The organism is Novosphingobium organovorum (assembly GCF_022832435.1).
GTDB lineage: Bacteria > Pseudomonadota > Alphaproteobacteria > Sphingomonadales > Sphingomonadaceae > Novosphingobium > Novosphingobium organovorum.
On the sequence record NZ_JALHLF010000015.1, the window covers coordinates 1 to 57,671 of the forward strand.

The 57,671-nt window shown below is 66.5% G+C and carries 52 protein-coding genes (1 of these 52 running past the window's edge); 31 read left to right on the forward strand and 21 right to left on the reverse strand.

Features of this window, described 5'->3' with window-relative positions; genetic code table 11:
• From MTR62_RS06340 to MTR62_RS06365, 6 genes are all read left to right on the forward strand, one after another.
• The coding region (locus tag MTR62_RS06340; RefSeq protein WP_244018124.1) for an SDR family oxidoreductase at positions 1-513 on the forward strand (513 nt) is incomplete at its 5' end.
• 70 nt (positions 514-583) lie between these two features.
• Positions 584-1,213 (forward strand): TetR family transcriptional regulator, encoded by a 630-nt coding sequence (locus MTR62_RS06345; protein ID WP_244018126.1) that lies wholly within the window; start codon positions 584-586, stop codon positions 1,211-1,213.
• Complete coding sequence (mtnP, locus tag MTR62_RS06350) at positions 1,203-2,093, forward strand: S-methyl-5'-thioadenosine phosphorylase (protein WP_244018128.1); 891 nt, start codon at positions 1,203-1,205, stop codon at positions 2,091-2,093. Before MTR62_RS06345 ends, mtnP begins: the two co-directional genes overlap by 11 nt.
• Before the next feature lie 9 nt (positions 2,094-2,102).
• Positions 2,103-2,378: a hypothetical protein gene (locus tag MTR62_RS06355; RefSeq protein ID WP_244018130.1), complete on the forward strand. Its 276-nt coding sequence runs from the start codon at positions 2,103-2,105 to the stop codon at positions 2,376-2,378.
• A 295-nt stretch (positions 2,379-2,673) separates the two neighbouring features.
• On the forward strand, positions 2,674-3,087 hold the full coding sequence (locus MTR62_RS06360; RefSeq protein ID WP_244018132.1) for a DUF2946 family protein: 414 nt from the start codon (positions 2,674-2,676) through the stop codon (positions 3,085-3,087).
• A gap of 135 nt (positions 3,088-3,222) precedes the next feature.
• Positions 3,223-5,343: a TonB-dependent receptor gene (locus tag MTR62_RS06365; protein WP_244018134.1), complete on the forward strand. Its 2,121-nt coding sequence runs from the start codon at positions 3,223-3,225 to the stop codon at positions 5,341-5,343.
• Positions 5,344-5,426: 83 nt separating this feature from the next.
• On the opposite strand, the gene MTR62_RS06370 is transcribed toward MTR62_RS06365, so the two are convergent.
• From MTR62_RS06370 to MTR62_RS06400, 7 genes are all read right to left on the reverse strand, one after another.
• The gene (locus MTR62_RS06370; RefSeq protein ID WP_244018136.1) at positions 5,427-6,437 is read right to left on the reverse strand and encodes a type II secretion system F family protein; all 1,011 of its coding nucleotides are present in this window, start codon (positions 6,435-6,437) and stop codon (positions 5,427-5,429) included.
• Between the two features lie 17 nt (positions 6,438-6,454).
• Positions 6,455-7,426 carry a type II secretion system F family protein gene (locus tag MTR62_RS06375; protein WP_244018138.1) on the reverse strand — a complete coding sequence of 324 codons (972 nt, stop codon included), beginning with the start codon at positions 7,424-7,426 and terminating at the stop codon, positions 6,455-6,457.
• Positions 7,427-7,495: 69 nt separating this feature from the next.
• A complete protein-coding gene (locus tag MTR62_RS06380; RefSeq protein ID WP_244018140.1) occupies positions 7,496-8,779 on the reverse strand; it encodes an AAA family ATPase in 1,284 nt (427 codons plus the stop codon).
• 3 nt (positions 8,780-8,782) lie between these two features.
• Positions 8,783-9,442 (reverse strand): CpaD family pilus assembly protein, encoded by a 660-nt coding sequence (locus tag MTR62_RS06385; protein WP_244018142.1) that lies wholly within the window; start codon positions 9,440-9,442, stop codon positions 8,783-8,785.
• 14 nt (positions 9,443-9,456) lie between these two features.
• On the reverse strand, positions 9,457-10,968 hold the full coding sequence (locus MTR62_RS06390) for a type II and III secretion system protein family protein (RefSeq protein WP_244018144.1): 1,512 nt from the start codon (positions 10,966-10,968) through the stop codon (positions 9,457-9,459).
• An 89-nt stretch (positions 10,969-11,057) separates the two neighbouring features.
• The gene (cpaB, locus tag MTR62_RS06395; protein WP_244018146.1) at positions 11,058-12,083 is read right to left on the reverse strand and encodes a Flp pilus assembly protein CpaB; all 1,026 of its coding nucleotides are present in this window, start codon (positions 12,081-12,083) and stop codon (positions 11,058-11,060) included.
• Between the two features lie 78 nt (positions 12,084-12,161).
• Entirely contained in the window at positions 12,162-12,863 is a 702-nt protein-coding gene (locus MTR62_RS06400) for an A24 family peptidase (protein WP_244018148.1), read from the reverse strand.
• Between the two features lie 83 nt (positions 12,864-12,946).
• Here MTR62_RS06400 and MTR62_RS06405 point away from each other — a divergent pair, with 83 nt between their 5' ends.
• From MTR62_RS06405 to MTR62_RS06415, 3 genes are all read left to right on the forward strand, one after another.
• Complete coding sequence (locus MTR62_RS06405) at positions 12,947-13,927, forward strand: alpha/beta fold hydrolase (RefSeq protein WP_244018159.1); 981 nt, start codon at positions 12,947-12,949, stop codon at positions 13,925-13,927.
• Positions 13,928-13,933: 6 nt separating this feature from the next.
• A complete protein-coding gene (locus tag MTR62_RS06410; protein WP_244018161.1) occupies positions 13,934-15,040 on the forward strand; it encodes an NAD(P)/FAD-dependent oxidoreductase in 1,107 nt (368 codons plus the stop codon).
• Between the two features lie 121 nt (positions 15,041-15,161).
• Positions 15,162-15,347 carry a YegP family protein gene (locus MTR62_RS06415; protein WP_244018163.1) on the forward strand — a complete coding sequence of 62 codons (186 nt, stop codon included), beginning with the start codon at positions 15,162-15,164 and terminating at the stop codon, positions 15,345-15,347.
• 57 nt (positions 15,348-15,404) lie between these two features.
• Here MTR62_RS06415 and MTR62_RS06420 read toward each other — a convergent pair whose 3' ends face one another.
• The 4 genes from MTR62_RS06420 to ispH all read right to left on the reverse strand — a co-directional run bounded on the left by MTR62_RS06420 (position 15,405) and on the right by ispH (position 19,264).
• Positions 15,405-16,544 carry an FUSC family protein gene (locus MTR62_RS06420; RefSeq protein ID WP_244018165.1) on the reverse strand — a complete coding sequence of 380 codons (1,140 nt, stop codon included), beginning with the start codon at positions 16,542-16,544 and terminating at the stop codon, positions 15,405-15,407.
• A 326-nt stretch (positions 16,545-16,870) separates the two neighbouring features.
• Positions 16,871-17,305 carry a ribonuclease HI gene (gene rnhA / locus MTR62_RS06425; protein ID WP_244018166.1) on the reverse strand — a complete coding sequence of 145 codons (435 nt, stop codon included), beginning with the start codon at positions 17,303-17,305 and terminating at the stop codon, positions 16,871-16,873.
• Positions 17,302-18,288 (reverse strand): homoserine kinase, encoded by a 987-nt coding sequence (thrB, locus tag MTR62_RS06430; protein WP_244018168.1) that lies wholly within the window; start codon positions 18,286-18,288, stop codon positions 17,302-17,304. The genes rnhA and thrB overlap by 4 nt, the downstream gene beginning before the upstream one ends.
• A gap of 13 nt (positions 18,289-18,301) precedes the next feature.
• On the reverse strand, positions 18,302-19,264 hold the full coding sequence (gene ispH / locus MTR62_RS06435) for a 4-hydroxy-3-methylbut-2-enyl diphosphate reductase (protein ID WP_244018170.1): 963 nt from the start codon (positions 19,262-19,264) through the stop codon (positions 18,302-18,304).
• Between the two features lie 68 nt (positions 19,265-19,332).
• On the opposite strand from ispH, the gene MTR62_RS06440 reads away from it, so the two are divergent.
• A complete protein-coding gene (locus MTR62_RS06440; RefSeq protein ID WP_244018172.1) occupies positions 19,333-19,989 on the forward strand; it encodes a hypothetical protein in 657 nt (218 codons plus the stop codon).
• A 155-nt stretch (positions 19,990-20,144) separates the two neighbouring features.
• Here the strand turns inward: MTR62_RS06440 and MTR62_RS06445 are convergent, their stop codons facing one another.
• The 6 genes from MTR62_RS06445 to MTR62_RS06470 form a co-directional block, all read right to left on the reverse strand.
• Positions 20,145-20,978 (reverse strand): lysophospholipid acyltransferase family protein, encoded by an 834-nt coding sequence (locus MTR62_RS06445; protein WP_244018173.1) that lies wholly within the window; start codon positions 20,976-20,978, stop codon positions 20,145-20,147.
• 73 nt (positions 20,979-21,051) lie between these two features.
• A complete protein-coding gene (locus MTR62_RS06450; RefSeq protein WP_244018175.1) occupies positions 21,052-21,477 on the reverse strand; it encodes a Fur family transcriptional regulator in 426 nt (141 codons plus the stop codon).
• Between the two features lie 192 nt (positions 21,478-21,669).
• Positions 21,670-22,116, reverse strand: coding sequence for a MucR family transcriptional regulator (locus tag MTR62_RS06455; RefSeq protein WP_244018177.1), 447 nt, complete (start codon positions 22,114-22,116; stop codon positions 21,670-21,672).
• A 165-nt stretch (positions 22,117-22,281) separates the two neighbouring features.
• The gene (locus MTR62_RS06460) at positions 22,282-22,743 is read right to left on the reverse strand and encodes a GNAT family N-acetyltransferase (protein ID WP_244018179.1); all 462 of its coding nucleotides are present in this window, start codon (positions 22,741-22,743) and stop codon (positions 22,282-22,284) included.
• Positions 22,744-22,840: 97 nt separating this feature from the next.
• Positions 22,841-23,518, reverse strand: coding sequence for a tRNA (adenosine(37)-N6)-threonylcarbamoyltransferase complex dimerization subunit type 1 TsaB (gene tsaB / locus MTR62_RS06465; protein ID WP_244018181.1), 678 nt, complete (start codon positions 23,516-23,518; stop codon positions 22,841-22,843).
• Between the two features lie 54 nt (positions 23,519-23,572).
• Positions 23,573-24,154, reverse strand: coding sequence for a NifU family protein (locus MTR62_RS06470; protein WP_244018183.1), 582 nt, complete (start codon positions 24,152-24,154; stop codon positions 23,573-23,575).
• 268 nt (positions 24,155-24,422) lie between these two features.
• Here MTR62_RS06470 and MTR62_RS06475 point away from each other — a divergent pair, with 268 nt between their 5' ends.
• The 5 genes from MTR62_RS06475 to MTR62_RS06495 all read left to right on the forward strand — a co-directional run bounded on the left by MTR62_RS06475 (position 24,423) and on the right by MTR62_RS06495 (position 34,083).
• Complete coding sequence (locus MTR62_RS06475; protein WP_244018185.1) at positions 24,423-27,452, forward strand: M16 family metallopeptidase; 3,030 nt, start codon at positions 24,423-24,425, stop codon at positions 27,450-27,452.
• 232 nt (positions 27,453-27,684) lie between these two features.
• Positions 27,685-29,058 (forward strand): class II 3-deoxy-7-phosphoheptulonate synthase, encoded by a 1,374-nt coding sequence (locus MTR62_RS06480; protein WP_244018187.1) that lies wholly within the window; start codon positions 27,685-27,687, stop codon positions 29,056-29,058.
• Between the two features lie 231 nt (positions 29,059-29,289).
• A complete protein-coding gene (locus MTR62_RS06485) occupies positions 29,290-31,446 on the forward strand; it encodes a YjeJ family protein (RefSeq protein ID WP_244018189.1) in 2,157 nt (718 codons plus the stop codon).
• Positions 31,447-31,615: 169 nt separating this feature from the next.
• On the forward strand, positions 31,616-33,526 hold the full coding sequence (locus MTR62_RS06490) for a CocE/NonD family hydrolase (RefSeq protein WP_407672625.1): 1,911 nt from the start codon (positions 31,616-31,618) through the stop codon (positions 33,524-33,526).
• 131 nt (positions 33,527-33,657) lie between these two features.
• Complete coding sequence (locus MTR62_RS06495) at positions 33,658-34,083, forward strand: GNAT family N-acetyltransferase (protein ID WP_244018191.1); 426 nt, start codon at positions 33,658-33,660, stop codon at positions 34,081-34,083.
• A gap of 15 nt (positions 34,084-34,098) precedes the next feature.
• Here the strand turns inward: MTR62_RS06495 and MTR62_RS06500 are convergent, their stop codons facing one another.
• Together MTR62_RS06500 and MTR62_RS06505 are read right to left on the reverse strand one after the other, a co-directional pair.
• Entirely contained in the window at positions 34,099-35,037 is a 939-nt protein-coding gene (locus MTR62_RS06500; RefSeq protein WP_244018193.1) for a DUF2268 domain-containing putative Zn-dependent protease, read from the reverse strand.
• 79 nt (positions 35,038-35,116) lie between these two features.
• The gene (locus tag MTR62_RS06505; RefSeq protein ID WP_244018195.1) at positions 35,117-35,743 is read right to left on the reverse strand and encodes a glutathione S-transferase family protein; all 627 of its coding nucleotides are present in this window, start codon (positions 35,741-35,743) and stop codon (positions 35,117-35,119) included.
• A 175-nt stretch (positions 35,744-35,918) separates the two neighbouring features.
• On the opposite strand from MTR62_RS06505, the gene rutB reads away from it, so the two are divergent.
• The 16 genes from rutB (at position 35,919) to cobA (ending at position 56,409) form a co-directional block, all read left to right on the forward strand.
• Entirely contained in the window at positions 35,919-36,650 is a 732-nt protein-coding gene (rutB, locus tag MTR62_RS06510) for a pyrimidine utilization protein B (protein WP_244018197.1), read from the forward strand.
• A gap of 45 nt (positions 36,651-36,695) precedes the next feature.
• Entirely contained in the window at positions 36,696-37,079 is a 384-nt protein-coding gene (locus MTR62_RS06515; protein ID WP_244018199.1) for a Rid family hydrolase, read from the forward strand.
• Complete coding sequence (gene rutD, locus MTR62_RS06520) at positions 37,072-37,854, forward strand: pyrimidine utilization protein D (protein WP_244018201.1); 783 nt, start codon at positions 37,072-37,074, stop codon at positions 37,852-37,854. Before MTR62_RS06515 ends, rutD begins: the two co-directional genes overlap by 8 nt.
• A gap of 6 nt (positions 37,855-37,860) precedes the next feature.
• A complete protein-coding gene (rutA, locus tag MTR62_RS06525; protein WP_244018203.1) occupies positions 37,861-38,928 on the forward strand; it encodes a pyrimidine utilization protein A in 1,068 nt (355 codons plus the stop codon).
• A gap of 97 nt (positions 38,929-39,025) precedes the next feature.
• The gene (locus MTR62_RS06530) at positions 39,026-39,604 is read left to right on the forward strand and encodes an ANTAR domain-containing response regulator (protein WP_244018205.1); all 579 of its coding nucleotides are present in this window, start codon (positions 39,026-39,028) and stop codon (positions 39,602-39,604) included.
• 31 nt (positions 39,605-39,635) lie between these two features.
• Entirely contained in the window at positions 39,636-40,847 is a 1,212-nt protein-coding gene (locus tag MTR62_RS06535; protein ID WP_244018207.1) for an ABC transporter substrate-binding protein, read from the forward strand.
• A 222-nt stretch (positions 40,848-41,069) separates the two neighbouring features.
• Positions 41,070-42,503 (forward strand): CmpA/NrtA family ABC transporter substrate-binding protein, encoded by a 1,434-nt coding sequence (locus MTR62_RS06540; protein WP_244018209.1) that lies wholly within the window; start codon positions 41,070-41,072, stop codon positions 42,501-42,503.
• A 76-nt stretch (positions 42,504-42,579) separates the two neighbouring features.
• The gene (locus MTR62_RS06545) at positions 42,580-43,590 is read left to right on the forward strand and encodes an ABC transporter permease (protein ID WP_244018211.1); all 1,011 of its coding nucleotides are present in this window, start codon (positions 42,580-42,582) and stop codon (positions 43,588-43,590) included.
• Positions 43,591-43,626: 36 nt separating this feature from the next.
• Positions 43,627-45,360, forward strand: a complete 1,734-nt coding sequence (locus tag MTR62_RS06550; protein ID WP_244018213.1) for an ABC transporter ATP-binding protein — start codon at positions 43,627-43,629, stop codon at positions 45,358-45,360.
• Positions 45,361-45,669: 309 nt separating this feature from the next.
• Positions 45,670-46,908, forward strand: coding sequence for an alginate export family protein (locus MTR62_RS06555; protein WP_244018215.1), 1,239 nt, complete (start codon positions 45,670-45,672; stop codon positions 46,906-46,908).
• Positions 46,909-46,934: 26 nt separating this feature from the next.
• Positions 46,935-47,756, forward strand: coding sequence for a formate/nitrite transporter family protein (locus tag MTR62_RS06560; RefSeq protein WP_244018217.1), 822 nt, complete (start codon positions 46,935-46,937; stop codon positions 47,754-47,756).
• 153 nt (positions 47,757-47,909) lie between these two features.
• Positions 47,910-49,730: a bifunctional protein-serine/threonine kinase/phosphatase gene (locus MTR62_RS06565; RefSeq protein ID WP_244018219.1), complete on the forward strand. Its 1,821-nt coding sequence runs from the start codon at positions 47,910-47,912 to the stop codon at positions 49,728-49,730.
• 371 nt (positions 49,731-50,101) lie between these two features.
• A complete protein-coding gene (nirB, locus tag MTR62_RS06570; protein WP_327194384.1) occupies positions 50,102-52,621 on the forward strand; it encodes a nitrite reductase large subunit NirB in 2,520 nt (839 codons plus the stop codon).
• Positions 52,621-53,016, forward strand: coding sequence for a nitrite reductase small subunit NirD (gene nirD / locus MTR62_RS06575; RefSeq protein WP_244018236.1), 396 nt, complete (start codon positions 52,621-52,623; stop codon positions 53,014-53,016). Before nirB ends, nirD begins: the two co-directional genes overlap by 1 nt.
• Before the next feature lie 4 nt (positions 53,017-53,020).
• Positions 53,021-55,600, forward strand: a complete 2,580-nt coding sequence (locus tag MTR62_RS06580; RefSeq protein WP_244018221.1) for a nitrate reductase — start codon at positions 53,021-53,023, stop codon at positions 55,598-55,600.
• A complete protein-coding gene (gene cobA / locus MTR62_RS06585; RefSeq protein WP_244018224.1) occupies positions 55,597-56,409 on the forward strand; it encodes a uroporphyrinogen-III C-methyltransferase in 813 nt (270 codons plus the stop codon). Before MTR62_RS06580 ends, cobA begins: the two co-directional genes overlap by 4 nt.
• A gap of 131 nt (positions 56,410-56,540) precedes the next feature.
• On the opposite strand, the gene MTR62_RS06590 is transcribed toward cobA, so the two are convergent.
• Complete coding sequence (locus MTR62_RS06590) at positions 56,541-57,461, reverse strand: anti-sigma factor family protein (RefSeq protein WP_244018226.1); 921 nt, start codon at positions 57,459-57,461, stop codon at positions 56,541-56,543.
• Positions 57,458-57,671: the 3' end of a sigma-70 family RNA polymerase sigma factor gene (locus tag MTR62_RS06595; protein WP_244018228.1), read on the reverse strand. It continues 287 nt past the right edge of the window; only the last 214 of its 501 coding nucleotides appear in the window; its start codon lies off the right edge, out of view — the gene reads right to left on this strand; the stop codon is at positions 57,458-57,460. The genes MTR62_RS06590 and MTR62_RS06595 overlap by 4 nt, the downstream gene beginning before the upstream one ends.

Genomic DNA, 57,671 nt, shown 5'->3' on the forward strand with positions numbered 1-57,671 from the left:
GCGCGCACGGTCGGGCGCGACCGGGCGAGCGGGGCGCGCAGCGCGCACGCGATGGCGCTGTTCGAGAGCACCGTGGCGATCAACCTTTCCGGTACCTTCCGGTGCTGTGCGCTTGCCGCGCAGGGCATGGTCGGCCTCGATCCGCTCGACGCGTCGGGCGCGCGCGGGGTCATCGTCAACACCGCGTCGATCGCGGCGCAGGACGGCCAGATCGGGCAGGCGGCCTATGCCGCGTCCAAGGGCGGGGTGCTTGCGCTCACGCTGCCGCTGGCGCGCGATCTCATGGATGATGGCATCCGCGTCAACGCGATCCTGCCCGGCGTCTTTGCAACCCCGATGGTTACGGCCATGCCACAGGGGGTGCAGGACGCGCTGGCGGCTGCGGTCCCGTTTCCCAAACGGCTGGGGGAACCGCGCGATTTCGCGCAAGCCGTGCTCTTTGCGATCGAGAACGACTACCTCAACGGCGCGGCGATCCGGCTCGATGGGGCAATCCGCATGGGGGCGAAGTAGGACACGGCCGGTGGACGCGCCCGAAAGTAGGGCTTGCGTTCCGGCGCGGCAGCGGTGAAGGGCAAGGGGCATGCCAGAAAAACAGGATCTTGGGGCACCACCGGGCGCGCGCGCGCTGCTGCTGGACACGGCCAGCGCGATCATGCGCGAGGGCGACGTGATCGACATTTCGCTGTCCGAGCTGTCGCTGCGTTCGGGGCTCAATTCGGCCTTGGTGAAGTACTATTTCGGCAACAAGGCCGGGCTGCTCAAGGCGCTGCTCGACCGCGACTGGGAAGCCATCGTCACCTCGGTCGACGCGCTCGTCGCCAAGGACGGCTGGTCGCCCGAGGCCAAGCTGCGCCGCCACATCCTCAAGGTCGTCGATACCTTCTACGAGGTGCCCTACCTCAACCGGCTGACCATGCGCGTGATCCGCGAGAGCGACGACCGCGAGGCGCGGCGCATTGCCGACTGCTATCTTTCGCCGATGTACCGTGCCTATGAAAGCCTGATCGGCGACGGCGTGGCGGCGGGCGTGTTCCGGCCGACCGACCCGCAGCTGTTCTACTTCACCGTCACCGGGGCAGCCGACCGCTTCTTCTCCGCGCGGCTGGTGCTCAAGCACTGCTTCGACCAGGACACGTTGACCGAGGCCCTGCGCGACCGCTATCGCGAACACACTCTCGACATCATCATGGCAGGTATCCTTGCGCGCTGAAAAATCGACCTCGTGGCACATCGGTGTCCTTGGCGGATCGGGCCTTGCGGCCGGTATCGGGCTCGAGGAGGCTCAGGAGATCGAGGTCGCCTCGCCGTTCGGCGCGCCTTCGGCTCCGGTCGTCACCGGGCGGCTGGGGGGCGTGCGCTTCACCTTCCTGGCCCGCCACGGAAAGGGACACGCGATCGCGCCGGGCGAGGTCAATTACCGTGCCAACATCGACGTGCTCAAGCGCTGCGGGGCGACCGACGTGCTCGCGCTCTCGGCGATCGGATCGCTGTGCGAGGCGATGGCGCCGGGTGACATGGTGCTGGTCGACCAGTTCATCGATCGCACCACGGCGCGCACCGGCAGCTTCTTCGGTTCCGGGCTGGTGGCGCATGTCTCGCTGGCCGATCCCACCTGTGAGCGCCTGCGCACGCTGCTGGGCAAGGCCGCAGGGCAGACCGGCGCCAGGGTCCACCCTTCGGGCACGTATGTGTGCATCGAAGGGCCGCAGTTCTCGACCCGCGCTGAAAGCCGGATGTACCAGGGCTGGGGCGGCGAAGTGATCGGCATGACCGGAATGCCCGAAGCCCGCCTCGCGCGGGAGGCCGAGCTGCCTTACGCGATGCTGGGCATGGTCACCGACTATGACTGCTGGCGTGTGGAAGAAGCGGGCGTCGAGGTCAGCCACGTGCTTGCGGTGATGCAGGCCAACGCCGAAGTGGCGCGCGCGGCGCTGCGCGAACTGGCCGCCCGGCTGCCCAGGAAGCGCACCCCGGCGCCGGCGGACACCGCGCTCGACCATGCGCTGATCACCGCGCCCGAGGCGCGCGATTCGGCGCTGGTGCGCAAGCTGGACGCGGTGGCCTGCCGCCTGTTCGGCGAGCGCGACTGAGCGATCGCGATGGCCCGCAAGGCGCGCTCCAAGCGCTACCTCACCGCGACCATGCCCGATGGCTACGTCAAGACCATCGGGCCGACCGCCGATCCCTTCACCCATTACTGGCGGATCGTGGCCGAGCTGGCGAACGGCAAGACCGAGGTGTTCTGGGGCCACACCCGCTCCGAAGCCGAAGCGCGCAAGCTGCGCGGCCCGGCCGCCGATGGCGCGCGCAAGCGGGGGTGGCACAGCTACCGCTTCGAGATCGCCGAACTGGTCGAGAGTGATACGGCGCCTTGAATTTCGACTGTCGCGTGCCGGGTGCGGGAGCGCGCAGCCGCCGGTCCGCGCTGGGCCAGCCAGTATGCCGGGTCAAGGGATGGCAAATCCCTTGAATCAAAATCTTTTCCTGTTTTTTCTTCGCACCTTCCCCGATCCCCCGACCTGGGCGCTTTTGTCCCAGTGACGCGCTGCCCGATGCGCTATAAGCGGGCCGACGCGATGCAGGGGATTCGCATCTTTATCGCGCGCTACCGGGCGGTGGCGGCGCTGTTGCTGGTCTTGGCGCTGGCGATGAAGGCGTTCGTGCCGACNGATGCAGGGGATTCGCATCTTTATCGCGCGCTACCGGGCGGTGGCGGCGCTGTTGCTGGTCTTGGCGCTGGCGATGAAGGCGTTCGTGCCGACCGGGTTCATGGTCGGCACCGACACCGGCCGGACACTGACCGTGCAGATCTGCGACGGGCAGGGGCAGACCATGCTTACGCGCATCGCGCTGGGTTCGAAGGGCGCTCAGCCCGACAAGACCCTCGACGAGCACGCCAAGGCGGCCAAGGACTGTCCGTTCACGGCGCTTTCGATGGCCTCGCTCGATGCCGGGGATGCGCTGTTCGTCGCGCTGGCGCTGGCGTTCCTGCTGGCGCTCGGCTTTCTGCCCGCGCCGCCTCTGCGGCTTTACGCGCGGCGCTATCATCGCCCGCCTTTGCGCGCGCCACCCGCGCTGTCCTGAACCCTTTTGAACGGGCGGCTCCGTGCCGTCGTCACCGGTCAGCCGCGGCGTTTTGCCGCGCGTGCGATCCGCTCTTGCGCCCGATGGCGCGCGGGGCCGGTGCGTCATTCCATTCCGATTCAGGACGTAGATTTCATGACTTCGCTTTTTTCGCGCGCGCTGCGCGTGTCGTTGCTGGGCTGTTCGGCCCTGGTTCCGCTCGCCGCCCATGCCGAGGATGCGGCCGATCCCGCGAGCGTTCCGGCGGCCATCGTCGAGGGGCAGATGCCCGATGCCAGCGTCGCCGGCACGACCCTTTCCGAAGAGACCATCCGCAAGCGCGGCGCCAGTGCGAGCGACACCAGCACCATCCTTGCAGACATCGCCGGGGTAAGCGTCAACGCAGGGGGCGGCTTTTCGGGTATGCCCGCGCTCCGGGGGCTCAGCGAACAGCGCCTGCGTATGCTTGTCGACGGGCAGCCGATCGACCAGTCGTGCCCCAACGACATGAATTCGCCGCTGTCCTACACCAACCCGCAGACCGTTTCGTCGATCGCGGTGACGCCGGGGGTCGCCCCGGTGAGCCTGGGCGGTGACAATATCGGGGGCGTGATCGCGGTCGACGGACCGGCGCCGCGCTTTGCCAAGGGGGATGGCACGCTGGTGACGGGCAGCGCCTCGAGCTACTACCGTTCGAACGGCAACGCCTTTGGCGGCTCGGTCGCGCTGACCGTGGCGAGCCGCAATCTGAGCGCGACCTACACCGGTTCCTACACCCAGTCGGGCAACTACAAGGCGGGCGGTGACCTCGGCACCGTCCACTCGACCCAATTCGCCAAGACCGATCACGCGCTCGCGCTCGCGCTCCAGACCGGGGCCGGGCTGTTCGAGGTCAAGGGAGGCTACCAGTACAGCCCTTATGAGGGCTTCGCCAACCAGTGGATGGACATGATCGACAACCGCTCGTGGTTCGTCAACGGCCGGTTTCGCGGCGCCTACGACTGGGGCAAGGTGGACCTCACCGCAAGCTACCGCGACACCCGGCACTCGATGAACTTCCTCGCCGACAAGCTGCCCGGTGACATGCCGATGAAGACGCAGGTCCACACCTTCAACAGCGCGGCGAAGTTCGAGATCCCGCTTAGCGAACACCACAGCCTGCGCACCGGGATCGAATACCAGCACCAGTGGCTCAACGATTTCTGGCCGCCGGTCGCGGATTCCACGATGATGGGGCCCGATACTTACGTCAACATCAACAAGGCGCACCGCAACCGTCTGGGCGCTTATGGGGAGTGGCAGGGCGACTGGACCTCGACCCTCTCGACGACGCTGGGCGTGCGCTATGAGCGGGTGGCGATGAACACCGGCGACGTGCAGCCTTACGGAACGAGCATGATGCAGGCGGCCGACATCGCGGCGGCGGCGGCGTTCAACGCCCAGGGGCACCGCCGCGTCGATGGCAACTGGAACGCCTCCGCGTTGGTGCACTGGTCGCCCGCACCGACCCTCGCGCTGGAACTGGGCTATGCGCACAAGACCCGTTCGCCCAACATCTACGAGCGCTACACCTGGGGTACCGGTTCGATGTCGAGCCGGATGATCGGGTGGTACGGCGACGGCAACGGCTATGTCGGCAATCTCGACCTCAAGCCCGAGCGGGCCGATACGGTGAGCGCGGCGCTGACCTATCGTCCGGCCGAGGCGGTCAGCCTCAAATTTTCGCCTTACTACACCCACGTCAACGATTACATCGACGCGGCCTATGTCGGCGTGCTGAGCGATCCTTTCGTCCAGCTCCAGTTCGCCAATATCGAAGCCGAGTTCTATGGGCTTGACGCTTCGCTCGAGGCGCGCCTCCAGGGAACGGCCGGGCAGGGCACCACGCTTACCGCGCGGCTTGCCTATGTCCACGGCCAGAACCTGAGCGACGACCTGCCGCTCTACCACCAGATGCCCCTGAACGCGGCGGTGAAGCTGGCGCACACCGAGGGCGCGCTCGAGCTGTCGGGCGAGGTCGAATGGGTCGATCGCAAGGACCGGGTCGACACGCGCCGGGCCGAACCGGTAACCGCGGCCTATGCGACGGTGAACCTGGCCGCGGCCTATTCGCTGGCGGGCTGGCGGCTCGGGCTGGAGGCGAGCAACCTGTTCGACAAGGGGTACTATCTCCCGCTCGGTGGCATCGCGCTCGGCGACTACGACGTCAGCGGGGTCTACCGGCCGGTCGCCGGGCAGGGCCGTTCGATCAACGTGACGCTGGGAACGCATTTCTGATGCGCGGCGCCCCGCCGGTCGGCTGACCGGCGGGGCGTGTGGCTTGGACAAGGGGGAATGTCAGGGGCCGTCTGGAAGGACGCTTAATGGCTGCCGGGACCCCCGCCCGAGAAGGCGTCGGCGATCGAGCAGGCCGCCGGGCCCAGGATGACCACGAACAGCGTTGGCAGGATGAACAGGATCAGCGGCACGGTCATGATCGCGGGCAGGCGGGCGGCCTTTTCCTCGGCGCGCATCATGCGCTCGTTGCGGAATTCGGCCGAGAGCACGCGCAGCGCCGAGGCGAGCGGGGTGCCGTAGCGTTCGGTCTGGATCATCGTCGTCACCACCCCCTTGACCGCGTCGAGATCGACGCGCCAGGCCAGGTTCTCGAACGCCTGGCGGCGCTCGGTGAGGAACGAGAGTTCGATCGAGGTGAGCGAGAACTCATCGCCCAGCTCGGGGTAGGCGCGGCCCAGTTCGCGCGAGACGCGGTCGAAGGCGGCATCGACGGTCAGGCCCGCCTCGGCGCAGATGACGAGCAGGTCGAGCGCGTCGGGCAGCCCTTTGCGGATCGCGAGCGTGCGCTTGGTGACGAGGTTCTGGATGAACAGGTCGGGGCCCTTGTAGCCGGCGATGAGCATCACCGCGAAGGCCATGAAGCGCTTGAAGCTGCCCCATTCGGGAAAGTAGTTGATCCAGTAGATGACGATCGCCGCGGTGCCGCCGAGCAGGATCGGCAGGACCAGGCGGCCGAACACCACCGCGACCGCCCATTGCTTGTCACGGATGCCGGCCTGCGCCATCTTCTGCTGGATTTCCTTAAGCTGGCTGTCCTGGAGCACCTTGAGGCTGCCCAGGATGCGGCTCATCCGGTCGGTCGTCTCGTTGCGGCGGATCAGGCTCTGGCGTTTGCGCGCGCCAGTGGTGATCCCCGCCTTGAGCGCCTCGCGCCGCTCGTTGAGCGCCTTGACGCGCTTGGACATCGGATCGCGTACGGTCAGCACGGTGTAGATCGCATAGAGCGTGGCCATCGCCGCGATCATCGCGAGGAAGGTGCCGACGAGGATGACGTCGAAACCCAGGATGGTGGGCCCTGCGGGCTGTTCGAACATGGTCCCTTGTCCCTCGCTCAGATCTCGAAACTGACCATCTTGGCCATGATGAAGGCGCCGATGCCCATCCACACGCCGCCGGCCAGACCGGCGACCATCAGCCGCTCGTCGACGAAGAACTGGCCGATGTACTTGGCGTTGACCCACCAGATGAGGCCGAAGACGATGAACGGCAGCGAGCCCACGATGTAGGCCGAAGCCTTCGATTCCGAGCTCATCGCCCGGATCTTGAGCTTCATCTGCGCGCGCTTGCGCAGCACGTCGGCGAGGTTGGCGAGCGTTTCGGCGAGGTTGCCGCCGGTCTCGCGCTGGATCGCAAGGGTGATGCAGAAGAAGTTGAATTCGGCGATGCCCATGCGATCGGCGGTTTCCTGGAGGGCATCCTCCATGGTCTTGCCGATCTTGATGCGCTCGGTCACCAGCTTGAATTCCTCACCCACCGGGCCGGGCACTTCCCTTGCCACCACACCCAGCGTCTCGGTTACCGGGAGGCCGGAGCGCAGGCCGCGCACGAGCAGTTCGATGGCGTCGGGAAACTTGGTGATGAAGGCGTTGGTGCGCCGGTTGATCATCATGTTGAGCGCCATGTGCGGAATGCCCGCGCCCGCAAACAGGCCGAAGGCGAGGCCCAGCAGCGGCGCGCCCGACTTGAGGTAGATGATCGCGGTGACGAAGGCGCCGATCCCCAGCGAGCCATAGAGGTACTGGGTCAGCGTCCACGACATGCCCGAGCGCAGCAGGCGCAGTTCGAGCGCCTCGATGCGCGAGTTCGACCCCGCGATGCGCCGGGCCTTGGGGCGACGCGCGGCGACGGCCTTGCGCATCTGCGCCTCGACCCGGTCGTTGGTGCTCTGCGAGTGGCGGTAGCGCAGCGCCTTCATGCGGCGCGCCGATTCCTTGGCCGGACTGGGGCCGGACAGGGCGAGAAACAGCAGCACCATCGTGGCCATCAGGCCAGCGGCAATGAGGATGAGCTGGATCGGATTCATCGCTTGCTTCTACCTTCTCTCGCTTCCCTGGCGCTCCCGACCCTGTCCGGAAAAAGGGGGCGGCCCGCCTCAGGCGTTCGCCGCGTCCTTCTTGGTGCCCATGCTCGACATGAAAGCCTTGATGTCGAGCTTGTCGAACAGCGAGGCCTTCTTGCCCTCGGCCGCGCCCGTCGGGCCTTCCTCGCGGCTGCTCAGAACCATCGCGGCCAGTTCGCGCATCGCGGCCCCCGCCTTGTTCGACCGGTTGGCGTCGGCGAACGTCTGGCCCAGCTTGGCGGCAAGCGCGGCGGCCTTGGCGTCGTAGGCGATCGACAGCGCGATCTTGGTCTCGATCGACGCCTCGAAGTCGGACTTGCTGATCTCGCTCACCGCCGCCTGCATCTTGTTGGCGACCACGATCACCCGCGCGTGCGGGGCGTTGACCTTGAGCCAGGACAGCATGCGGATCGAATCGCGCGCCGAGGCGAGGGTGAGCTCGGTCACCAGCACCACCACGTTCACGTCGGCGACGAGCTGCGGGAAATTGATCAGCATGTTGCGCGGCATGTCGATCACGGTCGCCTCGAACGCCTCGCGAAATTCCTCCTCGAGTTGCAGGAAGGCGGCGCCGTCGGTCATCAGCGGGGTGCTGATGGGGGCTTCGGCGGAGAGGATGGCGAGATTGTCGTTGGCGCGGATCATCGCGCGCTCGATGAACAGGCCATCGATACGGCTCGGGTTCTCGATCGCGTCGGTGAGGCCGCGGCCGGGCTCGAGATCGAGGCACAGCGCGCCGGTCCCGAAATGGATGTCGAGATCGAGCAGCGCGGTGGGCAGCTTGTTGTCGGCGCTGAACAGCCAGGCCAGCGAGGTGGCGATGGTCGAGGCGCCGACCCCGCCGCGCGTGCCGATCACGGCGGTCGAGATGTGCTGGCTCGCGCCGCTGCCGTCGCTGCTCTTGGGGGCGGCGTAGACGGCCTGCGCCTGCGCCAGCGAATCGCGCACCTGCGCGGGCGAGAGGGGCTTGAGCAGGTAGTCGTGGATGCCGCTGGCGATGAGGTCGCGGTAGAGGCGCACGTCGTTGACCTGGCCGACCGAGATCACGATCGTCCCCGGCTCGCACACTTCGGCCAGCGCGTTGATGTCGCTCAGCGGATCGCCGCTTTCGGACAGGTCGACCATCAGGATGTTGGGCGAGGCGGTGATCGAGAGCGACTGGATGGCGTTGCGCAGGCCGCCCTTGTTGCACTTTTCAGGCTGCCAGCCCATTTCCATCGCGATCGGCCGGATCACATCGAGCGAGGCTTCGTCGCACAAGTAGGCGGCGAACTGGTCGCGTCCGTTACCCGCGCCGGATTTCCAAGGTGCGTTCATCGATCAGCTCCCACTCGTGCCGGTTTCGGAAACCTGGTTGCCCTTGCCGGTCGTCTCGGCCTTGCGGTAGGCCTCGATCGCCTTGGTCGAGGTCATCACCGTGGTGTCGCCCGAGCCCTGCTGGCCGCTGATGAGATCGTCCGGGTTGGCGATCATCGCGGCGAGGTTCGAGTTGGTCGCGCAGCCGTAGTTGCTCGACAGGCCGTTGTTGGGGTTGAAGTCCGAACGCGTGTCCCAATTGGGGCAGCTGGGGACCGAGGCCTGCGAGCGCGACAGGATCACGCGCACCGTGCCCGGCTCGACATAGCCCGCGGTTACCGGGGCGCCTTCGCTGAGGAGGATGCCGCGTTGCGAGGCAAGCTCGGCGACGGCGGTGCGGGCCGCCGGGTTGTGCGCCGGGTCCTCGATATAGACCTTGTCGCCGTACTTGAGCTTCATCGCGTCGAGCCAGCCCTTGAGGCGCTGCGGTTCGCCATAGGCGAGCCCGGCGTCGCTGGCGGTGAGGTCGAGCGTGTAGTTGGTGGTCTCGACCACGGGCTGGTGCGGCGAATACATCGAGCGGTTGGTCGGCATGCCGCCGCAGCCGGCAAGCGCGGTGGCCAGCGCCAGGATGAGCGTGGCCCCCGCGATCCGGCGCGTGCGTGACGGGTGGATGGTGCGCATGGTGGTCAGCTCTTTCAATTGAGGTTGAAACCGGGCTGGGCGGCGGTGTCGTCGGCGCTCGTGGCCTGACCGGTCGCGCCGGTGGGCGCGGCGGGCGCCGTCGTCGCAGGGGCACGGGTCGGGGCGGGGCGCTTCTGGCCGTCCTTGCCGTCGCTCGACTGGTTGGCGAGGATGCGCTGAAGTTCGTTGGGCGAATTGAAGCCGTCGGTGGGCAGCGCGATCTGCGAGGCGTCGACCGGGCTGACGAGGTAGGGCGTGATGACGATGACCAGTTCGGTCTCGCCGCGCTTGTAGCTGGTCGAACGGAACAGCGAGCCCAGGATCGGCAGGTCGCCCGCGCCGGGCATCTTCTGGATCGAATTCGAGGTGTTGTTGCTCAGCAGCCCGGCGATCATGAAACTCTGGCCTGAGCCCAGCTCGACCGTCGTTTCGGTGCGGCGGGTGGTCAGCGCGGGCACTTCGTAGCCGTTGAGCGTGACCGCACCGTCGCTCGACAGTTCGGAAACTTCGGGGCGCACGCGCAGCGAGATACGGCCGTTGGAGAGCACCGTCGGGGTATAGCTCAGGCTCACGCCGTACTGCTTGTATTCGATGGTGACGGTGGTGCTGCCGCTGCTGCCCTGGCTGATCGGGATCGGGTATTCGCCGCCGGCGAGGAATTCGGCGGTCTCGCCCGAAAGCGCGGTGAGGTTGGGCTGGGCGAGGCTGGTGACGAGGCCCACCGTCTCGCCCGCGTCGAGCGCGGCGAGGATGTTCATGCCGAACAGCTTGCCGGCCCCGGCCAGCGTCGTGCCCGAGCTATAGGCCGAGACCGAGGTGCCCGTGCCGGTCGCTCCGACGCCCAGGCTGCCCGATGTGGCAAGCCCGGTGGCCGAACCCTGGCCGACGCCGAACTTGAAGCCGTTGGTGTTGTCGATCGAGGAAAGGTTGACCCCCAGCGACTTGACCAGCGAGCGGCTGACTTCGGCGATGCGCACCTGCAGGTTGACCTGGAGCGGGGTCGCGGTGCGCAGGCGGCTGATGACGTTGGCGTCCTTGCCGACATAGGCCTGGACCAGCCGTTCGGCTTCGGCGGCATCTTCGGGGGCCTTGATCGTGCCGGTCAGCAGGAACGTGCTGGTGCCCATCGTCGAGACGGTGATGTGCGCTTCGGGCATGGCCAGCTTGAGCATCGAATCGACGCTGTCGAAGTTCGAGCCGACGCGGATGTTGGCCGACCAGATCACCTTGCCCGCCTTGTCGCTGGCATAGACCGTGGTGGTGCCGCCAGCCTTGCCGAAGACGTAGAGCTGGCTGGTCGACTTGACCTGGACGTCGGCCACCGAATCGTTGGCGACGAACACGTCGGCCATGCGGGCGGGCAGCGTGACGAGCTGGCCGTTGCCGATCGACAGCGAGATGTCCTGCGCGGGCCGCACGACGGTCTGCGCCTGGGCCGGGCTCGCCGCAGCGGCGGTCAGCAGCGCTGCGGCCGGTATGAGCGCGCAGGCCGCGCCGAGCAGGGAAGGAAGGAGGCGACGCGTCATGGCAGGGCCCTTTGCGATGGCCGGAAGGCGAGAAGAAGTACGGTTGCGAAGGCGCGGTGCAAGAGCGGGCGTGATCGGGCGCATGGGGCTCACTTCAGGCCGGTGGAAACCGGCTCCTCGGTGGTCACCTTGCCGCGGGTGACGCGCACCACCGGGCCCGAGGGAACGGGGCGCGCGGCCGGAGCGCCAGCGCTGGCGAGCTGGGGCGAGGGCATCAGCGCGCCGCCGTTGCTCTCCACCGCCTGGGGCGGGGCGCTCGAGCGCTGGAAGCGCGAGACGTCGCCGCCGGTGACATAAGTGCTGTTGCCTTCGATCGGACGGGTCATGGCCTGGCGCATGAGCAGGGCCTCCTGCTCCTTGGTGGCGCCCTCGGGGACCTTGACGTCGCCGCTGGCGAGTGCGCTCTCGAAGGTGCCCTGGTTGTCTGCAATCGATCGCAGCGAGAGGCTGAGTTCGCCGATCTCTTCGGCGACCGCGATCTTTTCGGCGATGCGCGGGGTCACTTCGAGCGTGACGGTGCGGAAGGCACGGACCACGGTCTTGCCGTCCTCGACGTCGTTGTTGGTGGTCTGGTCGGTGGCCAGGACGCGCAGGTTGCGCAGGATCGTTTCGGTGGTGCTGAGCGGCTCGCCCTGGCCCTTGACCTGCTGGGTGAGCATCATGTCGACCCGGTCGCCGGGAAAGATGAAGCCGCCAACGCCGGTCTTGGCCGAAACCGAGATGGTCACCGCGCGCATTCCCGGCCCGAGCGCGGCCGCGAGGAATCCGCGATCACCCGGCGCGACGAGGGAGCCTTGGGTGACCGGCTGGCCGGCGGTGATCGGGTAGCGCACGACGGTGCCGAGCAGCTTGCTCATGTCCGCCTCGCCGTCGATGAAGTAGACGTCCTTGACCAGCTCCTTGGGCCAGTCCTGGTACGAGATCGAGTCGGCGGTGAGGATGGTTCCCACGGGCAGGGCGCGCTGGGCCACGAGAACCTTGGGGCCCTTGGGGGCGACGGCCACGGCTTCGGCCTTGGGAGCCGACGCTCCGGCGAACATCGAACGCGCTGCGATCGCTGTTCCGGCCGCCACGATCAGCGCGACCACCAGCAGCAGCAGCTTCTTTCTATCCATGGCTCTTCAAGCCCCCTGAAAATCCCGTTTGCTTGCGCAGTGTATCGGGTGAATTGGTTAAGATCGGGTTCACCGCGATTATCCGGCCACTGGCGCGGCTTGCAGCGCACGCTCGCCCAGGACCCACAGTCCGGCGGCGGAAATCGCCACGCCGTAGGGGATCGGCAGGCGGGCCTTCTGGCGGCGCACGATGTGGAGGAACCCGAAGAGAAAACCGGCCACCAGCACGATCGCGGCGGCGATCACCAGCCAGGTCGGTGGCAGCGCGACGCGAATCGATTGCAGTGCGGCGCCTGAAACGAGCGGGCGGTGCAGTGCGAGCGCGAACAGCACCGCACCCGCGCAGCCTACCCAGCCGATCGCGGCCATCGCCGCGAGGGCATCGCGCCCGCGTTCGCCAGGGCGGCGCTGCATGTTGCAGGCCGCCATCGCCACCGAGCCCGCGCCCCCCAGCACCGCCATGAGTACGACGAGCTGGAGGAAGGCGCTGGGGCTGAACCACAGGGCCAGCGCGGTCAGCAGCTTGACGTCGCCGCCGCCCATCTGGCCGGTAGCGAACAGCGCGCAGGCGATTGCGAAAGTGATGGCGCACAGCGCCAGCTGGAAGCCGATCGCGCTCCACCCCATGCCGCTCGCCAGCCACCACACGGGGGCGGCCAGCGCGATTGCGGCGTTAAGGGTGTTATCTATCTCGCGGCGCTTGATGTCGGTGTAGGCGGCGACGAGCAGGGCGGTTGCCAAGGCAGCCAGCAATGCGTACGAAAAATAACCACCTGACATGGATGCGTCCCCTTACGACACCCTCGTCTAGCGGCGATCACTTACTAAAAAGTAACCAGTTACCCGAGGCCGAGATTAGCCTGATGATTGATGCACCGCAGCATGAGGGCCCCCGTCCGTCGCGTCGTTCGATCCCGTCCGATGCGCGCGAAGACCGCTGGCACGCGCGCGATGGTTTCGCGATCCGCCGCCTGACGATCCCGGCGCGCGGGGCCGGCTGGGCCCAGCGCGGATCGATCCTGTTCATGCCCGGGCGCGGGGACTGCTACGAGAAGTGGCTCGAGACGCTTGAAGGCTGGGCCGATGCGGGCTGGCACGTGACCTCGGCCGACTGGCGCGGGCAGGGCCTGAGCGGCCGCCTGGGGGACGATGCGATCACCGGCCATGTCGACGATTTCGCGCCGTGGGTCGACGATTACACGACGCTGTGGAACGAATGGAAGGCGCAGACGCCCGCTCCACACGTCGCGATGGGCCATTCGATGGGCGGTAATCTGGTCCTGCGCGCGGTCGCCGAGCGGCGTGTCGAGCCCGATGCGCTGGTGCTTTCAGCGCCCATGCTGGGCCTCCATCCGACCTGGGCGCCGAGCGGGCTGCTGCTGGCCATCGCGCGGGTGATCTGCGCGCTGGGGCTGCGCCGCAAGCCCGCGTGGAAGGCCAGCGAACGGCCCGAGCTGCTGCCGCGCGACCGCCAGCACCTGCTCACCCACGACGCCAGCCGCTACGCCGACGAGCAGTGGTGGTACGCGCAGCGTCCGGGGCTGGTGATGGGCCCGGCAAGCTGGGGCTGGATCGCCAGCGCGCTCGATTCGATCGTGGGGCTCGAAGAAAAGCCGATTCTCGAAACGCTCGACCTGCCGGTGCTCCTGCTGGGCACCCGCGTCGACGGGCTGGTGTCCTGGCCTGCGATCCGCAAGACTGCCGCGCGCCTGCCCAATGGTGAGCTGGTGGGCTACAGCGACGAGTGCGCGCACGAGATCCTGCGCGAAAGCGACCCGGTGCGTAACCACGCGCTTGCGGAAATCGAGGCCTTCCTGAAGCGGGCGCTTGGCGCTAGGGGCTGATCCCCTATGTCCCACCGTTTCGATATCGTCGTGGTTGGCTCCGGCATGGCCGGTGCCTCGCTGGCGGCCGCGATTGGCGCGCGCGCGAAAGTCCTGCTGATCGAGGCCGAGGAGGCGCCGGGCTACCATGCCACCGGCCGTTCGGCGGCGTTCTGGGTGGAAAGCTACGGTGGCCCCGGTGTCCAGCCGCTGACCGCGGCGGCGGGCCCCGCGCTCCACGCGCTGGGGGTGCTGCATCCGCGCGTCGGGCTGACCATCGGGCGCGCGGGACAGGAAGCGCAGGTGCGCGCCTTTGCCGAAACCTTCCGCGCGATCGACGTCGCCGTCGACCTGCTGGAGCGCGAGGGTATCGAACGGTGTGTGCCGGGCCTCAAGCCCGCCTGGACCTGCGCGGCGAGCGAGCCGACGACGTGCGACATCGACGTTGCACGGCTGCACCAGCACTATCTCGCGCAGGCGCGCCAGGCCGGGGCGCAGCAGTGGAACCGGGCGGCCTTGCGCGGTGCCCGGCGCGACGGGACCGGACCCGATGCGGGCTGGCGGCTCGAGCTGGCCGACGGCCGGGTGGTGACCTGCGCGGTGCTGGTGAACGCGGCCGGGGCCTGGGCCGATCCGGTGGCGCGGATGGCGGGGGCGGGCGCGATCGGCATCGTGCCGCTGCGCCGCTCGATCGCGCAGCTGGCGATGGTCCACCCGGTGCCCGACGATCTGCCGCTCGTCCTCGATATCGACGGCACGTTCTACTTCAAGCCTGAAAACGGGCGGTTGTGGCTCAGCCCGCACGACGAGACGCCGAGCGCGCCGTGCGATGCCGCGCCCGAGGAGATCGACATCGCGCTGGCCATCGACCGGTTCCAGCAAGTGGTCGACTGGCCGATCGAACGGGTCGAGCATCGCTGGGCGGGCTTGCGCTCATTCGCGCCCGACCGGCTGCCGGTCTACGGCTTCGATCCGCAGGTCGCCGGGTTCTTCTGGTGCGCGGGGCAGGGTGGTTTCGGCATCCAGACCGCCCCTGCCGCAGCCGATCTTGCTGCGCGGCTCCTGCTCGGCGATGCGCCTGGCGCGGTCGATCCGCAGGCTTACGCGCCGACCCGGTTTGCCGCGGACGCCTGAGCGCGGAGCGAGCTGATACAAGTGTTTAAGGCAGGGACGGTTGCGGCGTCCTGAGCGATGCGTTTCAATGCATGGGTTGCACCCGGCACGGTGCCGGGTTGCGCGCAACCAGGAGAGAGCGATGGCGCACCGTTTCGAAATCCGCAAGAACAAGGCTGGCGAGTTCGTCGCCTACTTCTGCTACAACGCCGAAACGATGTTCTGGACCGAAGGCTATTCGAGCAAGGCCTCGGCGAAGAACGCAATCGAATCCATCATCAAGAACGGCCCGGCGGCCGAGGTGATCGACACCACGCTCGAAAGCTGAACGCGCCATCTCGCGGTAAGCCGCAGGCGTAGGGCGGGCGGCAGGTCAGGCGGCTGGTCAGGCCGCGAGGGCTTCCTCGCGGTCGCGCGCGGGCGTCTGCGCGCCGCCGCGCTCACCGAAAAAACGCCGTGTCACCCGCGCGCCGATGAAGTGCCAGGAGAGCAGCACCGGCTCGAGCGTGGCCATGCCGACCGCGATCCCGGCAAGCCGGGTCATCGCGGCGCCGGTCTCGATGTGGCTGTAGCTGTCGGGCACCAGCGCGGTCAGCAGCGCGATCGAGAACTGCAGGCCGACGTACTGTGTCGCCTTGCCGCCGGTCTCCAGGTGGCGGCCGATGAACAGGCCAAGGCACGTGCCCGCGACGATGATCACGACGTTGCCATTGGCAAGGACGAGGACGCCGATCGAGAGCAGCGCGGCCGCCAGGCAACCGATCGCACGATGCGCGAGGCGACGGCTCACCGGCACCAGCCCGCTTTGGCCCAGCCCGGCAACCGGCACGATCATCACCGCGATGATGGTGATCGCGGCCTGCGTCAGTTCGGGGATGTGCGTCAGGCTGTAGAGCGCGGGCAGAGTGGCCAGCGCGATGCCTGCCTGCGCGGCGTGGCGTGCCGCGGTCGGGTTCCAGCGCATGCGCTCGGGGCGCGGCTTGCGGTTGGCCAGCCAGTCGTTGCCCGAAAGGAAGGCGGCGGCAAGGCTCACCAGCACGCAGGCGAGGGTACCCGCGCCGACTTCGATCAGGCGCGTGTGCGCGAACTCGATGGTGTCGAGGTGCGGGTTGGCCAGCTTGTCGAGCAGGATGATCTCGAACGTCAGCCCCATCAGGAACCACGCATAGGCGCGCCGTCCGGTAAGCATGCCGTAAAGCCCGATGGTACCGACGACGCCCGCGCTCACGATCGCAACCGTCAGGGACTGGACGGCGAGGGGGGCGAGGACGAGCGCGAGGGCACCGCCGATAAGGGTCCCCACCATGCGCATCACGCCGCGCACGATGGTTTCCATGGTGTCGCTCTTGAGCAGGACGAGCGCAGAGACCGCCGCCCAGTCCACCATGCGCGCGTGCGCCAGCTGGGCGAAGACGACGGCCAGCATGACCGAGATCACGCAAGCGATCTCGTCCGCCATGCGGGGGCCGGGCCGGGCCAGTTCGCGCAGTTCGTGCTGCATGCGGTCTGCGATGAGTTTCACCATGACCCATTCTATGGTGTGAAAAGCGAAACGGTTGAAGATGGGTTTGGTTGCGTTGAGTGCAATCGGGACTTGCGATTGCGCAAATGCAGCGCAATCCTTCGCAACTGCGGCATTTTTCGATGGCGCGCGGGTTCGTAGCGGCCTCGCGAAATTTCCTTACGCAAGGCCGCTGCGGGTCGGTCCGGCAGAGGAAGTCGGGAAATACCCGGAAAATGCGGGCGACTCAGCGATCAATATCAGTGCGAATCAAGGCTCAGTTGCATGAATTGCAATTTAAAATCGCGCAGCGCAACCGCGCCAGCGCCCAGGCGCCGGGGCGTCACGGATCAGGCGATGGCCTTGGCCGCGTCGCTCGCCAACTGGTCGACGCGTTCGTTTTCCGCATGTCCGTTATGGCCGCGCACCCATTGCCAGGTGATCGCATGCGGCTTGGCCGCGGCGAGCATCTCGCGCCACAGCTCGGCGTTGGCGACCGGCTGGCGCGAGGCGTTGACCCAACCCTTCTTCTGCCAGCCGTGAACCCACTTGGTGATCCCGTCGATCACGTACTTGCTGTCGGTGCACAGCGTGATCTCGCAGGGCTGGTTGAGCGCCTGGAGCGCGCGGATGACCGCGGTCATCTCCATGCGGTTGTTGGTGGTGGTCGCTTCGGAGCCCGACATTTCCTTTTCGTGCTGGCCCATGCGCAGCAGCACGCCCCAGCCACCGGGGCCGGGATTGCCCTTGCAGGCCCCATCGGTGAACACTTCGACGCGCTTCATGCGGGCTCTCCGAAGAGCGCCTGGTTCTCGCTCGCGGCGTAGAATTCAAGCCGGCGGGCGAAGGCCAGCGGGTCCTTGGGCGTGACCAGCGCGTCCTCGGGGGTGTTCATCCAGTCATAGGCGCGGGTCGAGAGGAAGCGGACGGCGGCGGCGCGGGCGAGCAGCGGCAGCGCGGCGCGCTCCTCCGCCTGCAGCGGGCGCACGCTTTCATAGCCTTCGAGCAGCGCGCGCGATATCCGTGCGTCGAAACGCGTGCCATCGTCGCTGAAGCACCAGGCGGCGTGGGTCACGGCGATGTCGTAGGCGAGCAGGTCGGTCGCCGCGAAGTAGAAGTCGATGAGGCCGGTGACCTCTTCGCCCAGCATCAGCACGTTGTCGGGAAAGAGGTCGGCGTGGACCACGCCCTCGGGCAGCCCTTGCGGCCAGTGGCGGGTGATGTGGTCGAGTTCGCGCGCGACGGTGGCGGCAAGGCCGGGATGGATCGCGGTGAGGCCGTCGGTGCCGCAGGCGTCCAGCAGCCGCTGCCAGGTCGCCAGCCCCATGGTGTTGGTGCGGCGCTGCGGGAAATCGGCGGTGGCGAGGTGCACTTTGGCGAGCGCGGCGCCGACCGAATGTGCCTGGCCGGGGGTCGGTTCGCTCACCGAGACGCCCGGCAGGAATTCGATCAGCGCGAGCGCCTTGCCCTCGTGGAGGCGATAGCTTGCCCCTTCGCGGTCGTGGATGGTGCGCGGCACCGGGCACTTGCGGGCCGAGAGATAGTCGAGCAGGTCGAGGAAGAAGGGCAGGTCCTCGACCTCGGTGCGCTCCTCGTACATGGTCAGGATGAAGCGGCGCGGCTCCTCGCCTTCGCGCTGGGCTTCGAGCAGCCAGTTCGAATTCGACACGCCCTCGGCGATGCCCTTGGCCGAAAGAAGCGTGCCGACATCGAACGCGGCCACGATCGCGGCCATGTCCTCGGCGCCGATCCGGGTGTAAACTGCCATGTTTTTTCGGGCCTTAGCTGAGCAGTTGCTTGGGCAGCTTGAAGCTGATCGTCTCGTTCGCGGTGACGAATTCCTCGCTCGTCACCTCGCGCAGGTCCTTGAGCCGGTCGATCACCTCGTTGACCAGCGCTTCGGGCGCGGAGGCGCCCGCGGTGAGGCCGACGGTATCGACCCCTTCGAGCCAGGCCGGATCGATGTCGCTCGCGCGCTGGATCAGCTGCGAGCACACGCCCGAGCGCTGCGCCACTTCGGCCAGGCGCAGCGAGTTCGAGCTGTTGGGCGCGCCGATCACGAACATCAACTGGCACTGCGGCGCGACCTTCTTGACCGCGGCCTGGCGATTCGAGGTCGCGTAGCAGATGTCCTCGGCCTTGGGTGCGGCAACCTGGGGGTAGCGCGCCTGGATCGCGGCGATGATCGCGGCGGTATCGTCGACCGAGAGCGTGGTCTGCGACAGGTAGGCCAGCGATGCATCGGGCGCGAAATCGAGCGCGGCGACATCCTCGACCGTCTCGACCAGCGTCATCGCCCCCTCGGGGACCTGCCCGAAGGTACCGATCACCTCGGGATGGCCCGCGTGGCCGATGAACAGGATGTGGCGCCCTTCGGTGATCTGGCGCTCGGCCTGGCGGTGGACCTTGGAGACCAGCGGGCAGGTGGCGTCGAGCCATTGCAGCCCGCGCTCGGTCGCGGCGGCGGGAACCGACTTGGGCACGCCGTGCGCCGAGAAGATCACCGGCACGCCGTCGGGCACTTCGTCCAGTTCTTCCACGAAGATCGCGCCCTTGGCCTTGAGCCCGTCGACCACGAAGCGGTTGTGCACGATTTCGTGGCGCACGTAGACGGGGGGGCCATACTTTTCGATCGCGCGTTCGACGATCTCAATGGCGCGGTCGACACCGGCGCAAAAGCCGCGCGGGGCGGCAATAAACAGGCGGAGGGGCGGTTTCGCCGGTGATGGAAAGGGCGCGTTCATAAACGGCCCTCTAGCGCTTTGCCGCTCGCATCGCTAGGGCAAGCGCACGCCACTCAAGGGAAGCCATGATGAATGCACGCCGTCTGACCGCTACTGTCCTGTTTTCCGCCGCCGCCGTGACGGCGCTTGGCGGGTGCAAGTCGACCGGCGAAATCGTTGTCAGCTCGGGCGTGGGCATCACCGCCGTGCGCAGCCCCTGCCCGGCGGTGGGCATTCCCAACTATACCGGCGACATCACCCTGTTCCGTCCCGGCCCCAAGACCGAGAACAACCTCGACGTGGTGGCCGCGATGACCGACGTGCGCACCCAGTGCAACGATTCGGGCCCCAAGGTATCGAGCCAGGTGAGCTTCGCGGTCCAGGCCCGCCGCTACGACACCAAGGGCGAGCGCACGGTGACGCTGCCCTACTTCGTAAGCATGCTGCAGGGCGGTTCGGCGGTCGTCAGCAAGCGAATCGGCCAGGTTACGCTGCACTTCGCCGATGGCCAGGACCGCGCGCAGGCAACCGCCTCGAGCACGGCCTACGTCGATCGTGCGGCGGCCACGCTGCCCAGCGAAGTGCGCGATCGCATCACCGCCAAGCGCCGCGCGGGCGACCAGGACGCGGCGCTCGACCCGCTGGCCGATCCCACGGTCAAGGCTGCGGTTGCGCGTGCCACCTTCGAAGTGCTCGTTGGCTTCCAGCTCAACGACGACCAGATCGCCTACAACGCCAAGCGCTAAGGCTTGCGCCGCGCGCCAGTGGCGTGAGGCGCGCGCGGGAGGCCTACACGCGGCAACGGTCCTGGCGCATTTTCCCATTACCGGATGGTTCGGAAAAATGCGTCAAGACAAAGGTCTGGAACGGTCGATCGGATGCCGTCTGGTCGAAAATCGCTCTAAAGGTGCGATCCCATCGCGTGCGCAATGGCGGCGTGCGCGTTGTGGGCGATGGCCTTGCGGCTGGCGCGCTGCTCGGGTGTGAGCGGCTCGAGGAAATGGATCGTCAGCGGGATCGCCCGCCAGCGACCGAGCAGGCGCAGCGCGTTGGCAAGGCCGCTTTCCTCACCCAGCCAGGCGATGCGGCGTGCTTCGGGGCCGTAATCGAGCCATACTGGCCGGATCGCGATGGTGCCCGATTGCGCTCCGGGAGCGGCGCGCTCGAGCGCGGACAGCAGCGAGGACTTGAACGGCATGAGCTGCGCGCCGTCCCCGGTGGTGCCTTCGGGAAAGATGGTGAGCGCGCCGGTGTCGGCGAGGGCGGTGCGGACCTGTTCGACCTGCCGCGCGATCGAGCCGCGATCGTGGCGCGCGATGAAGACGGTGTCGTTGAGTTCGCACAGCCAGCGCAAGGGGCCGATGGCGCTCAGTCCGTCATGCGCGACGAAGGCGCAGCCACTCGCACCGGCGAGCGATGGAATGTCGAGCCAGCTGACGTGATTGGCGACGAGTACGCAGGTTTCGCCGCGAGGCGGCCGGGCGCCCTCGATGCGCAGGCGTACGCCCGCAATGGCCGCGACCGCTCGCAGGAAGCGGGTGGGCACCGGGTTGCTGCGGGTGAAAGGCCTGATGGCATAGTAAGCCGTGAGGCTCGTGCCCAGTGCCAGCAGCAGGACGAGAAGGCGCAGCGCAATCAGCGGGTAACGGGCCGGGCCGGGGGGCGGCGGGATGGCCGATGTGTCGTCCGGTGTGTCGGCAGGGGAGCCGGGTATCGGGTCGCGTGCGTTCGCCATGATGCACAGGTCAGCCTTGTGAGGTTCCCGCGCGCCGGGCTGAAGTGCGGGCGCGAGAACCGGCCGAGTGACCTTAGTTGCCTTCGCGCTCGATCTTGACGCCGAACAGTTCCATGCGGTGGTCGACGAGGCGGAAGCCGAGCTTTTCGGCGATCTGCTTTTGCAGCGATTCCAGTTCAGGATCGACGAATTCGATGACCGCACCGGTCTCGACGTCGATCATGTGGTCGTGGTGGGCCTCGGGAGCCGCTTCGTAGCGCGCACGGCCGTCGCCGAAATCGTGGCGGTCAAGGATGCCGGCTTCCTCGAACAGGCGCACCGTGCGGTAGACGGTGGCGATCGAGATGCCGGGATCGATCGCGGTGGCGCGTTCGTGCAGCTTTTCCACGTCGGGGTGGTCGGTGCTTTCGGAAAGCACCTTGGCGATGACGCGGCGCTGTTCGGTAATCCGCAGGCCACGTTCGGCGCACAGGGCTTCAATGTCGATGGGCTGGCTCACGTTGGACCTGTCTTGAGTTGAAACGGAAACACCGGCCAATCTAGGCCGGTGCGCCCCCGATAACAACACTATCGGGGAAGAGGAAAGAGGGCACGGCTAACGTTTGCACGGTTCGTCCCCGGAAAGGTCGGTCCGGGGGCGAAAGGGTGTTCTTGTTCAGCCGTACCCGCTTTCGCGCTTATCGCGTGGCGATCAGGCCGCCACGGCCTTGGGCTTGCGGCCGCGACGGGCGTTGGGCTTGCGGCCCAGGCCGATCTTCTTGGCGAGTTCGCGGCGCTTTTCGGCGTAATTGGGAGCGACCATCGGATAGTCGGCGGGCAGGTTCCAGCGCGCGCGGTATTCTTCCGGGGTCATGTTGTAGTGCGTCATGAGGTGACGCTTGAGCATCTTGAGCTTCTTGCCGTCTTCGAGGCAAACGATGTAATCCGGCTTGATCGAGGCGCGGACCGACACGGCGGGCTCGGGCTTTTCTTCTTCGACGACGTGCGAACCACCCAGGCCCGAGAGGGCGCCGTAAACATTGCTGATGAGCGAGGGGAGGTCATCAACAGTCACGCTGTTGTTGCTTACGTGGGCGGCGACGATGTCCGAGGTAAGGGTGATGAGCGTTTCGCTCATGTCGGGCTGAACGTTTTCCATTTTATTTTCCTCTTTTGCGACCTTGAGGCTTTTTGGGGGGTGGCGAGTCAATCATGACTTGCCGATTTCTCCAATGGACGAATTTAGCGCAAGTTTCAAGTAGCATTCAAAGTTACGTCCCAATTGACCTGGCGGTGGGACTTGAATGCGGGAATTAACAGTAACTTAATTTTTGAGATCGCAGGCGAACGTGATGGCGTCGACCAGTTCGCCATTGTGCATCCGGTAGTAGTTCGGACGTTCGCCAATTCGGTAAAAGCCGAACGTGGTGTAAAGTGATTCGGCTGGATTTCCCTTGCGCATTTCAAGAAGAAGGCGCTCGGCGCCGCGTTTGTTAGAGGAAATGCTAAGTTTATCGAGAAGGATCTTTCCCAGACCGCGGCGGCGATGCTTTGGGGATACTGCCAGGAGGAGCAGCTCTTCTTCGCCAAAGCCGTGGCGCGAGAGGCTGAAGCCGGCCGCCGGAGTGTCGTTGTCCGGTTCGGAGCCATCTTCGGCGATCAGGCAATAATAAGTGTGTCCGAAGATCAGCGAATCCTCAACTTGCCGTCTAGTCCAGGCTTCGCCGTAGACCGGGTCGAAGGCGGCGTTCATGACATCCATCAACTTGTCGATATCTTCGGTCATCGGCGCCCGGTTTATTGCAGATCTTTGCTCATCGTATTTCATCACGTTTCCGTTGGCGCGAAAGTCTGGGCCCACGCGCCGGATCGCGGCTGCGCGGTCAAGTCGGCGCGGGCATGGCCGCAGGTGGCCGCGACGGGGGCGGCGCAGGCGAGGCCGGGCGGGCATCGGGCGCGCGTCCGTAAAGCGGGCTAATGTCCGCGGTGAGGCAGTTGTCGGGCAGTGCGGCGAAGGCGCGTGCGTCGGGAAGGAGGTTGAGGGGAGTGCCGAACTTGCGCCGTGCCACCAGCGCTTCGGCCTGATTGCCCGCCACGCGCTCGGCGCGCAGCCGCGAGGCGGCGGCTTCGGGCGGGAGCGAGGCAAGTGGCTGCAGGGTGTGGCCTGCGGCATCGAAGCTTTCGACGAACCATTCGCCGTGGCCGCCGGTCATCGCCACGTCGAGCGGGCCGTCGCCGTCCTGGGCGCGGGCCATCGCGGCGATCAGTGCGAGGCTGGGGTAGCCCACGATGGCCGAGCCCCAGGCAAGGGCAAGCGCGCGCGCGGCGGCAAGTCCCACGCGCACGCCGGTAAAGCTGCCCGGTCCGAGCGCGACCGCGATGCGTCCTGCGCGACCGCGATCGGGCAGGGCGGCGATCATCGGGACCAGCGCTTCGGCGTGGCCGCGGCCCAGGTTGCGCCATGCGCCCTCGATCAGCGTCGTGCCCTCGAACAGCGCCACCGAGCAGGCGCTGGTGGCGCTGTCGATCACGAGGGTGCGTGTAAAATCGTTTGCAGGCATCGTCGGGCGGTCAAGGGCTCGTGGAGGCGATCAGGCGACTGGCGGCGTGGCTGTTCAGGCGGCGCGCACTTCGAGGACTTCGGGCACGTAGTGCTTGAGCAGGCTCTCGATCCCGTGCTTGAGCGTCGCGCTCGACGAAGGGCAGCCCGAGCAGGCGCCCTGCATCGAGAGGTAGACCACGCCTTCGCGGAAACCACGATAGACGATGTCGCCGCCGTCGTTGGCCACGGCCGGACGAACGCGGGTCTCGATCAGGTCCTTGATCTGGTCGATCACGTCCGCATCGGCCGGATCGTCGCCGTAGTCCGCATCCTCGTCGGCCGGAGGGACGCCGATGCCGCCCGCGCTGCCGGTGGCAAAAAGCGGGGCCTGCGAGACGAAGTGGTCGAGCAGGATCGAGACTACCTGCGGCTTGAGCTGGGGCCATTCGACGCCGGGGGCGGCGGTGACCGAAACGAAAGCCTGGCCGAAGAACACGCCGGTGACATCGCCCAGGTCAAACAGCGCTTCGGCGAGCGGCGAGGCGCTGGCGTCTTCGGGCGAGGTGAATTCGCGCGTGCCGGCGGGCATGACTTCGCGCCCGGGCAGGAACTTGAGCGTGGCGGGGTTCGGAGTCGTTTCGGTTTCAATGAACATAGGGCACGCGATCTAGTGCTTTGGCGGGCGCGATCAAGGGATCGGGCGCGAATTGGCGGAAATTGATACATTCGCGTTACGAGCTTCGGTGTGCGTTTGCAAGCGCACGGGCGCGGTCGCAAAGATGAACGCCAGGGTCGGCAACCTCGGGGTAAGCGGCTTTGCAAGTTGCCTTGGTGTTTCGGGCGCGCAGGATCGTTCGGTGGTCGCAAAGGCGTTGTCGTCTATTCACTGGTCCTTAATCCGAACGGCGCTTATAGCCTTGGCAATGACTACGATCTCGCGCGCCGTCAGCTCGCTCGCCTGCCTTGCCTTTCTGCTGCAAGCCCCTGCAACGCCTGCCTTTGCCCAGGACGATGCCCAGGCCTCCGCCGCCGATCCCGGCACGCAGCCGGCCGGGGTGCAACCGCCCGCCGGTGTTCCCGTGCCGGTGCTGCAGACCAACGAGACCGATCCATGGCTCTACCGCGGCAGCGACATTCCGCACGACAAGGCCTGGCACTTTGGCGAGATGCCCAACGGGCTCAAGTACGCGGTGCGTAAGAATGGCGTGCCGCCGGGTCAGGTTTCGATCCGCGTGCGTGTCGATGCCGGCTCGCTCAACGAGAGCGATGGCGAGCGCGGCTACGCGCACCTGCTCGAACACATGCTGTTTCGCGAATCGAAGTACATCAAGTCGGGCCAGGCCATCGCCGCCTTCCAGCGTCTGGGCGCGACCTTCGGGACCGACACCAACGCCGTGACCTCGACCACGCAGACGGTGTTCAAGCTCGATCTGCCCAACGCCACCGCCGCCTCGCTCGACGAGACTTTCAAGCTGATGTCGGGCATGGTCACCGCGCCCACGCTCTCGGCCGCCGACCTCAAGCAGGACCTGCCGATCGTGCTGGCCGAGATGCGCGAACACGGCGGTGCGGCCAAGCGCGTGCAGGATGCGCTGCAGGAGACCTTCTACAAGGGGCAGCGCCTTGCCGTGCGTCAGCCGATCGGCACGGCGGCCTCGCTTCACGCGGCGACCGACAAGTCGGTCCAGGCGTTCTACCACCGCTGGTATCGCCCCGATAACGTGACCGTTATCGTGGCGGGCGATGCCGACCCGGCGATGCTGGAAAGCTATGTGCGCAAGTGGTTCGGCGGCTGGCGGGCTGAGGGCCCGCTCGCCCCCGTGCCCAGCTTTGGCGATCCGGTCGCTCCCACCGGCGGTAACACCGGCAGCGCCAGGGAACTGGCCCCGGTGGGCGAGACGCGCGTGCTGGTCGAGCCCGACCTGCCGCCCTCGATCATGATCGCGACGCTGCGCCCCTGGCGCCAGGTGATCGACAACATCCCCTACAACCAGGGGCTGATGACCGACCAGATCGCGCAGGCGATCATCAACCGTCGCCTCGAAACGCGCGCGCGCGCCGGTGGCAGCTTCCTGTCGGCGGCGGTCAACGAGGACAAGGTTTCGCGCAGCGCCGATGTGACCTTCGTGTCGGTCACGCCGCTCGGCGAGGACTGGGACAAGGCGCTTCACGATGTGCGCGCGGTGATCGCCGATGCGATGACCCGCCCGCCCTCGCAGGCCGAGATCGACCGCGAAGTGGCCGAACTCGACGTTGCCTTCCAGGTCCCGGTCGAACAGGAGCGCATCCTGCCCGGCGCCAAGCTTGCCGACGATCTGGTCAACGCGCTCGACATTCGCGAGACCGTGGCCGGCCCGCAGGACGTGTTGCGCATCTTCCGCGAGTCCAAGCCTCTGTTCGCCCCTGAAAAGGTCCTCGAGCACACTCGCAAGCTGTTCTCGGGGACGGTCACGCGCGCGCTGTTCACCACCCAGAAGGCGGGCGATGCGACCGACGCACAGCTCCACCAGGCGCTGGTCGATCCGATCAAGGCCGACGCCAGCGCGCGGCTTGCCGCAACCGAAAAGCCGGTCTCGTTCGACACGCTGCCCGCGATCGGCGCGCCGCAAAAGCCGGTCTCGGACCTGCCCACGGGGCTGCTCGACATTGAGGAGTTGACTTTCGCCAACGGGGTCAAGGTCATGCTCTGGCCGGTCACCGAGGAGCCGGGACGGGTCGTGGTCAAGGTCCGCTTCGGGGGCGGCACGCGCTCGGTCGAGCCGGCCGATGCGGCCTATCTCGCGCTCGGCAACTACGCGCTCGTCGGCTCGGGCGAGGCGACGCTGGGGATGGATGATCTCGATCGCATCTCGACCGGGCGCAAGATGGGCTTCGACTTCTCGGTCGATGACGCCGCGTTCCAGCTCCAGGCCGAAACGCGCCCGCAGGATCTGGCCGACCAGCTCTATCTCTTCGCCGCCAAGCTCGATCTGCCGCGCTGGGACGTGAACCCGTTCCGCCGCGCCAAGGCCGCCGCCAAGATCCAGTACGATACTTATGCGACGTCGCCCCAGGGTATCCTCAGCCGCGACCTGCCCTACTACCAGCACGGCAAGGACCCGCGTTACGCGACGCCCACGCCCGCCGAGATCGACAAGGCAACGCCCGAGGGCTTCAAGAAGATGTGGTCCAAGGCGCTGTCCGAAGGCCCGGTCGAAGTGCAGATCTACGGCGACTTCGACAAGGCCGCCGCAATTTCCGCGCTCGAAAAGACCTTCGGCGCGCTCAAGCCGCGCACCGACGCCCTGTCGACCGCCAAGGCGCCGCCGATCGTGCCCGCCAAGGCCGACACGACCCCGGTCGTGTTGCACCACCACGGCGATCCCGATCAGGCCGCGGCGGTCATTTCCTGGCCGACCGGGGGCGGGTCGCTGGGCATTCGCGAATCGCGCCAGCTCGAGATTCTCACGCAGCTGTTCACCAACCGCCTGCTCGATGCCGTGCGCGAGAAGCTGGGCGTGGCCTATTCGCCCTATGTCTTTTCCGACTGGCCGGTCGATCTCCAGGCGGGCGGTTCGATTACCGCGGTGGCGCAGGTCGATCCCAAGTCGGTCGACGTGTTCTTCCAGACCGCCGAGGAAATCGCGCAGGATCTCATCACCAACCCGCCCAGCGCCGATGAACTCGATCGCGTGATCGAGCCGCTGCGCCAGCAGGTCACCCGCGCGGCGTCGAGCACGGCGTTCTTCATGAACCAGCTCGAGGGCGCCAGCCGCGATCCGGTGCGCTTTTCCAGCGTGCGCACGGTGCTTTACGACTACACCCAGACCACGCCCGAGAAGATGCAGGCGCTCGCCGCCAAGTATCTGGGGCAGGGCAATTCGTGGCGGCTCGAAGTGCTGCCCGAGGGCGAGGCGATGGCCCCTGCGCCTGGCGCTGGCGCGATGGCGGCGGCAAAGGCTGCGGCGAAGTAACGCGCGCTGCAGGCGGGACGGGGCCTTGCCCCCCTCTCGCCCGCCCCCCTCTCGCACGTCCGGCGTGTGGGAAAAAGGCCAGCGCGCGCAACCGATTGCTGTGATCGGTTAAAGCCTCTTTGCAAAAATTGCGGCCAGCAGCTATGGGGTCGCCCCTTGTGTGCGTTCGGGCAAGAACCGAAATCCGGACGTGACCGGCCCGGGAGGGGGCCGATTTTCAGGAGTGATTGAAGTGGCTAGCAATTGGACCCCGGATGGCTGGAAGGCGCAGGAAGCGCGCCACCTTCCGGTTTATGGCGACGAGAACAAACTGCACGAGGTCGAGGCGACCCTGGCGAAGTTTCCGCCGCTGGTCTTTGCGGGCGAAGCGCGCGACCTGAAGAAGGAACTGGCCGAAGTGGCCGCGGGTCGCGGTTTCCTGCTTCAGGGCGGGGACTGCGCGGAGAGCTTCGCCGAGTTCCACCCGGACAATATCCGCGACACCTTCCGCGTGCTGTTGCAGATGGCGGTGGTTCTGACCTTCGCCAGCAAGCAGCCGGTGGTCAAGCTGGGCCGCATGGCGGGCCAGTTCGCCAAGCCGCGTTCGGCCCCGACCGAGATGGTCGGCGGGGTCGAGATGCCCAGCTACTTCGGGGACATCATCAACGGCATCGAAGGCAACGCCGAGGCGCGCCGCAACGATCCCGCGCGCATGCTGCAGGCCTACAGCCAGTCGGCCTCGACGCTCAACCTGCTGCGCGCTTTTGCCAATGGCGGTTACGCCAACCTCAACCAGGTTCACCGCTGGACGATGGACCACATCCATCGCAGCCCCTGGGGCGAGAAGTTCGCCGAGATGGCCGACCGCATCGGCGAAGCGCTCGACTTCATGGCCGCTTGCGGGGTCGACCCGTCGACCGTGCCGCAGCTTCAGGGCACCCACTTTTACACCAGCCACGAAGCGCTGCTCCTGCCTTACGAGGAAGCGCTGACCCGTCGCGATTCGCTGACCGGCGGCTGGTACGACTGTTCGGCCCACATGCTGTGGATCGGCGATCGTACCCGATTCGAGGGATCGGCCCACGTCGAGTTCCTGCGCGGGGTGGAAAACCCGATCGGCATGAAGTGCGGGCCGAGCCTCGAGCCTGACGCGCTGCTGCGTATGCTCGACACGCTCAACCCGTCGCGCGAGCCGGGGCGCATGACGCTGATCAGCCGCTTTGGCCATGACAAGGTCGAGGCCGGACTGCCCAAGCTGGTGCGCGCGGTGAAGGCCGAGGGGCACCCGGTGGTGTGGTCGTGCGATCCGATGCACGGCAACGTCATCAAGACCGAATCGGGCCTCAAGACCCGTCCGTTCGAGCGGATTCTGGCCGAAGTGCGCGGCTTCTTCGCGGTCCACCGCGCCGAAGGCACGCACGCGGGCGGCATCCACATCGAGATGACCGGCCAGGACGTGACCGAGTGCACCGGCGGTGCCATCGCGATCACCGACGAGCGTCTGGGCGATCGCTACCACACGCATTGCGACCCGCGCCTCAACGGCGCGCAGTCGATCGAGCTGGCGTTCGAGATGGCCGACCTGCTCAACCTCGAGGCGAATGAGCGCCACAAGGAAGCGGCCTGACCGATCGGGCCGCGCTGGCCCTTTGTTCGTCTGTCTTTTTCGAAGCGGGCGGGAAGATCCTGGTCTTCCCGCCCGCTTTGTTTTTTCGTCTGACGAATAGCGTGCGAGATTCTCGCAGAAATGCGCCAGTATTGGCTTTACCCAATCTTTCCTGTCGGCTTAGCTGAAGGAAGTTTCAAGTCGGGTAAGCGGGGGCGTGCGATGGGGTATTTTCGTAAGGTTCGTGACGCAATGGCCGGGTCTGATGCCCGGCGTTTCCTGAGGGGCTGGGGTCGCGGGCTGGCGCTTGCCGGTCTCCTGGCAACGGGGGCGCAGGCCAAGGAAAAGACTTATTCACTATCGTTTCCCGAATCGTTCTTTTCGAACCGGGATTTTCTGCCCGGCTTCAGTCTCGAAAGGTACAACAAGACCAGATACCAGCCTCAGGTGGAATTCAATGCGGCCCACCCGGAAAAAGACGAGAAGCTGGTGTTCGATCACTTTTTCTCGCTGCTCTATCGCTACAAGACGAAGACGATAGATCCCGATTTCGTGATCGGGGGGAAGGCGCCGCGCAACATGGTGCGGGGTCTTGTGGAGGTGCAGCTCGTCACGCGGGACATGGCGCCGTACGATTACCCCTATCCCCAGCTTGCCTTTCGCAGCAGGACCAAGCTGGCGACCCGTTATTACGCCGTGCCCGTTTACAAGGTGCGGCTGCGCCCCTGGACGAAGGAAGCGCTTGCCTTCCTCAAGACCGCGCCCAGGCGCTACGAATACAGCGTAGAACTGCGCCGTTTCGAACGCGATGATTTCAATCTTTCCCGTTATGATCTGCTGTTCGACTTGCCCGATGATCGTACCCCCGACACGCAAGGGTGGATCGAGACGGAGTGGGGGACAGACCTTGCGCTTTTTGGTCTGGATGAAGATGGCGCGCGGGTGGCGAAACCGCGCTATCATGAAATTCCATACTATGCGGCCCTGTTTGCCAGTGCCGAAGGGTTTTTCGATACACCGACGGGGAGCCTTCCGTCCGTGACGACGGTCCGCGCCGACTCCTCCCGCAGCGCCTATGCCAAGGCCAATTTCCGCATGGGCCCCGAGGTTCTGCCCTGGGCGCGCGCGGCGGGCGCGCGGATGGCCGCGCTGCGCGAAAGTCTGGGCGATGCTCCGGCGAAGTACGCGGCTCTGGTGGAAAGCTACAAGGAGCGCGCACCCTCTTACGTCCTGCCCAGGAAGTGCCCGGATGGGTTCATTTCGGATTACACGATCTCGCGCAACTGGGATGCGGGCACGGCGGCCTCCAAGGCGCGTGAGCATATTCCCGATCTCAAGGCGGACTACCGCAAATTCGGGGCCTGCGTGGACACGTTCCTTTCCACGTTCGACTATGCTCCTTGGATGAACGCCATCGCCGCCGATCACGTCCAGGAAGGCGTGCTCGCAGCCCAGGCGGGCATTGCCGACAACAGCCGCCAGTTGATGGACGAGGCGAACGAGGAAAAGCGCCTCAACGCCTATGTCGCCGAAACTTCGGAACGGTACGCCTCGAAGCTGCGCTATTTGTATGAGGTGATCGACGAGGACGCCCGGCTCGATGCGGAAATGGCGCGCAAGAGCCAGGCCAACGCCGCGATGCTGGCCGCGATCCGCGGCGCCGGGCAGACGATGATCCGCACTCTCCAGCAGCGCAATTACGAACAGGAAGTGGCGCAGCAGCGCCAGCTTGCGCTCGCCAACCCCTCGATCAAGCGGCTGGCCGTGGCAACGCCTGCGACCCGCGAATACCTGGCCAACGGCGGGGCCGCCATCGCCGAGCGCGACCGGCGTCTGGCCGAGGAAAAGCGCAAGACCGAGCAGGCGATGGCCGCGGCCGAGGAACAGGCCCGCACGCAGGCGAAGGGCGCCGGCGATGCCATGAAGGCGGCGACGGCAACAGGGGCCACAGGCGCCACAGGCGCGTCCAAGCCTGCCGCCAAACCCGCTGAGCGTCCCAAGCAGGCAACGGCAAAGCCTGCCGAGATCGAGGCGCCGGCGCGCGCACCGGTCACGCTCTATTCCGCGGTCACCGCCAATTCGCCCGATGAGGGTGAGGGGGATGCCAAGACCAATCTGGTCTACGAGATGGAAGGGGAGGTCATTGAAGTGCATCCCTTCTATCGCCGCCGGGCGGAGTGCAAGGTCGATACCGGCAACGTGCTGATCGTCAAATGGACCTACACCGGCAAGGCTGAACCTGATTTCAAGGGCTATTATCGCGACAGCCTGAACGCGTTCCAGAACTGGGTCACGGCCAAGCGCGACGCGCCCGACGATACTTTCGCGATGGACCGCTTCACCGCGCAGGGGAGGAAGGATGCGGCGACCTTCTGCCCCGTCTACGAGGCGAAGTTCATCGACTATTGAAGGGGCCTTTCCGCCCCGCCGCCCGGCGGCGGGCCGCAGGTTCGGGCGTGTGGACAAGAGCGGCGGCGGGGGACCTGACTTGGCGGCGGTGGGCGCGGCAACCCTTCTTGTCGCAGCGCATCATTCCCCCGCTTGACCGCACGCACGGCTCGGTCCATCCCCTGCGCCCATGATACACCATATCCGTCGCACCGCTGCGCTTGGCGTGGCAACTCTCGCCCTCACGCTTCCCACTCTTGCCGTCTCGGCCGCGCCGCAGGGCACGCTCGACACGATGACCGACGAGCACGTCAAGGAATACGACTGGGTTCGCCCCCAGGCCAATTTCGTGCGCCGCGTGGTCGACATTCCGATGCGCGACGGGGTCAAGCTGCACACCGTCATCATCTTCCGCAAGGGCCTGAGCGATGCGCCCATGCTGCTCACCCGCACCCCGTATGACGCCGAGAACGCGACCAGCCAGCACCGCAGTCAGGACATCGACGAGGTGGTGCGCTATTCGGACCAGCTCTTCGTCGACAACGGCTATATCCGCGTGTTCCAGGATATTCGCGGGCAGCACGCCTCGGAAGGCGATTACGTCATGAACCGCCCGCTGCGCGGCGCGTTCAACAAGACCAAGACCGACCACGCGACCGACACCTACGACACCATCGACTGGCTGGTGAAGAACGTGAAGGAGAGCAACGGCAAGGTCGGCATGATCGGCTCGTCGTACGAAGGCTTCACCGCGCTGATGGGCACGGTCGATGCGCACCCCGCGCTTCAGGCGACGATCCCGCAAAGCCCGATGGTCGATGGCTGGATGGGCGACGACTGGTTCCACAACGGGGCCTTCCGCACTTTCGGCTACGATTATGACCTGGGCCAGACCACGCTCAAGGGCGGTGGCTCCGTCCCGCGCGGCACGGGCGAGGATTACGCGTCCTACCTCAAGGAAGGCTCGGCCTACGACTACGCTGAGAAGTACGGCCTGCTCGCCATTCCGGCGATCCGCAAGGTGCTCGAACATCCCGCTTACGACGACTGGTGGCAGTACCAGGCGGTCGACAAGCAGCTGGCCAGGCGCCCGCTGACGGTGCCCATGCTGCTGGTCGTGGGTGAGTGGGACCAGGAGGACAGCTACGGCGCTCCGGCGGTCTACCAGGCGCTCAAGCCCAAGGACACCAACAACGACATGGTGAGCCTGGCGATCGGTCCCTGGCGCCACTCGGGCGTGAACTACATCGGCCGTTCGCTCGGCAAGTTGCAGTTTGAGGGCGATACCGCCAAGCAGTTCCGCGAAAATTACGAACTGCCCTTCCTCGACTGCCACCTCAAGACCCACGCGCCCGCGTGCCACACCCCGACTGTGATCACTTATTCGACCGGTGCGGAAAAGTGGGAAGTCTCCAATAAGTGGCCCGATGGCGCCTACACCCCGCTCTATCTGGCGGGTAATTTCGGCCTGTCGTGGAGCAAGCCGGCCGAGGCGGGGGCGGACAGCTACGTCTCCGATCCGGCCAAGCCGGTGCCGATGCTGCCGCGCCCGATCCACATGGACGGCGATGAGTGGAAGACCTGGCTGGTGCAGGACCAGCGCTTCGCCGACAGCCGCACCGATGTGCTGAGCTATTCGAGCGGCGTGCTGACCAAGCCGGTCCACATCAAGGGCGCGCCCAAGGTCGATCTGCACGCCTTCACCAGTGGGCAGGACAGCGACTTCGTGGTCAAGCTGATCGACGTCTACCCGGAAGAGGATTCCGCCCACCCCGACATGGCCGGGTACGAGCTGCCGATGGGGATCGAGATCTTCCGGGGCCGCTACGTCCACGGCTTTGCGACGCCCGCGCCGCTCGAATCGGGCAAGAGCTACAACTTCAAGTGGTCGCTGCCCAACGTCGATCATGTCTTCCTGCCCGGCCACAAGATCATGATCCAGGTCCAGTCGAGCCTGTTCCCGCTCTACGATCGCAACCCGCAGAGCTGGGTGCCCTCGATCATGAAGGCCAAGCCCTCCGACTACGTCAAGGCGACCGAGACCGTGCAGCACGGCGGCGATGCGGCGAGCGCGGTGTGGCTGCCGATCGCGCCGGAGTGATCGGGTCGAACTGATCGGGCGGCCCTGATGGGCTTTCCGATGGCTGCGGGGCGATGCGCAAGACCAGCGCGTCGCCCCGTTTGCGTAAGGGGGACGTTGCTTCGCGCCGCCGGGTTGGTCATAGCGGTGCGATGCGCGTTACCCTGACCGTTCCCGAGACCCCGAGCGAGGCCGAGCGCGAGGCGATCCTTGCCCCCTTGCGCGCTTACAACATCGCGCGCGGCGGTGACCCGAAGCTGCGCCCGCTCGCCATCCTGCTGACCGATGAGAACGGCGCGCACCAGGGCGGGCTGTGGGGCAAGATCTCGTACGACTGGATGTTCGTCGAACTGCTCAGCGTGCCCGAGGCGCTGCGCGGGGGCGGCTACGGATCGCAGCTCATGGCCCGCGCCGAAGCAATCGCGCGCGCCAGCGGGTGCGTTGGTATCTGGCTCGACACCTTCGAATTCCAGGCGCGCGGCTTTTATGAAAAGCTGGGCTTTTCGGTCTGCGGTCAGATCGAGGATCACCCCATCGGCCAGCGGCGCTATTTTCTTCAGAAGCGGCTGGTCGCCTGACGGGGAAGCGCGCGCTCAAGGCCGGGCGGTTTGCGTTGCGGCAGGCCATCCACTGTCGCGCAGGATCGCATCGGGGTCCTTGAGGTCGAGCAGGATGCGCAGCGCGCGGCGCTTGTCGGCAGCCTTGTCGTAGTAGGCGCGGGCAATGTGATAGCCTGCCCAGTATCCGAGGTCTCCGGGGTGTTCGGGCGTTCCCTGGCCGTTGTAGAGCCAGTCGGACAGGTCGCTCTTGTGCGCATCGGCGATGAAGGCGTGCCCGATCGCTTCTTCGCGGCCCTTGGTCCACTGTTCCAGGTGGGCGTTGCTGACTTCGCCCGAAATCAGCGCGGCGACCAGTTCGGCGACCCCTTCGGCCAGCGATTGTTTGAGGACATTGGTGTCGGTGCTCTCTTCGTTGACCGACGGGGGCTGTTCGACATGGCCGTATTCGTGCGCGATGAGGTGGTAGAGCCGGTCGGCCGGATCGCTCTGCATCCAGTCGGCGCCGCAGGCGACTTCCAGCCCGATGATGACGCCCGAGGGCCCCGTGGTCCCGCCACTGTTGTTGCGCCCGACCACCACGGTGACCGGCGGAAAGGTCGCTTGCGGATCAAGCGCACGCAGACGGCGAAAGGCCCCTTCCAGACGGGTGCGCACGGTGGGAAGCGCGCCCATGCAACTACGGGCCTTTTCATAGATCGCTGGCTCGTCCGCTACTTTCTGCGCCAGAGCGTCGGCCGAGCGGATGCGATCGGGAATGAATTCGCGAAGGCCATCGGTTCCGGCATCCAGATAGGCGTCTTGCAGCGTCTGCGCCGATGGCCTGCCATGCGCGGCGTCGTAAAGCTGGTAGAACAGCGCGACGTCCGAAATGCGAATGGCGACAGGTGAGGGCGGAGGAACCGGATCGGGGGCCGCCAGCGCGGGGGCGCAGGTGACAAGGCAGGCAAACGCGGTTGCGGCTTTCCGTTTCATCGGGCTCCCCTCGCATGGCAGGCGAGCCCGTTGTGGCGCGCTTTGCAGGCCTGCGCCAGTCCCTTACGCGCAGCGTTCCTCACGCATAGGCATAGTCCCCGCCGGCGGTGAGCGCGCGCTGGTAGGCCGGGCGCGCGTGGATGCGTTCGAGCCAGGCGCAGGTGTGCGGGTGGCGTTCGGGTGTCAGCCCGGCGCGCGCCTTCGCGGCTTCGAGCGGGAAGCTCATCATCACGTCGGCCGCAGTCATTTCGCTGCCAGCGAACCACGGGCGCGAGACCAGTTCGCTCTCGATGAAACGCAAGTGGACGTCGATCATCGGTTGGATCTTCTTTGCCGCGAAACGGCCCACGAGCGGGATCATGCCGAGCGCCAGCTTGAGCAGGAGCGGGGGCATGGCCGAACCTTCGGCGTAGTGCAGGAACTGGCGGTAGCGCAGCCGATCCTCCATCCCTGCCGGGCTGCCAAGGCGCCCGCCGGCGCATTCGGTAAGGTATTCGCAGATCGCCGCGCTTTCGATCAGCGTGCGCCCCTCGTGTTCGATCACCGGCGATTTGCCGAGCGGGTGGACGCGGCGCAGTTCGGGCGGGGCGAGCATGGTCTTTGCGTCGCGTTCGTAGCGGCGGATGGTGTAGGGCAGCTCGAGTTCCTCGAGCATCCACAGCACGCGCTGCGAGCGGGAATTTTCCAGATGGTGGACGGTAATCATGGCAGGCCCCTTGCGGCGAAGGCGATTGGCCAGTGTCGCCCGTCGCTCTTGCCAGTGCAACGGGCGAGGGCGCCAAGGGCTCCCGTTTCCTCACGCCCGCCCCGTTTTTGCGGACGCTTCCCTCTCAAATTCAGAGCACTTGATTGTACCTGTGGGCTGCTCAATACTGCCTTGGATGAGCGAACCGGTCATCGATCCCGTCCCGCAGCGCTCCGGCCCTTCGGTCGTGCTGCCCGCCCGCCCCGAACCCCTGCGCATCGACGCTGCAACGACGGCGGTGATCGTGGTCGACATGCAGAACGCCTATGCCAGCAAGGGCGGCTACGTGGATGAGGCGGGGTTCGATGTCGGCCCGGCGGCGGGGGTCATCGGCAAGATCGCGCAGGTGCTGGAGGTCGCCCGCGGCGCCGGAATGCCGGTCATCTTCCTTCAGAACGGCTGGGACGCCGGCTACGTCGAGGCGGGAACCGAGCAATCGCCCAACTACCACAAGTCCAACGCCTTGAAGACGATGCGCGCGCGGCCCGAACTGGCGGGCAAGTTCCTTGCGCGGGGGGGATGGGACTACGAACTGGTCGATGGGCTGGCCCCGCAAGACGGTGACATTCGCGTTTCCAAGCCGCGCTATTCGGCCTTCTTCAATTCGCAGCTCGACACGATCCTGCGCGCCCGCGGTATCCGCACGCTGATCTTCACCGGGATCGCGACCAATGTCTGCGTCGAATCGACCCTGCGCGACGGGTTCCACCTCGAATACTTCGGCATCGTGATCGAGGATGCGGTGCACCACCTGGGGCCGGACTTCATCCGCGAGGCAAGCCTCTACAACATCGAGAAGTTCTTCGGCTGGGTCAGCTCGCTCGCCGATTTCCAGACCGCCGTGGGGCAACTTCCTCCGGCCGTGTGAGCGCGCAGCGCAGCGGCCGTCTTCCCTAATCGAAAAGGACCCTTCATGCCGTTCGAACCGATCAATCCGCCCCAGTTCCCGGCCCCCATCGCGCCCTATTCGGCGGGCGCCAGGGCGGGCAATACGGTCTACGTCTCGGGCGTGCTGGCGCTTGGTGAAGGGGGCGTGGTGCTCCATGTCGGCGATGCGGCGGCGCAGACGCGCCACGTGCTGGACGTCATCACGGTCACGCTGGAGGCGGCAGGGGCCGCCATGGCGGATGTCGCGATGAACCACATCTTCCTCAAAAACCTCGACGATTACGCCGCGTTCAACGCGGTCTATGCCGAGTATTTTCCGGGCGACAAGCCCGCGCGCTACTGCATCCGCGCCGATCTGGTGAAGCCCGATCTACTGGTCGAGATCGCCTCGGTCGCGCATCTTGCCTGAAACGGGCGGAATCTGGTTCGAGGAACACGGGCCGCGCGATGCCCCGGCGCTGATCCTTTCGAGCGGGCTGGGCGGGGCGGCCGGTTACTGGGCGCCCAACCTCCCGGCGCTTGGCGAGCACTTTCGGGTCGTCACGTATGACCAGCGCGGCACCGGCCGCAGCGACCGCGCCGGACAGGCGCAGGTCAGCGTCCAGGGCATGGCGGAGGATGTCGTGCGGCTGATGGACGCGCTGGCGATCGAAAAGGCTCATCTCATTGGCCATGCGCTGGGTGGCGCAATCGGGATCGAGACCGCGATCACCACCGGGCGGATCGACCGGCTGGTGGTCGTCAACGGCTGGAGAACGCTTTCGCCGCATACCCGGCGCTGCTTTGCCGCGCGGCTCGCCCTGCTGCACGGGGCCGGGATCGACGCCTTTCTCGAGGCGCAGCCGCTGTTCCTCTACCCGCCCGACTGGATCGCCTCGCACGATGGGCTGCTTACCGCCGAAGTCGCGCACCACCGCGCGGCCTTTCCCGGCGTCGAGGCGATGGTGCAACGGATCGCGGCGGTACAGGCCTACCGGCCCGAGCCGGCGGGGCTCGCCGCGCTCGACCATCTTCTGGTGATCGCCACGCGCGACGATTTTCTTGTCCCCTATGTCTCCGCGCTCGATCTCGCAGGGCCCGTGCCGCACGCGCACGTCGCCAGCTTTTCGTGGGGCGGGCACGCCTGCAATGTGACCGATGCCAGCGGGTTCAACCGCGTCGTACTCGATTTCCTGAGGAGTTAGAACAAGATGCAGGTCGGTGTTTTCATTCCCATCAACAACAACGGCTGGCTGATTTCGGAAAATGCCCCGCAGTACAAGCCGAGCTTCGATCTCAACAAGCAGATCGCGCTCAAGGCCGAGGGCTATGGGCTCGACTTCCTGCTTTCGATGATCAAGCTGCGCGGATTTGGCGGCAAGACCGAGTTCTGGGAGTACGGGCTGGAAAGCTTCACGCTGATGGCCGGACTTGCCGCGGTGACAGAGAAGATCAAGCTCTACGCTACCGCGCCCACGCTGATCGTGCCGCCCGCGTTCGCCGCGCGCATGGGGGTGACGATCGATTCGATCAGCCACGGGCGCTTCGGGCTCAACCTCGTCACCGGCTGGCAGCCGCCCGAATACACCCAGATGGGGCTGTGGCCGGGCGATGAACACTTTCGCAACCGCTACGACGTGCTCGACGAATACGCCCATATCTTGCGCGACTTGTGGAACACCGGGCGCAGCGATCTGAAGGGTAAATACTACCAGATGGACGATTGTCTGGTGAAGCCGCAGCCTACGGCGGATATGAAGATCATCTGCGCCGGATCGTCCGATGCGGGCCTCGCCTTTTCGGCCAAGTGGGCAGACTATGCCTTTTGCCTGGGCAAGGGGGTGAACACGCCGCAGGCCTTTGCCTTCAACAACGAACGGCTGGCCCGGTTCACCGCCGATACCGGGCGCAACGTGTCGATGTTCGTGCTGGTCATGGTCATCGCCGCCGAGACGGACGAGGAAGCGATGGCCAAGTGGAAGCACTACAACGCGGGGGTCGACGTGGACGCAATTTCCTGGCTGGCCGACCAGGGGGCCAAGGACAAGGTCAACACCGACACCAACGTGCGCCAGCTTGCCGCGCCCGAAGGGGCGGTCAACATCAATATGGGAACGCTGGTAGGCAGCTACGAAAGCGTGGCGCGGATGCTCGATGAAATGGCGCAGGTTCCCGGCACCGGCGGGGTGCTGCTCACCTTCGATGATTTCCTTGAAGGAGTGGACGCCTTCGGCATGCGAATCCAGCCGCTTATGAAGAGCCGGGCGCACCTTTCCTGAGGTTTGGACGGGGCTTTCGATGAAGAATGCTTAACCTTGGCGGGACTGGACCAATTAGGCATTGCAATCGTCTTTTGTTGCAGTGCAATAGATGGCTATGCGTATCGCGATTGTCGATGAGAGCGCGGCGCGCGCCTCCATCATCGAAGAGGGACTGTCCGAACTCGACGATTGCGAGATGATCGTGATCACGGAGCGGCGTGGCCTGTTGGCGCGCATGGCGCAGATCGATCCCGACATTGTGCTGATGAACCTTGGCAATCCCTCGCGCGACATGCTCGAGGAGTACTTCGCGGTAAGCCGGGCGCTGGCCCGGCCGATCGCGATGTTTGTCGACGAATCGGACGATGACGCCATCGTCGCCTCGGTCGAGGCGGGGGTCTCGTCCTATGTCGTGGACGGCCTCGCGGCGGGACGCATCCGTCCGATCGTCGATCTGGCGGTGACCCGCTTCAACGCCTTTTCGCGCCTGCAGAACGACCTTGCCGAAGCGCGGGGCAAGCTGGCGGAGCGCGAACTGGTCGACAAGGCGAAACGCATTCTGATGCAGAACAAGGGCTTGCCTGAGCCAAAAGCCTACGCGGAACTGCGCAAGGCGGCGATGGATCAGGGCAAGCGGATCGTCAATATTGCCGAAGCCATCGTGACCGCGCATGAGCTCATGGGTGGCGCATGACAGGGCAGGGACCGACCGAAGGGGTCTTGGGGTGACTACGCAGCTGACAATCGGCTTCCTCCCGCTGGTGGATGCCTGTTTGCCCATCCTCGCGCACGAACACGGCTTTGCCGAGGACGAGGGGCTCTCGCTCACGCTGGTCAAGGACCTGAGCTGGGCGACCGTGCTCGACCGCCTGCTTTACGGGCACAGCGATGCCGCGCACATGATCGCGCCCTTGGCGATCGCCACCACGCTCGGCCGCGGACGTCCGGCGCAGCCGCTGGCCGCACCCTTCGTGCTGGGGCTCAACGGCAACGCGATCACGCTTACGCCCGATATCGCGGGTCGGGTGCGTGGCGATGAGCCGGGGCTGGGCGACCCCAGGGTGGTGGGCGCAGCGCTGCGCGCGGTGGCGCGCGAACGCCTGGCGGCGGGACGGCCACTGACCTTCGGCGTCGTCCATCGCTATTCGAGCCACAACTACATGCTGCGCTACTGGCTGGCGGCGTGCGGCATCCGGGCGGACGAGGAGGTCGAGATCCGCACCGTCGCGCCGCCGTTCTGCGCCGAGGCGCTGGAGCTGGGCGATGTCGACGGGATTTGCGTGGGCGAACCGTGGAACAGCGTCGCGGTTGAGCGCGGGGTGGGCGAGATCGTGCTGTCGACCGCGCAGATCTGGCGGCGCGGGGTGGAAAAGGTGCTCGCCCTGCGCGAGCCGGTGCTTGAGGAAAAGCGCGACGCTGTGCTGCGCCTGATCCGTGCGCTTTGCCGCGCGGCGGCGCACTTCGTCGATCCGGTCAACTGGGAACACAACGCGCAGGTTCTGGCGCGGCCCGAATACCTCGATGGATCGCCCGAACTGATCCGCCGCGCGATCTCCGACCAGCTGCTGATCGCGCGCGGCGGTAAGATGATCCACTATCCCGATTTCATGTTCCAGTATCGCGAGGCGGCGAACTTCCCCTGGGTCAGCCAGGCGGAGTGGCTATACTCGCAGATGGTGCGCTGGGATGGGCTTTCCTATGACCGTGAAGACGCCGCGCGGGCGGCGCGGGTGTTCCGTCCCGACGTCTATCGCGCCGCGCTGCTGGGCACCGGCGAGCCGCTTCCCGGAGCCAGTTCCAAGGTCGAGGGAAGCATTTCCGCACCCACTGTTGTAGGAACGCAACAGGGCAGTATGGTATTGGAAACGAACACGTTTTTTGATGGTTCGGTGTTCGATCCGCACGACATTGAAGGGTATCTTAGGCAGCTGCCCTAGGTGGGGCTTTGCGGTTTGGCAGAAAAAACGCTTGCCGCGGTGCAACCGAATCGCTTACACAAATACACGAACAGACCGGACGGTTCCCAAGGATGGGTACCTAGCAGCGCTGGTCTGAACTTTCTTAAATTCGTGGCAACGTAGCCGCCTCGTCGTGGTCCTTATTGGGCTTTCGTCGTGGCGGTTTTTTGCGTTTGTCTTTGACAGGATGGGGTAGGTCAAATGAGCAAGTTCGGGCAGTCCGGTTTTTCACGACGTACGGTGGTTGGTGCGCTGCTGGCCAGCGTGGCGCTCGCCGGGTGCGGCGGTGCGAAAAATGACGGCGCCAAGCAGCAGGGCGTGACGGCGGCATCGGCTGGCGGCGCGCCCGAGAAGCCGGTGCTCAAGCTTGGCTTCATCAAGCTGACCGACATGGCTCCGCTCGCCATCGCCAAGGAAAAGGGCTTTTTCGCCGAAGAAGGGCTCAACGTCACGCTCGAGCCGCAGGCCAACTGGAAGGTCCTGCTCGACGGGGTCATCGGCGGTCAGCTCGACGGGGCGCACATGCTTGCCGGACAGCCCATCGCGGCGACCATCGGTTATGGCACTAAGGCCGACCTCATCGCCCCGCTCAGCCTCGACCTCAACGGCAACGCGATCACTGTCTCGAACCGGGTGTGGGACCAGATCAAGGGCAAGCTCCAGCGCAGCGCCGACGGCAAGCCGATCCACCCGATTTCGGCCTCGGTGCTCCAGCCGGTGGTGCAGAGCTTCAAGGAGCAGGGCAAGCCGTTCAACATGGGCATGGTCTTCCCGGTTTCCACGCACAACTACGAACTGCGCTACTGGCTGGCCGCGGGCGGTCTCAACCCCGGCTACTACACGCCGGGCGACATCAAGGGCACCGTGGATGCCGACGTGCAGCTTTCGGTGACGCCGCCCCCGCAGATGCCCGCCACGCTGGAAGCCGGTACGATCGAGGGCTATTGCGTGGGTGAGCCGTGGAACCAGGCGGCGGTGCAGAAGAAGATCGGCGTGCCGATCGTCACCGACGACCAGATCTGGCACGACAACCCCGAGAAGGTCTTCGGCCTGCGCAAGGACTTTGCCGAGAAGTATCCCGGCACTACTGCCGCAATGCTGCGCGCGATCATCAAGGCGCAGCAGTGGCTCGACGCCGATGGCGGCAAGAACCGCAAGGAAGCCGTGAAGATCCTCGCCCAGTCCAACTACGTGGGCGCGGACGAGGCGGTGATCGCGGCCTCGATGACCGGCAAGTTCACCTACGAGCCGGGCGACACGCGCGATACGCCGGGCTTCAACATTTTCTTCGACAAGTACGCGGGCTATCCGTTCTACTCCGACGCGATCTGGTATCTCACCCAGATGCGCCGCTGGGGTCAGATCCCGGTCGATCACCCTGATCAGTGGTACTTCGACCAGGCCAAGGCGGTCTATCGCCCCGACCTCTATCTTGCGGCGGCCCAGCAGCTTGTCGCCAAGGGTACGATTTCGGCGGACGACCTGCCCGAGACCGATGGTTTTCGCGGCGAGCAGGACGGCTTCATTGATGGCGTCACCTACGATGGTAAGCAGCCCAACGCCTATCTCGCCAAGTTCAAGATCGGCCTCAAGAAGGGCCAGAAGGTATCCGCTTCGGGTGTGAGCGGCAGCTAAGAAAACGTTTGCGCCTCAAGGAGAAATTGCGATGGCATCTGTCTATGCACCAGTCGAGCCTCTCCATGGGGCGCCCGTGATCGAGGAGACGTCCGTGGCCAGCGAGCATTCCGCCCCGTCCCAGGGCAAGACGCCCCCGCCAGGCGCGGCGTCCGCGCCGCAAGGACCGGGCAAGGTCCAGGCCTTCCTCGCCGGCAAGGGCAAGGCGATCCTGGCGCCCGTGCTTGGCGTATTGGCCTTCATCGGCCTGTGGGCCGCGCTCGCGCCGATGGTCGACACCTCGCTCGGCGCGCTGCCGGGCCCGGTCGAAGTCGCCGAGCAGGGCGCCGCGCTGTTCCACGAATGGCAGGCCTCGAACGAGGCCAAGGCCGCGTTCTACGAGGCGCAGGATGCGCGCATTGCGGCGGGCACGCAGGCCATGGCCTTCGACTATGCCGGACCGCCGACGTTCCTCGATCAGGTCACGACCTCGCTCGAGACGGTGGCGCTCGGCTTCGTGCTGGCAACGCTCGTGGCGGTGCCGGTGGGTCTTGCCGCGGGCCTCTCGCCGCTGTTCAACGCCGCGATCAACCCGCTGATCCAGATCATGAAGCCGGTCAGCCCGCTGGCCTGGCTGCCGATCGTGACGATGGTCGTTTCGGCGACGATCACCAGCGCCGATCCGCTGCTGGCCAAGAGCTTTGTTATCTCCGCGATCGTGGTGACGCTGTGCTCGCTGTGGCCCACGCTCATCAACACCGCGGTGGGCACCGCGTCGATCGACAAGGACCTGCTTAACGTCGGCCGCGTGCTCAAGCTGGGCACCTTCCAGAAGCTGACCAAGCTCGTCCTGCCCAGCGCGCTGCCCTATATCTTCACCGGTATGCGCCTCTCGCTCGGCGTAGGCTGGATGGTGCTGATCGCGGCCGAAATGCTCGCGCAGAACCCCGGCCTTGGCAAGTTCGTGTGGGACGAGTTCCAGAACGGGTCCTCGCAGAGCCTGGCGCGCATCATGTTCGCGGTCATCGTCATCGGCCTGATCGGCTTCCTGCTCGACCGCCTGATGATGACGCTGCAGAACCTGGTGAGCCGCAACCACGCCATCTGATCCCACTAATCCCCGACCAATCGAGGAGTGACGACTATGGGTACGATCCTTTCGCTGAGCGGTGTTACGAAGTCTTATACCGGGCAGACCGGCGCGGTGACGCCGGTTCTCGACGGGATCGACCTGGCGGTTGAGGAAGGCGAATTCATCGCCATTCTCGGTTTCTCCGGCGCGGGCAAGACCACCCTAATCTCCACCATCGCAGGATTGGTCGAGCCCGATGCCGGGGAAATTCGCCTGCGCGGCGCCCCGATCGACGGGCCGGGCAAGGACCGGGGCCTGGTGTTCCAGTCCTACTCGCTGCTGCCCTGGCTCACGGTCGAGAAGAACGTCGCGCTGGCGGTCGATGCGGTGCACAAGGATCGCAGCAAGGCCGAGCGCGCCGCGCTGGTGCGCCAGAAGGTCGAACTGGTGGGGCTGGGCCACGCCATGGACCGCAAGCCGGCGCAGCTTTCAGGCGGGATGCGCCAGCGCGTCTCGGTGGCGCGGGCGCTGGCGATGGAGCCCGAGATCCTGCTGCTCGACGAGCCGCTCTCCGCGCTCGACGCGCTGACCCGCGCCAAGCTTCAGGACGAGATCGAGCGTATCCGCAAGGAAGAAAAGCGCACCATCATCCTGGTCACCAACGACGTGGACGAGGCGTTGCTGCTGGCCGACCGTGTGGCGGTGCTGACCCCAGCTCCGGCGGCGCGGATCGGGCGGATCTTTACCGTCGACGTGCCGCGCCCGCGCGAGCGTGAGGCGGTCAACGACGATGCCCACTTCCAGGCGCTGCGCCGCGAGATCGTGGGCTATCTCGGTGCGCTCAACGAAGCGGGATCGAGCGTCGGGTCGAGCACGGTGAGCCTGCCCGACGTGGTGCCGATCGACCTGTTCGCCAGGGCAAGGGAAGCCGGTGCGGGCCCGATGGCTTCGGGCGCGGCCAGGGACGCGTTGCCCAAGGCCTATGTCGAGGCGGGGCACTCGGCGGTCGAGCAGCGCTATCTGGAATTCTTCAAGCTGCACAAGGTCTATCCCACGGCCAAGGGGCCGCTGACCGTGGTGGAGGACTTCAACCTCCTGATGGACAAGGGCGAATTCATCTCGCTCATCGGGCACTCGGGCTGCGGCAAGTCGACCGTACTGACCATGGCCGCCGGGCTCAACGCGATCAGTTCGGGCGGCATCGTGCTCGACAACCGCGAAATCTCGGGCGCCGGGCCGGACAAGGCGGTGGTGTTTCAGGCGCCCAGCCTGATGCCCTGGCTGACCGCACGCCAGAATGTCGCGCTCGGCGTCGAGCGGGTCTATCCCCACGCCAGCAAGGCCGAGCGGGGCGATATCGTCGACTACTATCTCGAACGCGTCGGGCTCGGCGATGCGATGGACAAGATGGCCTCGGAAATGTCGAACGGGATGCGCCAGCGCGTGGGCATCGCGCGCGCTTTCGCGCTCTCGCCGCGGCTGCTGTTGCTCGACGAGCCGTTCGGGATGCTCGACAGTCTTACCCGCTGGGACCTGCAGGACGTGCTGGTCGAAACGTGGAACCGCACCAAGGTTACCGCGATCATGGTCACCCACGACGTCGACGAGGCGATCCTGCTGGCCGACCGGGTGGTGATGATGACCAACGGCCCGCGCGCGACGATCGGCAAGGTGCTCAAGGTCGACCTGCCGCGCCCGCGCGACCGCAAGGCGCTGCTCGACGATCCCAGGTTCTACCAGTACCGCCAGGAAGTGCTGCATTTCCTTGCCGAATACGATCACGGTCCGGCCTCGAAGGCCGCCTGACGCCCGCGGTTCGGGGCCGCTATGCCGGCGGTCTCGAGCGCAGGGGACCATGCGATGAAACGGGTAGGTCCCCGTAGTTACACGCTCCCGCAAGAGGAGCATCATGCGCGCGCTCATGAGGGGCGGGCGGCAGGCAAGGGGGCCTGCCGGTCGAAGCGCATCCAGCCAGGACCGGAGCCGCGCCCGCGCGGCTTCTCCTGATGCGGCGGACAAAGAGGTCTGCCTTCGATTTTTGCTGTTTTCGAACCTGTTTCTGGAAGCAATCGGCGTGCCCGCTTGGGGGTGGGGCGCCATCGGAGGTAACCTACGATGAAAACCGTACTTTCTCTTGGATTCCTGGCGGCTGGTGCCGCGTCCGTCGCGCTGGCCTCGCCGGCTTTGGCGAAAGCCGGTGATCCGGTCACCGTGGCCGATGGCGTGACCATCGATCCGATCATTGACGCCAACTTGCGTTACGAGCGCGTCGACCAGGACGATCTCGGCCTCGACGCTGACGCGCTGACGCTGCGCCTGCGGGCGGGCGCCGAGGTCAAGGCGCATGGCTTCTCGGTACTCGGCGAGGCCGAGGGTACGCTGGCGATCGTCGACCACTACAACGACACCATCGCGGGCAACCACGGCTATACCGGCGCCGAGCCCTATTCGACCGTGGCCGATCCGCAGAACGTGGAGATCAACCGCCTTCAGATCGCCTATGGCGGCAAGGCGGGCTCGATCACGCTGGGCCGCCAGCGCATCATCCTCGACAACGCGCGCTTCGTGGGCAACGTGGGCTGGCGCCAGAACGAGCAGACCTTCGATGCGGTGCGCGCGCAGGGCAAGCTCGGCCCGGTCGCGCTCGATGCCACCTATTCGATTTCGCAGCGCTCGATCTTCGGGGCGGACAGCCCGAACAAGTACTGGGACGGCAATTTCGTGCTGCTCAACGGCGCGGTGGATCTCAAGACGGTCAAGCTGACCGGGTTTGCCTACCTGCTCGACTATGACACGCGCCTGGCCATGTCGAGCCAGACTTACGGCGCGCTGGCGAGCGGTGCACTGCCGCTGGCGGGCAAGACCAAGCTGACCTTCCTCCTGAGCTACGCGCGCCAGAGCGACTACGCTGGCAACCCCACCGCCTACGCCACCGATTACGTCAACGGCGAGCTGGGCGTGGCGGTTGCGGGCTGGGGGCTCAAGGGCGGCTACGAGCTGCTTGGCAGCGACAAGGGCGTGGCCGCGTTCCAGACGCCGATGGCCACCGCGCACGCCTTCAACGGCTGGGCCGACCTGTTCCTGACCACGCCCAACGCGGGTCTGCAGGACTACTATGGCACCGTGTCCAAGGACCTGGGCAATCTGGGCGCGCTCAAGGGCGTGAAGGCCATGGCGGTCTATCACACGTTCAAGAGCGAATATGGCTCGACCGACTACGGCAGCGAGTGGGACGCGCAAGTCGGCTTTGGCGTCTCGCGCTACGCGTTTCTCATCAAGTACGCGAATTATAACGCGAAAAACTACGGAACCGACACCCAGAAGCTGTGGCTTCAGGTCGGCGTGAAGTTCTGAATTCAACCGGGAAAGGAGTACACGAAATGGCCTATCTGGCACCTGCCGAATTCGTCACCAAGCTCATCGACGCCGGTGAATCCAAGATCCTGATGTCGACCAGGGACACGCTGATCCGCGCCTACATGGCGGGCGCGACGCTGGCGCTGGCCGCCGCCTTTGCCGTCACCATCAATGTGGAAACCGGGCAGCCGCTGGCGGGCGCGATCCTGTTTCCGGTCGGCTTCTGCATGCTGTACCTGCTGGGCTATGACCTCCTGACCGGCGTTTTCGTCCTCGCCCCGCTGGCGGTCTGGGACAAGCGCCCGGGGTGCACCTGGAGCGGTGTCGCGCGCAACTGGGGGCTGGTGTTCTGCGGCAACTTTGCCGGCGCGCTGACCTGCGCGGTGTTGATGGCGATCTACTGGACCTATGGTTTCTCGACCGAGCCGGCCACGGTCGGCGCCAAGATGGCGGTCATCGGCGAGAAGCGCACGGTGGGCTATGCGGCTTACGGCGCGGCGGGTTGGCTGACGATCTTCGTGCGTGCGATGCTGTGCAACTGGATGGTCTCGACCGGCGTTGTGGGTGCGCAGATCTCGACCACCGTGTCGGGCAAGGTCATCGCGATGTGGATGCCGATCATGCTGTTCTTCTACATGACCTTCGAACATTCGATCGTGAACATGTTCCTGTTCCCCACCGGGCTGATGCTGGGCGGTAACTTCACCATCGGCGACTACGTGTTCTGGAACGAGATCCCGGTCGTGCTGGGCAACCTTGTCGGCGGGCTCACCTTCACCGGGCTCATGCTCTACTCGACCCACCGCAAGACCGCGCCGGGTCGGGTCGTCAAGATGGCGGCTTGAGAATCCCCTTGGAGCCGTGAAAGGGACCGGGCCCCGGCGCGCTGGCATGCCGCGCCGGAGCCCGGTCCCCGGATTGCTGGCCGGATGAGCCGGAGCCTTGCGCCCGCTTGTCCGGCCCCTTTTGATACACGCCGTTGGGGAGAGGGGCGCACGATGCGCGCGCAGCTTGGTGTGAGCCTTGGCCAGTGTTCGTGGGCCGGGGAAAAGAGCGAGAATCAGGATTTCTGCGATGCGCGCGTGCCCGAGGGCAGCGCGCTCGCGCTCAAGGGCGTGGCGCTCGCGCTCGCCGACGGGATCAGCACGAGCGCGCTGGGCCGGGAGGCGGCCGAAGTCGCGGTAGCCTCGTTCCTGACCGACTATTTCGCGACGTGCGAGGCCTGGTCGGTGCGCACCAGCGCGCAGCGGGTGATCGCGGCGATCAATTCGTGGATGCACGCGCGCAACCGCCAGCGGCAGGGGCCGGGCCTGCCCGAGGACGCGCGCGAGAAGGGTCTCGTCTGCACGCTCTCGGCGCTCGTGCTCAAAGGGCGTTCGGCCTACGTGTTCCATGTCGGCGACGCGCGCATCGCGCATTTCAGCGAGGATGGGTTCACGGTCCTGACCGAGGCGCACCGGTTGGAGCTGGGCGGCGGCGAGAGCCTGCTTGCCCGCGCGGTCGGGATCGATCACCGGCTCGCGATCGACCACGCGCAGGTGAGCGTGCGCGCGGGCGACGTGTTCATCCTCACCAGTGACGGCGTGCACGACCACGTGCCGGGCTCCGCCTTTCTGGCCGCGGCGCGCAGCGCCGACCTCGATCGCGCCGCGCGCGAGTTGTGCGCGGCGGCGATCGCGGCGGGCAGCGCAGACAATGTGACGGTCCAGATCGTGCGCATCGAAAGCCTGCCCGACAGCGACCTCGACGACGTGATCGGCGAAGAACGAGCCTTGCCGCCCGCGCCCGCGCTGATGGCCGGGCAGGATTTCGAAGGCTTTTCGATCCTGCGCACGCTCCACGCCGGGCACCGCAGCCATGTCTATCTTGCGCGTGATCGGGCGAGCGGGGGGCGTGTCGTGCTCAAGGCCCCGGCCCGCGAATGGGCCGGGGACCCGCACGAGCGCCAGCGCCTGATGCTTGAGGAATGGGTCGCGCGGCGGGTGCGCAGCGGGCATGTGCTGGCCGCGCCGCAATCGGGCGGAGAGCGGCGTCACGCCTATGCGGTGTTCGACTATCTGCCGGGGCAGACACTCGAGGAATGGGCCTATGCGCGCCGCGAACCCGATCTGGTGGCGGTGCGCGCCCTGATCAAGCAGATCGCGAGCGGGCTGCTCGCGCTGCACCGGCGCGAAATCCTGCACGGCGACTTGCGCCCCGCCAATGTTATCGTGGACGGCGAGGAGATCGCACGGATCATCGATTTCGGCTCGGCCGTGGTGGCCGGGATCGAGGAAATCGCGCCGCGCGCTCAGGACGCCGCATACGCGGGAACGATGCAGTTCACCGCGCCCGAAATCTGGCTCGGCGCGCTGCCCACGCGGGCGAGCGACCTGTGGTCGCTGGGCGCTATCGCCTATTTTCTGCTGACCCGCAGCCTGCCTTATGGGCCGCGTCTTTGCGGCGCGCGCACCCGCGCCGCGCAGCGCGCCTTGCGCTACATCCCGGCGAGCGAGATCAATCCCGAAGTGCCCGCCTGGATGGACGCCGCGCTGGCCCGTGCGCTCGCGCTCGATCCGGGGGCGCGCTACGCCGAGCTATCGGAATTCACGTATGATCTCACCCGTCCCAACCCGTCGCTGCCCGCAGCGGCGGCGCGCCCGCTGCACGTGCGAAAGCCCGAGCGGGTGTGGCAGGCCGCGAGCGCGGTGCTGGCCATCGCGCTCGCGGTTTCGCTGCTCTTCCCGCGCGCGGCGATGCCCGAGCGGCCCCAGGGGAGCGCAACCGGGCGGGCCCCCCAGGCGGTTTACGCGGGCGAGGCGATCGGCCGAACGGAATAAGACAAGCCTTCTCGACACGTCCTGCAGATGCCGCGTGCGGCGATCGACGAGGTGAATTTTTGTGCGTTTTCATCGAAACTTGCACCGCGAAACCGCAATTCTGGCAGTGTTGCCAAAATGCGTCGCTCGCGCTGTTTCGACAGATCGTCGGGGGGCGGTTGACGCGAACTGGGCAAAAATACTCTTGCCCCAAAGCTTCCGAATCAGTTAAACACAAACCAAGCGAGATTGCGCCGTCCACAGTTGGACGATGGTAAGCGCCTCGCCATCATTCTGACAACGCGTGGCAATGAAGCCGCCCGTGCCAACCCATTCGCAGGGTATGGCTCGAGGCGGTTTTTTTGCGTGCGCGTCATGAACGGAGACGGGACGTGAATGCACCAGTGAACGTCAAGGCGGGGAAGGGGGCGCTGCCCGCACGCGAAAAGCTCGTGGTGATCGGCAACGGCATGGCCGGGTGCCGTGCGGTCGAGGAAGTGCTGTCGCGCGATGGCGACCGCTTCGAAATCACGATCTTCGGCGCCGAGCCGCGCGTCAACTACAACCGCATCATGCTCTCGCCGGTGCTGGCGGGTGAGAAGACCTTCGAAGAGATCGTCATCAACACGCCCGAATGGTACGAAGAGAACGGCATCACGCTGGTCTCGGGCGACAAGGTGGTGCAGATCGACCGCGCGACGCAGACGGTGATCGCCGCTTCGGGCCGGGTCGAACCCTACGACCGCCTGCTGATCGCGACCGGTTCGGACCCCTTCATCATTCCCGTACCCGGCAAGGATCTGGACGGTGTGGTGACCTTCCGCGACCTCGACGATGTTGACAAGATGCTCGCCGCAGCCGACGCGGGCCAGGCGCGCGGCGGCGGCAGCGCGGTGGTTATCGGCGGCGGTCTGCTCGGGCTCGAGGCCGCGCACGGCCTGTCGCTGCGCGGCATGAAGGTGACGGTCATCCACCTCATGCCAACGCTGATGGAGCGCCAGCTCGACGAGGCCGCCGGCTTCCTCCTGCGCAGCGAACTGGAGCGCCGCGGGCAGACCATCCTGACCGGCGCCAACACCAAGGAAATCCTGGGCAAGGACGGCAAGGTCGCGGGCGTCCGGCTCGAGGACGGCACCGAGATCGTGGCGGACATCGTGGTCATGGCGGTCGGCATCCGCCCCGCGACGGGGCTGGCGAAGGAAGCCGGGCTCGAGGTCGAACGCGGCATTCTGGTCGACGATCACATGGTCACGTCGGACCCGGCGGTGCTTTCGGTCGGCGAGTGCGTCCAGCACCGCGGGCTGTGCTACGGTCTCGTCGCGCCGCTGTGGGACATGTGCCGTGCGCTGGCCGACCATCTGACCGATCAGCCCACCGGCTACACCGGTTCGGTCACCTCGACCAAGCTCAAGGTCTCGGGCATCGACCTGTTCTCGGCCGGGGACTTCTCGGGCGGCGAGGGCTGCGAGGACATCGTCATGCGCGACGCCGCGCGCGGCATCTACAAGCGCGTGATCGTCAAGGACAACAGGATCGTCGGCGCGGTGCTCTATGGCGATACCGCCGATGGCTCGTGGTATTTCGATCTGCTCAAGAAAAGCGAGGACGTCTCGGACATTCGCGAGGCGCTGATCTTCGGTCAGGCCTTTGCGTCCGGGGGTGCGCTGGCGGACCCTAACGCGGCCGTTGCGGCCCTCTCGGACGATGCCGAGATCTGCGGGTGCAACGGCGTTTCCAAGGGCCAGGTCGTCTCGTGCATCGCGGGCGGCGCGCATTCGCTCGACGCGGTGCGGGCGAGCTGCAAGGCTTCGGCCTCGTGCGGGTCGTGCACCGGGCTGGTCGAAAGCCTGCTTTCGCTGACACTGGGCGGCGAAGTCGAAAGCGGTCCGGCCACCATGTGCAAGTGCACCAGCTTCACCCATGACGATGTGCGCGCGCTGATCCTCGACAAGAAGCTGATGAGCATCCCGCACGTCCTGCAGGAACTCCACTGGTCGACCCCCGATGGCTGCGCTTCGTGCCGCCCCGCGCTCAACTACTACCTGCTGTGCGCCTGGCCGGGCGAATACGTCGACGATCAGAAGAGCCGCTTCGTCAACGAGCGGATGCACGCCAACATCCAGAAGGACGGCACCTATTCGGTCGTCCCGCGCATGTGGGGCGGGCTGACCAACCCCAGGGAACTGCGCGCGATCGCCGACGTGGTGGAGAAATACAACGCGCCGATGGTCAAGGTGACCGGCGGGCAGCGGCTCGACATTTTCGGGATCAAGAAGGAGGATCTGCCCGCGGTCTGGGCCGATCTCAACGCGGCGGGCATGGTTTCGGGCCACGCCTACGGCAAGAGCTTGCGCACGGTGAAGACCTGCGTCGGCAGCGAATGGTGCCGTTTCGGGACCCAGGATTCGACCGGGCTCGGCGTCAAGCTGGAGCGGATGACCTGGGGGTCGTGGATGCCGCACAAGTTCAAGATCGCGGTCTCGGGCTGCCCGCGCAACTGCGCGGAAGCGACGATCAAGGACTTTGGCGTCGTCTGTGTCGACAGTGGCTACGAACTGCACGTGGGCGGCAATGGCGGCATCAAGGTGCGCGCGACCGACCTTCTGTGCAAGGTCGCGACCGAGGCCGAGGCGATGGAGATGTGCGCCGCCTTCATCCAGCTCTACCGCGAGGAAGCGCGCTATCTGGAACGCACCGCCCCGTGGATCGAGCGGGTCGGGCTCGAGCATGTGAAGCAAAAGCTGGCCAGGCCCCAGGCCATCGCCGCCTATGCTGCGCGCTTCCACTATTCGCAGACCTTCATGCAGGACGATCCCTGGGCCAAGCGCGCCGCGGGCGAGCGTGCCGACCTGCACCAGCATCTGGCCACCGTGCGTCCGGTCGACGGCGCCTTCCTGATGGAGAAAGCATGATGTACGGCGATTGGCTTGATATCGGCCCGGTCGGTCAGATCGAGGCGGGCACCGCGCGCACGCTGCCGGTCGAGGGGCTCAAGGACGGCGCCAGGCGCGAGCTGGCGATCTTCCACACCCTGCGCGGCGAATTCTTCGCGATCGAGAACCGCTGCCCGCACAAGCAGGGCCCGCTCAGCCAGGGCATCGTCCATGGCGACGTGGTGACCTGCCCCTTGCACAACTGGAACATTTCGCTGCGCAGCGGCCGCGCGCTGGGCGAGGACGAGGGCTGCGTGCCCACCATCCCGCTCAAGGTCGATGCCGGGCGGCTCTACCTGCTGCGCGCCGCTGTGCTGGGCGAGGCCGACGAAGTGGCCGCTCCGGTGCCCGAAGCGGCCACGGTCAAGGACTGAAGCGATGGACGTGATCCGCACCACCTGTGCCTATTGCGGCGTTGGCTGCGGGGTCACGGCCGGGGTCGTCGCAGGTGGCGATCGGGGGGTCTCGATCTCCGGCGACCCCAAGCACCCGGCCAACAAGGGGCGGTTGTGCTCCAAGGGCACGCATCTGGGCGAGACGGTCGGGCTCGAAGGGCGTTTGCTCCACCCCCGTGTCGACGGACGCCGGACCGACTGGGACAGCGCGTTCGATGCACTGGCGGACCGGATGCGCGCCTGTATCGAGGAGCACGGGCCGGACAGCGTGGCCTTCTACGTCTCGGGCCAGTTGCTGACCGAGGATTATTACGCGGCCAACAAGCTGATGAAGGGCTTTGTCGGCTCGGCCAACATCGACACCAATTCGCGCCTGTGCATGGCGAGCGCGGTGGCCGCCTACAACCGCGCCTTTGGCGAGGACGTGGTGCCGTGCTCGTATGAGGATCTCGATGCGGCCGATCTCATCGTGCTGGTCGGATCGAACACCGCCTGGTGCCATCCGGTGGTCTGGCAGCGCATCGAAAAGGCGCGCGAGCGGCGCGCCGCCAAGCTGGTGGTGATCGATCCGCGCCGCACCGAAACCGCCGAACAGGCCGATCTGCACGTTGCGGTTGCGCCCGATGGCGATGTCGCGCTGTTCAACGCGCTGCTGGCGCGCATGGCCGCGATGGGGCTCGTGGACCGCGCCTTCATGGCCGCGCGGGTCGAATGTCCGGCTGATTTCTGGGATGGGCTGGACGGTGATCCGGGTGTCGATCCGGTGGTGTTCGAGCAGCTGTGCACGCTCGTCGCGGCGCATCCGCGCATGGTCACGCTGTTTTCGCAAGGCGCCAACCAGTCGGTCGGCGGCACCGACAAGGGCAACGCGATCATCAACCTGCACCTGGCGACGGGGCGGATCAACCGCATCGGCGCGGGGCCGTTCAGCATCACCGGCCAGCCCAACGCGATGGGCGGGCGCGAGGTGGGCGGACTCGCTAACACACTAGCCTGCCACATGGGCTTTTCCGAGGATGAGCGCGCGGCGGCGGCGGCCTACTGGAAGGCGCCGAAGATCTGCACCGGGCCGGGTCTGAAGGCGGTCGACCTGTTCCGCGCGGTCCACGCCGGGAAGATCAAGTTCCTGTGGGTCATGGCCACCAATCCGGCGGTTTCGATGCCCGACAGCGGCTTCGTGCGCGAGGCGCTCGAGCGCTGCGAGACGCTCGTCGTCTCGGACGTGATCGCCGATACCGACACCGCGCGGCGCGCCGACATCCTGCTCCCGGCCGAGGCCTGGGGCGAGAAGAACGGCACCGTCACCAATTCGGAACGCTGCGTCTCGCGCCAGCGCCGCCTGTTTGACAGCCCCGGCGAAGCGTTGGCGGACTGGCGGATCATCGCTGGGCTCGCCGCGCGGATGGGCTGGGAGAGCGCGTTCGACTGGCCTAATGCGGCCGCGGTGTTCCGCGAATACGCGGCGATGACCGGGCTTTCCGCCGCGCGCGGGCTGCGGCTCGATCTTACCGCCTGGGCCGACCTTTCGGACGAGGAATACGATGCGCTCGAACCGTTCCAGTGGGGCGGCGAACGTCCACTGGCCTGGCGCTTTTCGCACCCCTCCGGCAAAGCGCGGATGGTCCGTGTGGCCCCCGCCTGCACCACGCCCGACGCCGCGTTCCCGCTGCGGCTCAACACCGCGCGTTACCGCGACCAGTGGCACACGATGACCCGCACCGGCCTGTCGCCCACGCTGTCGCAGCACCGGCCCGAGCCGCTGGTCGAGGTCCACCCGCGCGATGCCGCGAAGGAAGGGCTCACCGATGGTTCTCTGGCGCGGGTAATGACCCGGCAGGGCGATGCGGTGTTCCGCGTGCGCATCGGTGAGGGGCAGCGCGAAGGCGAAATCTGCGTGCCCATGCACTGGACCGACGCGATGAGCGGGGGCGGTCGTGCCAACCGCCTGCCAGGGCAAGGCGTCGATCCCGTCTCGGGCCAGCCCGGTTTCAAGAACAGCGCCGCGCGGCTGATCGCGGTGCGCGCCGATTGGCAGGCCTTCCTCGTGCGCGAGGATGTCTTTACACCCGAGGGGCTGCTGTACTGGACCCGCGCGCGGGTCGCCACCGGCTGGCTCTACGAACTGGCGGGCGAGGGCGCGGTCGATCTCGACGCGCTGCTGCCCGAGGGCGAGCGGCTCGAAGTGGCCGACATCGTGCGCGGCATGCGCCGGATCGCGGTGCGCGGCGAGGATGGACGCCTGCTGGCGGCGGCCTATCTCACGCGTTCGGGGACCTTGCCCCAGCGTGGCTGGGTGGCAAGCCAGATCGGGCTTGATGCGGCGAGCGCGAGCGAACTTCTCGCCGGGCGGCCGAGCACGCCGCTGCCCGATCGCGGCGCGATCGTGTGCGTGTGCCACGGCGTGGGCGAAAAGGACATCGCCGAGGCCGCGCTGCAAGGGGCGGACAGCGTCGCTGCGATCGGCGCCTGCACCAAGGCGGGCACCAATTGCGGATCGTGCCGACCGGCCATCGCCAAACTTCTCCAAGCCTGTGCAACCCAAGCAAGGGAGCCTGCCGAATGAGCGCATATCCTCGTGACGATTTCGCCCCCGGATCGGTCTGGCTGGTGGGCGCCGGGCCGGGCGATCCCGAGCTGCTCACGCGCAAGGCCGAGCGCCTGATCGGCGCGGCGAGCGTGATCTTCCACGATGCGCTGGTCGGCCCGGAAGTGCTCGACCTTGCTGATCCCTCGGCGCGACTGGTCTATGTCGGCAAGCGCTCGGGCCGGCACTCGAAGGACCAGAAGACGATCGACGCGCTGATCGTCGAGGCGGCGCTGGCAGGCGAGCGGGTGGTGCGCCTCAAGGGCGGCGATCCCTCGATCTTCGGCCGCTCGACCGAGGAGCTGGAGGCGTGCCGCGAGGCGGGCGTGCGGGTTTCGGTCTGCCCCGGCGTGACTGCGGCGAGCGCGGCGGCGGCGGGACTGGGGGCCTCGCTCACGCTGCGTGGCCTGGCGCGCAAGCTGACCTTCGTCACCGCCCATGCCCGTGCGGGTGAGGAGCTGGAGCTTGACTGGGAGCGGCTGGCTGATCCCGAAGCGACCCTGGCCGTCTATATGGGTAAGGCGGCCGCTCCGGCGCTGTCCGCAAGGCTGATCGCGGCGGGGCTGCCTGCGCAAACTCCGGTCGCGCTGGTCGAAAACGCGAGCCTTCCCAGCGAACGGCATTTCCATACCCGGCTCGATCTCCTGCCGCTCGCCGCGCGCACCGCGCTGGGCGACGGCCCGGCACTGCTGCTGATCGGCGCGGCGATGGAGAAGCCGCAAGGAACGCGCGTTAAGGAATTGCAAAGGATTGTTGCGATCCCGTCGAAACAGATTGGTAATCAATAGCTTGTAGCCCGCCTCTCGTTCCAGCCTCGTTCCGAGGGGAGTGGACGAGGGGCGAGGCCGGTTTTCCGCCGATTTGGTCGGGGATCGGTCTCGTTTCCTTACCCCGCGCGCATGGCGCGCCGACGCGAGCGCTATTTCCAACCCTTCTTGCGAGCCGTTCGTTCGCCATCAGCGTCGAGCGGCGCGCCGTTGGCCATGTCCTGCGCCGCGCGCATGAGATCGGCCTCGGCCGATCCGGCCTGGCGATAGGCGTCGGGACTGGCGGCCGAGGGCTGGTTGGCCTGCGTGCGTTCGAGCACCCAGCTGTCCCCGTCCCGGCAGGCGATACCCGCTGTCGCGCGCGCCGAATAGACCCGGCAATAGGTCCCGTTGTCCCGCTCGAAGCTGGTCAGTATCCGCAAGGGCCCGCCGTTGCCCTGCGCTGAGGCGAGCTGGGTGTCGAGTCCCCTGGCAAGGTTCCCCGCCGCGACGAGCTGGCCGCCGCGATCGACCACACTGGCGCTATCCCCCACCGCATCGTGCGATGGCGAAGCGAAGCGGCCGAGGTTGAGGCTCGTTCCCAGCATGACGCCCAGCACCAGCGAGGCGGCGAGGCCGGCGGCGAGGCCGGGCCGCGCGAAAAGCGGCACGCCTTTCTGGCCGGGCACGCGCTGCGCTCCGGCGCGCGCGCGCGCCTTGGCCTTTTCCTTGCGCTCCTTTTCGCGCCGGGCCTTGGCGGCGGCAAAGTCGAGCACGGGAGCAGGGGGCTGGGCGGAAGGTTGCGCCACCGGTGGAACCGCCACCGCGCCGGGCGTGTGAGGCTCCTTGGCGGGCGCCTTTGCCGCATCCTCTTCCTGCGCCGCCGCGATCATCGCCATCAGCGCATCGGGCACGGCTTCCTCGGCCACCGGATCGAAATGGGCCTGCAAGCGCGCGCGAAGCCGCTGTTCCGCCTGCAATTGGGCGGCCAGTTCGGGGTCGTGCGCGACGGCCTCCTCGATGCGGTCGGCGGCTTCGCCCGAAAGTTCGCCATCGGCGTAGGCCCGAAGCTCCTCGCGGGTTACACCGGTCATGCCTTCTCTCCCAATTCCCTGAGCAATGCCTCGCGCCCGCGGCCCAGGCGCGAAGTCAGCGTGCCTTGCGGTATGTCGAGGATTTCGGCCGCCTCCTTGTAGGCAAAGCCTTCGATCATGACGAGCACCACCGCCTCGCGCTGCTCGTCGGGCAAGCGCGCCAGCGCGCGCTCGACATTGCCCAGCTCGACCAGGCTTTCGGCCGCGGGC

Coding starts and splice junctions, on each gene's coding strand:
- MTR62_RS06455 (WP_244018177.1), bottom strand. CDS start 22,116: ATGGAAAACGTTCAGCCCGACATGAGCGAAACGCTCATCACCCTTACC.
- MTR62_RS06550 (WP_244018213.1), top strand. CDS start 43,627: ATGGGTACGATCCTTTCGCTGAGCGGTGTTACGAAGTCTTATACCGGG.
- MTR62_RS06565 (WP_244018219.1), top strand. CDS start 47,910: ATGCGCGCGCAGCTTGGTGTGAGCCTTGGCCAGTGTTCGTGGGCCGGG.
- MTR62_RS06415 (WP_244018163.1), top strand. CDS start 15,162: ATGGCGCACCGTTTCGAAATCCGCAAGAACAAGGCTGGCGAGTTCGTC.
- MTR62_RS06440 (WP_244018172.1), top strand. CDS start 19,333: ATGAATGCACGCCGTCTGACCGCTACTGTCCTGTTTTCCGCCGCCGCC.
- MTR62_RS06555 (WP_244018215.1), top strand. CDS start 45,670: ATGAAAACCGTACTTTCTCTTGGATTCCTGGCGGCTGGTGCCGCGTCC.
- MTR62_RS06540 (WP_244018209.1), top strand. CDS start 41,070: ATGAGCAAGTTCGGGCAGTCCGGTTTTTCACGACGTACGGTGGTTGGT.
- MTR62_RS06580 (WP_244018221.1), top strand. CDS start 53,021: ATGGACGTGATCCGCACCACCTGTGCCTATTGCGGCGTTGGCTGCGGG.
- MTR62_RS06495 (WP_244018191.1), top strand. CDS start 33,658: ATGCGCGTTACCCTGACCGTTCCCGAGACCCCGAGCGAGGCCGAGCGC.
- MTR62_RS06380 (WP_244018140.1), bottom strand. CDS start 8,779: ATGAACGCACCTTGGAAATCCGGCGCGGGTAACGGACGCGACCAGTTC.
- MTR62_RS06355 (WP_244018130.1), top strand. CDS start 2,103: ATGGCCCGCAAGGCGCGCTCCAAGCGCTACCTCACCGCGACCATGCCC.
- cpaB (WP_244018146.1), bottom strand. CDS start 12,083: ATGGATAGAAAGAAGCTGCTGCTGCTGGTGGTCGCGCTGATCGTGGCG.
- MTR62_RS06475 (WP_244018185.1), top strand. CDS start 24,423: ATGACTACGATCTCGCGCGCCGTCAGCTCGCTCGCCTGCCTTGCCTTT.
- rnhA (WP_244018166.1), bottom strand. CDS start 17,305: ATGAAGCGCGTCGAAGTGTTCACCGATGGGGCCTGCAAGGGCAATCCC.
- MTR62_RS06590 (WP_244018226.1), bottom strand. CDS start 57,461: ATGACCGGTGTAACCCGCGAGGAGCTTCGGGCCTACGCCGATGGCGAA.
- MTR62_RS06420 (WP_244018165.1), bottom strand. CDS start 16,544: ATGGTGAAACTCATCGCAGACCGCATGCAGCACGAACTGCGCGAACTG.
- MTR62_RS06410 (WP_244018161.1), top strand. CDS start 13,934: ATGTCCCACCGTTTCGATATCGTCGTGGTTGGCTCCGGCATGGCCGGT.
- thrB (WP_244018168.1), bottom strand. CDS start 18,288: ATGGCAGTTTACACCCGGATCGGCGCCGAGGACATGGCCGCGATCGTG.
- ispH (WP_244018170.1), bottom strand. CDS start 19,264: ATGAACGCGCCCTTTCCATCACCGGCGAAACCGCCCCTCCGCCTGTTT.
- MTR62_RS06375 (WP_244018138.1), bottom strand. CDS start 7,426: ATGAATCCGATCCAGCTCATCCTCATTGCCGCTGGCCTGATGGCCACG.
- nirD (WP_244018236.1), top strand. CDS start 52,621: ATGTACGGCGATTGGCTTGATATCGGCCCGGTCGGTCAGATCGAGGCG.
- MTR62_RS06345 (WP_244018126.1), top strand. CDS start 584: ATGCCAGAAAAACAGGATCTTGGGGCACCACCGGGCGCGCGCGCGCTG.
- tsaB (WP_244018181.1), bottom strand. CDS start 23,518: ATGCCTGCAAACGATTTTACACGCACCCTCGTGATCGACAGCGCCACC.
- MTR62_RS06365 (WP_244018134.1), top strand. CDS start 3,223: ATGACTTCGCTTTTTTCGCGCGCGCTGCGCGTGTCGTTGCTGGGCTGT.
- MTR62_RS06445 (WP_244018173.1), bottom strand. CDS start 20,978: ATGGCGAACGCACGCGACCCGATACCCGGCTCCCCTGCCGACACACCG.
- MTR62_RS06460 (WP_244018179.1), bottom strand. CDS start 22,743: ATGACCGAAGATATCGACAAGTTGATGGATGTCATGAACGCCGCCTTC.
- MTR62_RS06515 (WP_244018199.1), top strand. CDS start 36,696: ATGCCGTTCGAACCGATCAATCCGCCCCAGTTCCCGGCCCCCATCGCG.
- MTR62_RS06405 (WP_244018159.1), top strand. CDS start 12,947: ATGATTGATGCACCGCAGCATGAGGGCCCCCGTCCGTCGCGTCGTTCG.
- MTR62_RS06505 (WP_244018195.1), bottom strand. CDS start 35,743: ATGATTACCGTCCACCATCTGGAAAATTCCCGCTCGCAGCGCGTGCTG.
- MTR62_RS06470 (WP_244018183.1), bottom strand. CDS start 24,154: ATGTTCATTGAAACCGAAACGACTCCGAACCCCGCCACGCTCAAGTTC.
- rutA (WP_244018203.1), top strand. CDS start 37,861: ATGCAGGTCGGTGTTTTCATTCCCATCAACAACAACGGCTGGCTGATT.
- MTR62_RS06385 (WP_244018142.1), bottom strand. CDS start 9,442: ATGCGCACCATCCACCCGTCACGCACGCGCCGGATCGCGGGGGCCACG.
- MTR62_RS06560 (WP_244018217.1), top strand. CDS start 46,935: ATGGCCTATCTGGCACCTGCCGAATTCGTCACCAAGCTCATCGACGCC.
- MTR62_RS06390 (WP_244018144.1), bottom strand. CDS start 10,968: ATGACGCGTCGCCTCCTTCCTTCCCTGCTCGGCGCGGCCTGCGCGCTC.
- cobA (WP_244018224.1), top strand. CDS start 55,597: ATGAGCGCATATCCTCGTGACGATTTCGCCCCCGGATCGGTCTGGCTG.
- MTR62_RS06530 (WP_244018205.1), top strand. CDS start 39,026: ATGCGTATCGCGATTGTCGATGAGAGCGCGGCGCGCGCCTCCATCATC.
- MTR62_RS06370 (WP_244018136.1), bottom strand. CDS start 6,437: ATGTTCGAACAGCCCGCAGGGCCCACCATCCTGGGTTTCGACGTCATC.
- MTR62_RS06360 (WP_244018132.1), top strand. CDS start 2,674: ATGCAGGGGATTCGCATCTTTATCGCGCGCTACCGGGCGGTGGCGGCG.
- MTR62_RS06490 (WP_407672625.1), top strand. CDS start 31,616: ATGATACACCATATCCGTCGCACCGCTGCGCTTGGCGTGGCAACTCTC.
- MTR62_RS06485 (WP_244018189.1), top strand. CDS start 29,290: ATGGCCGGGTCTGATGCCCGGCGTTTCCTGAGGGGCTGGGGTCGCGGG.
- MTR62_RS06500 (WP_244018193.1), bottom strand. CDS start 35,037: ATGAAACGGAAAGCCGCAACCGCGTTTGCCTGCCTTGTCACCTGCGCC.
- MTR62_RS06400 (WP_244018148.1), bottom strand. CDS start 12,863: ATGTCAGGTGGTTATTTTTCGTACGCATTGCTGGCTGCCTTGGCAACC.
- rutB (WP_244018197.1), top strand. CDS start 35,919: ATGAGCGAACCGGTCATCGATCCCGTCCCGCAGCGCTCCGGCCCTTCG.